At 63.8% G+C, this 57,292-nt stretch carries 50 protein-coding genes and 1 pseudogene (1 of these 51 cut by a window edge); 24 read left to right on the forward strand and 27 right to left on the reverse strand.

Annotation, left to right across the window (positions count from 1 at the left end; genetic code table 11):
- The 6 genes from Q7U29_RS09840 to Q7U29_RS09865 all read right to left on the reverse strand — a co-directional run.
- Positions 1-497, reverse strand: a 497-nt coding sequence (locus Q7U29_RS09840) for an ABC transporter substrate-binding protein (RefSeq protein ID WP_304740850.1), incomplete at its 3' end; no start/stop codon positions are given.
- A 187-nt stretch (positions 498-684) separates the two neighbouring features.
- A complete protein-coding gene (locus Q7U29_RS09845; protein WP_304740852.1) occupies positions 685-1,701 on the reverse strand; it encodes a branched-chain amino acid ABC transporter permease in 1,017 nt (338 codons plus the stop codon).
- Positions 1,702-1,703: 2 nt separating this feature from the next.
- Complete coding sequence (locus Q7U29_RS09850) at positions 1,704-2,582, reverse strand: branched-chain amino acid ABC transporter permease (protein WP_304740854.1); 879 nt, start codon at positions 2,580-2,582, stop codon at positions 1,704-1,706.
- A gap of 11 nt (positions 2,583-2,593) precedes the next feature.
- A complete protein-coding gene (locus tag Q7U29_RS09855; protein ID WP_304740856.1) occupies positions 2,594-3,307 on the reverse strand; it encodes an ABC transporter ATP-binding protein in 714 nt (237 codons plus the stop codon).
- Complete coding sequence (locus Q7U29_RS09860) at positions 3,304-4,101, reverse strand: ABC transporter ATP-binding protein (RefSeq protein WP_304740946.1); 798 nt, start codon at positions 4,099-4,101, stop codon at positions 3,304-3,306. The genes Q7U29_RS09855 and Q7U29_RS09860 overlap by 4 nt, the downstream gene beginning before the upstream one ends.
- A 63-nt stretch (positions 4,102-4,164) precedes the next feature.
- A complete protein-coding gene (locus tag Q7U29_RS09865) occupies positions 4,165-5,025 on the reverse strand; it encodes an IclR family transcriptional regulator (protein WP_304740858.1) in 861 nt (286 codons plus the stop codon).
- A gap of 256 nt (positions 5,026-5,281) precedes the next feature.
- On the opposite strand from Q7U29_RS09865, the gene Q7U29_RS09870 reads away from it, so the two are divergent.
- The 7 genes from Q7U29_RS09870 (at position 5,282) to Q7U29_RS09900 (ending at position 15,289) form a co-directional block, all read left to right on the forward strand.
- Positions 5,282-7,378, forward strand: a complete 2,097-nt coding sequence (locus Q7U29_RS09870) for a 3-hydroxyacyl-CoA dehydrogenase NAD-binding domain-containing protein (RefSeq protein ID WP_304740860.1) — start codon at positions 5,282-5,284, stop codon at positions 7,376-7,378.
- A 150-nt stretch (positions 7,379-7,528) separates the two neighbouring features.
- Positions 7,529-9,214, forward strand: a complete 1,686-nt coding sequence (gene pimA / locus Q7U29_RS09875; protein ID WP_304740862.1) for a dicarboxylate--CoA ligase PimA — start codon at positions 7,529-7,531, stop codon at positions 9,212-9,214.
- Positions 9,215-9,399: 185 nt separating this feature from the next.
- On the forward strand, positions 9,400-10,590 hold the full coding sequence (gene pimC / locus Q7U29_RS09880; protein ID WP_304740864.1) for a pimeloyl-CoA dehydrogenase large subunit: 1,191 nt from the start codon (positions 9,400-9,402) through the stop codon (positions 10,588-10,590).
- A 202-nt stretch (positions 10,591-10,792) separates the two neighbouring features.
- Positions 10,793-11,935, forward strand: a complete 1,143-nt coding sequence (gene pimD, locus Q7U29_RS09885; RefSeq protein ID WP_304740866.1) for a pimeloyl-CoA dehydrogenase small subunit — start codon at positions 10,793-10,795, stop codon at positions 11,933-11,935.
- A gap of 131 nt (positions 11,936-12,066) precedes the next feature.
- Positions 12,067-12,840 (forward strand): SDR family NAD(P)-dependent oxidoreductase, encoded by a 774-nt coding sequence (locus Q7U29_RS09890; protein ID WP_304740868.1) that lies wholly within the window; start codon positions 12,067-12,069, stop codon positions 12,838-12,840.
- 218 nt (positions 12,841-13,058) lie between these two features.
- Positions 13,059-14,564 carry a glycerol kinase GlpK gene (gene glpK, locus Q7U29_RS09895; RefSeq protein WP_304740870.1) on the forward strand — a complete coding sequence of 502 codons (1,506 nt, stop codon included), beginning with the start codon at positions 13,059-13,061 and terminating at the stop codon, positions 14,562-14,564.
- Positions 14,565-14,608: 44 nt separating this feature from the next.
- Positions 14,609-15,289 carry a transglutaminase family protein gene (locus tag Q7U29_RS09900; RefSeq protein ID WP_304740872.1) on the forward strand — a complete coding sequence of 227 codons (681 nt, stop codon included), beginning with the start codon at positions 14,609-14,611 and terminating at the stop codon, positions 15,287-15,289.
- 127 nt (positions 15,290-15,416) lie between these two features.
- Here the strand turns inward: Q7U29_RS09900 and Q7U29_RS09905 are convergent, their stop codons facing one another.
- Positions 15,417-15,845, reverse strand: a complete 429-nt coding sequence (locus tag Q7U29_RS09905) for a DUF6636 domain-containing protein (RefSeq protein WP_304740875.1) — start codon at positions 15,843-15,845, stop codon at positions 15,417-15,419.
- Positions 15,846-15,956: 111 nt separating this feature from the next.
- Between Q7U29_RS09905 and Q7U29_RS09910 the strand changes: the two genes are divergently transcribed.
- A complete protein-coding gene (locus Q7U29_RS09910; protein WP_304740877.1) occupies positions 15,957-16,586 on the forward strand; it encodes a glutathione S-transferase family protein in 630 nt (209 codons plus the stop codon).
- Between the two features lie 169 nt (positions 16,587-16,755).
- On the opposite strand, the gene maiA is transcribed toward Q7U29_RS09910, so the two are convergent.
- From maiA to metF, 3 genes are all read right to left on the reverse strand, one after another.
- Positions 16,756-17,418 (reverse strand): maleylacetoacetate isomerase, encoded by a 663-nt coding sequence (maiA, locus tag Q7U29_RS09915; RefSeq protein WP_304740879.1) that lies wholly within the window; start codon positions 17,416-17,418, stop codon positions 16,756-16,758.
- A gap of 170 nt (positions 17,419-17,588) precedes the next feature.
- Positions 17,589-21,461: a methionine synthase gene (gene metH, locus Q7U29_RS09920; RefSeq protein ID WP_304740881.1), complete on the reverse strand. Its 3,873-nt coding sequence runs from the start codon at positions 21,459-21,461 to the stop codon at positions 17,589-17,591.
- A gap of 3 nt (positions 21,462-21,464) precedes the next feature.
- Entirely contained in the window at positions 21,465-22,379 is a 915-nt protein-coding gene (gene metF / locus Q7U29_RS09925; RefSeq protein WP_304740883.1) for a methylenetetrahydrofolate reductase [NAD(P)H], read from the reverse strand.
- 414 nt (positions 22,380-22,793) lie between these two features.
- Here metF and Q7U29_RS09930 point away from each other — a divergent pair, with 414 nt between their 5' ends.
- Positions 22,794-23,813 (forward strand): LLM class flavin-dependent oxidoreductase, encoded by a 1,020-nt coding sequence (locus Q7U29_RS09930; RefSeq protein WP_304740885.1) that lies wholly within the window; start codon positions 22,794-22,796, stop codon positions 23,811-23,813.
- 147 nt (positions 23,814-23,960) lie between these two features.
- On the opposite strand, the gene Q7U29_RS09935 is transcribed toward Q7U29_RS09930, so the two are convergent.
- Positions 23,961-24,821, reverse strand: coding sequence for a prephenate dehydratase (locus Q7U29_RS09935; RefSeq protein WP_304740887.1), 861 nt, complete (start codon positions 24,819-24,821; stop codon positions 23,961-23,963).
- A 107-nt stretch (positions 24,822-24,928) separates the two neighbouring features.
- Entirely contained in the window at positions 24,929-25,675 is a 747-nt protein-coding gene (locus Q7U29_RS09940) for a 3-deoxy-manno-octulosonate cytidylyltransferase (protein WP_304740889.1), read from the reverse strand.
- A 197-nt stretch (positions 25,676-25,872) separates the two neighbouring features.
- On the opposite strand from Q7U29_RS09940, the gene Q7U29_RS09945 reads away from it, so the two are divergent.
- The 6 genes from Q7U29_RS09945 (at position 25,873) to Q7U29_RS09970 (ending at position 34,344) form a co-directional block, all read left to right on the forward strand.
- Entirely contained in the window at positions 25,873-26,424 is a 552-nt protein-coding gene (locus tag Q7U29_RS09945; protein WP_304740890.1) for a cytochrome c family protein, read from the forward strand.
- 206 nt (positions 26,425-26,630) lie between these two features.
- Positions 26,631-28,532, forward strand: coding sequence for an extracellular solute-binding protein (locus Q7U29_RS09950; protein ID WP_304740892.1), 1,902 nt, complete (start codon positions 26,631-26,633; stop codon positions 28,530-28,532).
- Positions 28,533-28,546: 14 nt separating this feature from the next.
- The gene (locus Q7U29_RS09955; RefSeq protein WP_304740894.1) at positions 28,547-30,409 is read left to right on the forward strand and encodes an extracellular solute-binding protein; all 1,863 of its coding nucleotides are present in this window, start codon (positions 28,547-28,549) and stop codon (positions 30,407-30,409) included.
- 3 nt (positions 30,410-30,412) lie between these two features.
- Positions 30,413-31,522 (forward strand): microcin C ABC transporter permease YejB, encoded by a 1,110-nt coding sequence (locus Q7U29_RS09960; protein WP_304740896.1) that lies wholly within the window; start codon positions 30,413-30,415, stop codon positions 31,520-31,522.
- Entirely contained in the window at positions 31,522-32,700 is a 1,179-nt protein-coding gene (locus Q7U29_RS09965) for an ABC transporter permease (RefSeq protein ID WP_304740898.1), read from the forward strand. Before Q7U29_RS09960 ends, Q7U29_RS09965 begins: the two co-directional genes overlap by 1 nt.
- Before the next feature lie 9 nt (positions 32,701-32,709).
- Complete coding sequence (locus tag Q7U29_RS09970; protein ID WP_304740900.1) at positions 32,710-34,344, forward strand: ABC transporter ATP-binding protein; 1,635 nt, start codon at positions 32,710-32,712, stop codon at positions 34,342-34,344.
- A 106-nt stretch (positions 34,345-34,450) separates the two neighbouring features.
- Here Q7U29_RS09970 and Q7U29_RS09975 read toward each other — a convergent pair whose 3' ends face one another.
- Positions 34,451-35,293: an NlpC/P60 family protein gene (locus tag Q7U29_RS09975; protein ID WP_304740902.1), complete on the reverse strand. Its 843-nt coding sequence runs from the start codon at positions 35,291-35,293 to the stop codon at positions 34,451-34,453.
- Positions 35,286-36,668, reverse strand: coding sequence for a M17 family metallopeptidase (locus Q7U29_RS09980; protein ID WP_304740904.1), 1,383 nt, complete (start codon positions 36,666-36,668; stop codon positions 35,286-35,288). The genes Q7U29_RS09975 and Q7U29_RS09980 overlap by 8 nt, the downstream gene beginning before the upstream one ends.
- Positions 36,669-36,802: 134 nt before the next feature.
- Here Q7U29_RS09980 and Q7U29_RS09985 point away from each other — a divergent pair, with 134 nt between their 5' ends.
- On the forward strand, positions 36,803-37,615 hold the full coding sequence (locus Q7U29_RS09985; protein WP_304740906.1) for a tetratricopeptide repeat protein: 813 nt from the start codon (positions 36,803-36,805) through the stop codon (positions 37,613-37,615).
- A 234-nt stretch (positions 37,616-37,849) separates the two neighbouring features.
- On the opposite strand, the gene Q7U29_RS09990 is transcribed toward Q7U29_RS09985, so the two are convergent.
- The 10 genes and pseudogenes from Q7U29_RS09990 to Q7U29_RS10035 all read right to left on the reverse strand — a co-directional run bounded on the left by Q7U29_RS09990 (position 37,850) and on the right by Q7U29_RS10035 (position 47,034).
- Complete coding sequence (locus Q7U29_RS09990; RefSeq protein ID WP_304740908.1) at positions 37,850-38,824, reverse strand: type II secretion system F family protein; 975 nt, start codon at positions 38,822-38,824, stop codon at positions 37,850-37,852.
- Between the two features lie 9 nt (positions 38,825-38,833).
- Positions 38,834-40,093 carry a type II secretion system F family protein gene (locus tag Q7U29_RS09995; protein WP_304740910.1) on the reverse strand — a complete coding sequence of 420 codons (1,260 nt, stop codon included), beginning with the start codon at positions 40,091-40,093 and terminating at the stop codon, positions 38,834-38,836.
- Between the two features lie 11 nt (positions 40,094-40,104).
- Positions 40,105-41,577, reverse strand: a pseudogene (locus tag Q7U29_RS10000) (CpaF family protein).
- An 18-nt stretch (positions 41,578-41,595) separates the two neighbouring features.
- Positions 41,596-42,861, reverse strand: a complete 1,266-nt coding sequence (locus tag Q7U29_RS10005; RefSeq protein WP_304740911.1) for an AAA family ATPase — start codon at positions 42,859-42,861, stop codon at positions 41,596-41,598.
- Positions 42,858-43,598: a CpaD family pilus assembly protein gene (locus tag Q7U29_RS10010; protein WP_304740913.1), complete on the reverse strand. Its 741-nt coding sequence runs from the start codon at positions 43,596-43,598 to the stop codon at positions 42,858-42,860. The genes Q7U29_RS10005 and Q7U29_RS10010 overlap by 4 nt, the downstream gene beginning before the upstream one ends.
- Positions 43,599-43,619: 21 nt before the next feature.
- A complete protein-coding gene (locus Q7U29_RS10015; RefSeq protein WP_304740947.1) occupies positions 43,620-45,077 on the reverse strand; it encodes a type II and III secretion system protein family protein in 1,458 nt (485 codons plus the stop codon).
- A 17-nt stretch (positions 45,078-45,094) separates the two neighbouring features.
- Positions 45,095-45,889: a Flp pilus assembly protein CpaB gene (gene cpaB, locus Q7U29_RS10020; protein WP_304740915.1), complete on the reverse strand. Its 795-nt coding sequence runs from the start codon at positions 45,887-45,889 to the stop codon at positions 45,095-45,097.
- 127 nt (positions 45,890-46,016) lie between these two features.
- Positions 46,017-46,541 carry a prepilin peptidase gene (locus tag Q7U29_RS10025; RefSeq protein WP_304740917.1) on the reverse strand — a complete coding sequence of 175 codons (525 nt, stop codon included), beginning with the start codon at positions 46,539-46,541 and terminating at the stop codon, positions 46,017-46,019.
- A 101-nt stretch (positions 46,542-46,642) separates the two neighbouring features.
- Positions 46,643-46,789 carry a hypothetical protein gene (locus tag Q7U29_RS10030; RefSeq protein ID WP_304740919.1) on the reverse strand — a complete coding sequence of 49 codons (147 nt, stop codon included), beginning with the start codon at positions 46,787-46,789 and terminating at the stop codon, positions 46,643-46,645.
- An 80-nt stretch (positions 46,790-46,869) separates the two neighbouring features.
- Positions 46,870-47,034, reverse strand: coding sequence for a Flp family type IVb pilin (locus tag Q7U29_RS10035; protein WP_304740921.1), 165 nt, complete (start codon positions 47,032-47,034; stop codon positions 46,870-46,872).
- 323 nt (positions 47,035-47,357) lie between these two features.
- Between Q7U29_RS10035 and Q7U29_RS10040 the strand changes: the two genes are divergently transcribed.
- From Q7U29_RS10040 to Q7U29_RS10060, 5 genes are all read left to right on the forward strand, one after another.
- Entirely contained in the window at positions 47,358-48,191 is an 834-nt protein-coding gene (locus tag Q7U29_RS10040; protein WP_304740923.1) for a sterol desaturase family protein, read from the forward strand.
- A gap of 190 nt (positions 48,192-48,381) precedes the next feature.
- The gene (locus Q7U29_RS10045) at positions 48,382-48,828 is read left to right on the forward strand and encodes a pilus assembly protein N-terminal domain-containing protein (protein ID WP_304740926.1); all 447 of its coding nucleotides are present in this window, start codon (positions 48,382-48,384) and stop codon (positions 48,826-48,828) included.
- Complete coding sequence (locus Q7U29_RS10050; protein WP_304740928.1) at positions 48,828-49,025, forward strand: hypothetical protein; 198 nt, start codon at positions 48,828-48,830, stop codon at positions 49,023-49,025. The genes Q7U29_RS10045 and Q7U29_RS10050 overlap by 1 nt, the downstream gene beginning before the upstream one ends.
- Positions 49,026-49,035: 10 nt before the next feature.
- Entirely contained in the window at positions 49,036-49,608 is a 573-nt protein-coding gene (locus Q7U29_RS10055) for a TadE/TadG family type IV pilus assembly protein (protein ID WP_304740930.1), read from the forward strand.
- Positions 49,609-49,656: 48 nt separating this feature from the next.
- Positions 49,657-50,223 (forward strand): TadE/TadG family type IV pilus assembly protein, encoded by a 567-nt coding sequence (locus Q7U29_RS10060; RefSeq protein WP_304740932.1) that lies wholly within the window; start codon positions 49,657-49,659, stop codon positions 50,221-50,223.
- A 130-nt stretch (positions 50,224-50,353) separates the two neighbouring features.
- Here Q7U29_RS10060 and Q7U29_RS10065 read toward each other — a convergent pair whose 3' ends face one another.
- The 3 genes from Q7U29_RS10065 to Q7U29_RS10075 all read right to left on the reverse strand — a co-directional run bounded on the left by Q7U29_RS10065 (position 50,354) and on the right by Q7U29_RS10075 (position 52,587).
- Complete coding sequence (locus Q7U29_RS10065) at positions 50,354-50,566, reverse strand: cold-shock protein (RefSeq protein WP_011474122.1); 213 nt, start codon at positions 50,564-50,566, stop codon at positions 50,354-50,356.
- 269 nt (positions 50,567-50,835) lie between these two features.
- Positions 50,836-51,117, reverse strand: coding sequence for a translation initiation factor IF-1 (gene infA, locus Q7U29_RS10070; RefSeq protein WP_143575210.1), 282 nt, complete (start codon positions 51,115-51,117; stop codon positions 50,836-50,838).
- A gap of 24 nt (positions 51,118-51,141) precedes the next feature.
- Positions 51,142-52,587 (reverse strand): DEAD/DEAH box helicase, encoded by a 1,446-nt coding sequence (locus tag Q7U29_RS10075; protein WP_304740935.1) that lies wholly within the window; start codon positions 52,585-52,587, stop codon positions 51,142-51,144.
- A 555-nt stretch (positions 52,588-53,142) separates the two neighbouring features.
- Here Q7U29_RS10075 and urtA point away from each other — a divergent pair.
- The 3 genes from urtA to urtC all read left to right on the forward strand — a co-directional run.
- A complete protein-coding gene (urtA, locus tag Q7U29_RS10080; RefSeq protein WP_304740936.1) occupies positions 53,143-54,462 on the forward strand; it encodes an urea ABC transporter substrate-binding protein in 1,320 nt (439 codons plus the stop codon).
- A gap of 96 nt (positions 54,463-54,558) precedes the next feature.
- Positions 54,559-56,160 (forward strand): urea ABC transporter permease subunit UrtB, encoded by a 1,602-nt coding sequence (urtB, locus tag Q7U29_RS10085; RefSeq protein WP_370691726.1) that lies wholly within the window; start codon positions 54,559-54,561, stop codon positions 56,158-56,160.
- Between the two features lie 175 nt (positions 56,161-56,335).
- Positions 56,336-57,292, forward strand: the 5' portion of a protein-coding gene (gene urtC / locus Q7U29_RS10090; RefSeq protein WP_304740940.1) for an urea ABC transporter permease subunit UrtC. Its footprint extends 219 nt past the window's final position; only the first 957 of its 1,176 coding nucleotides appear in the window; its start codon is at positions 56,336-56,338; its stop codon lies beyond the right edge, outside the window.

Here is a 57,292-nt window from a genome sequence, read left to right on the forward strand (position 1 = left end):
TAGATCCGGGACTCGCTCTGGTAGTTGGGCTGCCAGCCCATGGTCCAGGGGAAGTCCTTGGGGTCGTTCCATTTGGTGGCGCCGGTGGCGACGAACAGCTGCGGCACCTTCTTCGAGTTCAGGTACTTCTGGATCGCCGAATTGGGCGGCGTGCCGAGCGGATTGAAAACGAACAGCACCTCGTCGCTCTCGACCAGCTTGCGGGCCTGCTCGACGGTTTTCGGCGGGCTGTAGGCGTCGTCATAGCTGACGAAGTTGATCTTGCGGCCGTTGATGCCGCCCTCGGCATTGATCTTCTTGAAGTAGGCTTCCTCGGTCTTGCCGATCACGCCATAGGCGGAAGCGGGTCCGCTGTAGGGCATGATGTTGCCGATCTTGATCTCGGTATCGGTGGCGCCGGTGTCGTATTTCTTCTGCGCGAGCGCGCCGCTGCTGGTTACGGCAAGCATCGCAACGGCAGCCGAAAAGGCTCCCAATCGCAGCTGGTTGAAAGGCATCTAGATCTCCCTGATCTCGGTGTGAGTTGTATCGTTTTTTGTAGTGGGCGCTCGTTTCGGCGCCTGCCCGTATTCAATACCTTTCACGGCTTGCCATCAAGAAAAAGCCCCCTGCGACGGGTGTCGCAGGGGGCTTTTATTTGAGCGAGAGGGTCCGGTGCGTATTCCGCAATGTGGAATACGTTCGTTAACCTTTCCTGAGTTTGCCGAGCATGTGTTGCGCAACCATGGCGACCTGCCGTGCACCGTGCGGTACCAGGAAGATCACGAGGAACAGCAGCACGCCGAACACCGCGCCGGAGAGACCTTTTGAAATCCCCTCGGCGATATTAGGCACGAAGATGATGAAGGCGGAACCGACGATCGATCCCGGCAGCCAGCCGACGCCGCCGACCACCATGCCGAGAAACAGCGAGATCGCCAGCGTGATGGTGTAGCCGTCGGGCGCCACGAACTGCACCGCGATGGCCCCGAGGCCGCCGGCAACGCCGGTGATGCCGGCGCTGACGCCGAATGCCAGCGTCTTGTACAGCGCCACGTCGACGCCCATGGCGGACGCCGCGATCTCATTGTCGCGGATCGCCATGAAGGCGCGGCCGGAGCGCGACTTCAGCAGGTTGACCGAGGCGATGTAGATCCCGATCGCGACCGTGAGCGTGAAATAATACAGCCACCTGTCCTGCGAAATCGGCAGGCCGAACGGTGCGTCGGGCTTGGTCACCACGAGGCCCTGCACGCCGCCGGTCCAGTGCTCGAACACGCCGAGCTTCAGCAATTGCGGCATCGCCACCGCCAGCGCGAAGGTCGCCAGCGCCAGATAGATGCCGCTCAGGCGCAGCGCCGGCTGACCGAACAGGAACCCGAAGCCGAAGCAGATGATGCCGGCAACGGGCAATGTCAGCGCGTAGTTGACGCCAAAATGCTCCATCAGGATGGCGGACGTGTAGGCGCCGACCGCGTAGAAGGCGCTCTGGCCCAGCGAGAACTGCCCGCTGCCACCGGTCAGAATGTTCAGCGCCAGCACCGCCAGCGCATAGATCAGCAGCATCGTGAGCTGGAACACGATGAAGTTCTTCACGAACATCGGCCCGATGATCAGCAATGCCAGCATCACCAGTGACGCGCCGAGCCCGAGCGTCATGGCCTTCTTGGGAACGGCCTCGACCGCCGGTGCGTCGCTTGCGACTTCGTCAACTGCGCTCATGATCAAACTCGCTTCACGATGGGACGACCAAACAGGCCAGCCGGTTTGAGGACCAATACGGTGATGATAAGCGCCAGCGCGATCGGCAATTTCAATTCATTGCCGACGCCGGGAATGTAGGTCCCGGCCAGATTCTCGAACACGCCGACCAGGAAGCCGCCGACAACGGCGCCGAGCGGACTGGTCAGACCGCCGAGCACGGCGGCGGCGAACCCGTAGATCAGCACGCCGCCCATCATGTTCGGTTCCAGAAACACCACCGGTGCGATCAGGATGCCGGCGATCGCGCCGATCGCCGACGCCATGCCCCAGCCCAGCGCGATCATCCACGAAGTGTTGATGCCGACCAGCCGTGCCGATTCCGGCAGCGATGCGGCCGCGCGCATCGCAAGGCCGATCCGCGTGAACTGGAAGAACAGATAGAGCAGGATCAGCAATCCCACCGTGACGCCGATCATGCCGGCCTGATGGGTCGAGATCAGCTGACTGCCGAGGAACGGCGAGGATCCGAACGGCGTCGGGAACTGCTTGATGGTGAAGTCCCAGGTCAGTCCGGCGACGCTGTTGACGATGGCGAACAGGGCAATGAACCCGGCGACATTGGTCAACACCGGCGCCTTGGCGAGCGGCTTGAACAGGGCGCGCTCGATGGCGATGCCGCCGGCGAACGAAAACACCAGCGTGAGCAGGAAGGCCCACCAGTAGGGCACGCCCCACTGCATTAGTTGCCAGGCGATGAAGGTCGAGAACATCGCCATTTCGCCCTGGGCGAAATTCAGATGATCGATCGCCTGGTAGATCATGACCACGGCGAGCGCCATACAGGCATAGATCGCGCCGGTGGCGACGCCAGCCAGGACTTGGTTGATGAAAAGTTCCACGGCTGCGTTCCTCAATAACCGAGATAAGATTTACGAACGTCTTCATTGTTCGCGATTTCGGCAGCGCTTCCCGACATCACGATGCGTCCGGTTTCGATGACGTAGGCCTTGTCGGCGAGCTCCAGCGCCAGCTGCGCGTTCTGCTCCACCACCAGGATGGTGACCTTGTCCTCGCGGTTGATCTTGCCGAGGATCTTGAACAGGTCGCGCACGATCAGGGGCGCCAGGCCGAACGAGGGCTCGTCGAGCAGCATCAGCCGCGGACGCAGCATCAGCGCGCGGGCGACCGCCAGCATCTGCTGTTCGCCGCCGGAAAGCGTGCCGGCCTGCTGGGTATGGCGTTCCTTCAGGACCGGAAAGTGATCGTACATCCGCTCGATGTCGGAGACGACGCCGGCCTTGTCCTTGCGCGTGATGGCGCCGAGCTGCAGGTTTTCCTCCACCGTCATGGTGGTGAAGGTGCCGCGGCCCTGCGGCACGTGGGCGATGCCGAGCCGGACGATGTTCTCGGTCGAACGGCCGTTCAGGGAGGCGCCGTCGAACTCGATCGAGCCGGTCGAACGCACCATGTTGCAGATCGCGCGCAATGTCGTGGTCTTGCCGGCGCCGTTGGCGCCGAGCAGGGTGGTCAGGCTGCCTTCGTTGAGACCGAATTCGAGGCCGTGAAGCGCCTGGACCTGGCCGTAATAAGCCCGCAGATCCTTGATATTGAGCATCGCGGTCATTGGTCCTTGCTCCCCAGATAGGCTTTGATGACATCCGGGTCGGACTGCACCTGGGCCGGCGTGCCCTCGGCGAGCTTGCGGCCGAAATTCAGCGCGACCACGTGGTCGGCGATCGACATCACGAGGCCCATGTGATGCTCGACCAGCAGAATGGTCATGTGACGGTCGTCGCGGATCCGGCGGATCAGGTCGCCGAGCACGTGCACTTCCTCATGGTTGAGGCCGCCGGCGGGCTCGTCGAGCAGCAGGATCTTCGGCTCGGCCGCCAGCGCGCGCGCCAGCTCGACGCGCTTCTGGGTGCCGAACGGCAGGCCGGACACCACGGTGTGGGCGACGTCGTCGAGGTCGAGATAGCTGATGATCTCGTGGACCTTCTTGTTGAGCTCGGCCTCGCCGCGGCGGACCCAGCCCAGTCTCAGCGAGTCCGAGATGATGTCGCTGTTGGTGCGGGCGTGGGTGCCGACCCTGACATTGTCGAGCACCGTCAGGTTGGGGAACAGCGCGACGTTCTGGAAGGTGCGGCCGATGCCGATCTCGGCGATCTTGTGCGGCGGGCGCGTCAGGATGCTCTGGCCCTCCATCAGGATGTCGCCCGTGCTCGGCTGATAGAGCCTGGAGAGGCAGTTGAAGAGCGTCGTCTTGCCGGCGCCGTTCGGTCCGATCAGGCCGAGGATTGCGCCCTTGTGCATGTCGAACGACACGCCATTCAACGCAACGATGCCGCCGAACACGACGCTGACGTCGCGAACCGCAAGCAGGGGGCTTTGTCCCTGCGCGAGCTGTGCCTGCATCATCGGATGCAGCCCAAAATATTCTTCGGGCTGCAATGACCTCTTCGCCGGTCACCTCGATGAAGGCTACCTGATCCCCTCGACCACACGTGCAACTCTCCCTCCTGCTTTCAACTTCTTGTTTTCATTTTTTGATTGCGGCGCCGCTCCGCCGAGCGCCGCTTCGATGTTCCTTACCATCGCCACGAGGCGAGGTCCAATGTCGTTGCGCAGACGATCTTCCGTGAAACGGAATGCGGGCGCGCCGCAATTGAATGCGTAAGGACCGGTTCCGTCATTGAGCTTCAGCCCCACGCCGACGGCATGGATGTCGTCATGCCACTCGCCGGCCGAGATCGCGAAACCATATTTCTCCACCGTCTCGCCGGCGCGTTCGATACCATCGCGCATCCGCGGCCAGCGGCTGCCGTAGTGCTCGCGCAGCTCCCGCAACAGAGTGGCGCGCTCATCGGCCGGCAACGCCCAGATATAGGCGCGTCCCATTGCGGTGGTTGCAATCGGGACTCGCGAACCGACGTCCAGTTGAACGCCTATTGTTTGACCACGACTCTGGCCGAAGTAGATCATGCTGGTGCGGTCGCGACCGCCGATGGCAACCGCGCCGCCGGTCTCGCGCATCAGTTCCTCGCGGAAGGGTTCGGACAAATGCCGAACGCCGAGATTTGCAAGGGCGGCATACCCCAGCGCCATGGCTGAAGGCGCCAGCTGATACTTCTCGAACCGCGGAACAGGTGTAAGGTAGCCCAGCTTGGTCAAGGTATAGGTCAGCCGCGAAACGGTCGGCTTTGGCAAGTTGGTACGGGCCGCGATCTCCTGATTGCCAAGAAGCCCGTCGTTGGGATGGAATGCGCGCAACACATCAAGGCCGCGGGAAAGCGCGACGACGAAGCTGCGATCGGTCGCCACTTTCTTGCCTGGACGCTTCATTACCTGCCGCTGGATGGACCTCGTTGACAAGGGACGTGCTTCAAAATAACCCTCCATGTCAAGGTGTGGAATTGAATTTCGCAGTGCGAAATAAACGAAAAATAGCTACTCAACGCAAGTCGCCGGGGTGTCGTAGCCACTCAACACAAGTTAAGAACTGGCAAGTTAAGAACTAATCCAAAAAAACTGATCCAAGAACTGATCCAAGAACTGATCCAAGAATTGATCCAAGAACAGAATGCCCAGGGAGAGTCTCGTGAACGAAGTGGTCAAGCTCGAGCGTCGTGACGTCATCGCCATCGTCACCGTCAACAGTCCTCCGGTCAATGCTTTGAGCGCCGCCGTGCGCGGCGGTATTTTCGACTGCATCAAGAGCGCCATCGCCGATCCCGAAGTGCAGGCGATCGTGCTGACCTGCGCCGGCCGCACCTTCATCGCCGGCGCCGACATCACCGAATTCGGCAAGCCGCCGAAGCCGCCCGGCCTGGCTGAAGTGCTGCTCGCGATGGAGAACTCGCCGAAACCGATCATCGCCGCGATTCACGGCACCGCGCTGGGCGGCGGCCTCGAGGTTGCGCTCGCCTGCCATTTCCGCGTCGCCACCAGGGATGCGCGGCTCGGTCTGCCCGAAGTGAAGCTCGGCCTGCTGCCCGGTGCCGGCGGTACCCAGCGGCTGCCGCGCGCGGTCGGTCCGGAGCTCGCGGTCAAGATGATCGTCGGCGGTGACCCGATCAGCGCCAGTGACGCGCTGAAGCACGGCCTGATCGAGGAAATCGTCGAAGGTCCGGCATCGGGCGGCGAGAGTTTTGCCCGCAAGGTGCTGGCGGAGAAGCGCCCGCTGCGCAAGCTGCGCGACGACGATTCCAAGCTCGCCGCCGCCAGGGCCGACCGCTCGATCTTCACCAATGCGGTCGCCGCCTTGACCAAGAAGGCGCGCGGGCTGGAAGCGCCGTTCGCCGCCGCCGACGCCGTCGGCGCCGCCATCGACCTGCCGTTCGACGAAGGCCTGAAGAAGGAGCGCGAAGGTTTTCTCAAGCTGGTCGCCTCCGATCAGTCGAAGGCGCAGCGTTATGCCTTCTTCAGTGAGCGCGAAGCCGCCAAGATCGCCGGCGTGCCCGAGGGCACCAAGCCGCGCAATGTCGAGCGCGTCGCCATCATCGGCGCCGGCACCATGGGCGGCGGCATCGCGATGTCGTTCGCCAATGCCGGTATTCCGGTGACGCTGATCGAAACGGGCGAAGAGCAGCTCAAGCGCGGCATGGGCGTGATGCAGAAGAACTACGAGGCGACCGCGGCGCGCGGCGGTATTCCCGCTGATGCCCCCGCCAAGCGCATGGGCCTGATCACGGGCAAGGTGGGGCTCGAGAACGTTAGGGATGCTGACCTGATCATCGAGGCCGTGTTCGAGACCATGGCGATCAAGAAGGAGGTTTTCACTGCGCTGGACAAATACGCCAAGCCTGGCGCGGTGCTGGCTTCCAATACCTCCTACCTCAACATCGACGAGATCGCGAAGGTTACAAAACGTCCGCAGGACGTGCTCGGCATGCACTTCTTCTCGCCGGCCAATGTGATGAAGCTGTGCGAGATCGTGCGCGCCGACAAGACCGCGCCCGATGCGCTGACGACTGCGGTGGCGGTCGCCCGCAAGATCGCAAAGGTGCCGGCGGTGGTCGGGGTCTGCGACGGTTTTGTCGGCAACCGGATGCTGGCGCAGCGCGGCAAGCAGTCCGAAAAGCTGCTGTTCGAAGGCGCCTTGCCGCAGCAGGTCGATGCCGTGGTGACAAAGTTCGGCATGCCGATGGGACCGTTCGCGATGAGCGATCTGGCCGGTCTCGATATCGGCTGGCGCTCGCGCCAGGACCGCGGCATCAAGTCGGAAATCGCCGACGCCTTGTGCGAGGCCGGCCGCTTCGGCCAGAAGACCGGCAAGGGCTATTACAAGTATGAAGCCGGTTCGCGCTCGGCGCTGCCCGATCCCGAAGTGGAAAAGCTGATCGACGAGACCTTGCAGCGGCTCGGCCGCAAGAAGCGCGTGGTCTCTGACGACGAGATCCTGGAGCGCATGATGTATCCGATGATCAACGAGGGCGCGCGAATCCTCGAAGAGAAGGTCGCGGCGCGTCCGAGCGATATCGACGTGATCTGGCTCTATGGCTATGGCTGGCCGATCTATCGCGGCGGCCCGATGTTCTATGCCGACCAGGTCGGCCTCAAGCACATCGCCGACCGGCTGTCCTATTACGCCAGGGAAACCAACGATCCCTCGCTGGAGCCGTCGCCGCTGCTGAAGCGCCTCGCCGCCGAAGGCAAGACCTTTGCGTCGCTGACGCAGTCCGCGAAGGCGGCTTGAGCCGATGAAGCGAATCTGCCTCAACCCGTCGTCCCTGCGAACGCAGGGACCCATACCGCGTGATTTCACGTTTCGGTATGGAGGGAGAGGCCGTCTTTCAACCTCGATGCCCGGGATTATGGGTCCCTGCGTTCGCAGGGACGACGTCGCATGACCCACCCCGGCGAGCAATTCTATCCGGAAGGCGTTCACTGGGACGATCCGATCGCGCGCGGCACGCTGCCCGATTTGCTGTCGGTGGCGGCGGCCGAATACGGCGCGCGGCCGGCGATCGAGTATCGGGATCGTGCGATCAGCTATGCCGAGCTGGAAGCGATGGTCGAGGTCGCCGCCGCCTCGTTCCTGCGCGCCGGCTGCGGCGCCGATCATTCGGTGGCGCTGTTCCTCGGCAATTCGCCGGATCATCCGATAAACTTCTTCGGCGCGCTGAAGGCCGGTGCCCGCATCGTGCATCTGTCCCCGCTCGACGGCGCCATTGCGCTGTCGCACAAGCTGAGCGATAGCGGCGCGCGCGTGCTGGTCACCAGCGATCTGGCGACGCTGCTGCCGACGGCGCTGAAATTTCTCGAAAAGGGCCTGGTCGACCGGCTGATCGTCTGCCAGGACGACGACTGGGGCGCGGTCGGCAATCCTCACACGCCGATCCCGGACAATCCCGCGATCATCACCTTCAGGACTTTCACCGACGGCGCCAGCAAGCCTTCGGCATGGCCGCAGCTTGACGCCGACGATGTCGCGCTGCTGCAATATACCGGCGGCACCACCGGCCTGCCGAAGGGCGCGATGCTGAGCCACGGCAATCTGACCTCGGCGGTGTCGGTCTACGACGTCTGGGGCAAGCCGTCGCGCGCCGAGCGCAATAACCCGATCGAGCGCGTGATCTGCGTGCTGCCGCTGTTTCACATCTTCGCGCTGACCGTGGTGCTGCTCAGCAGCCTGCGGCGCGGCCATCTGATTTCGCTGCACCAGCGTTTTGACGTCGAAGCCGTGATGCGCGACATCGAGGTCAAGCGCGCCACCTATTTTCCCGGCGTGCCCACCATGTGGATCGCCATCGCGAGCCTGCCCGACCTCGACAAGCGCGACCTGTCGTCGCTGGTCAGCGTCGGATCGGGCGGTGCGCCGCTCCCGGTCGAGGTCGCCAGGATCCTCGAGCGCAGGGTCGGCATGAAGCTGAAGAGCGGCTGGGGCATGACCGAGACCTGCTCGCCCGGCACCGCGCATCCCAAGGAGGGACCGGAAAAGCCGGGCTCGATCGGGCTGATGCTGCCGGGGATCGAGATGGACGTGGTCGCGCTGGACGACCCCAAAAAGATTCTGCCGGTCGGCGTAACAGGCGAAATCCGCATCCGCGGGCCGAACGTGACCAAGGGCTACTGGAACCGGCCGAAGGAGACCGCCGAGGCGTTCGTCGGCGACCGCTTCCTCACCGGCGACATCGGCTACATGGATGCCGACGGCTATTTCTATCTGGTCGACCGCAAGAAGGACATGATCATCTCCGGCGGCTTCAACGTCTATCCGCAGATGATCGAGCAGGCGATGTATGAGCATCCCGCCGTGCACGAGGTGATCGTGATCGGCATTCCCGACGATTATCGCGGCGAGGCAGCCAAGGCTTTTGTCAAATTGCGCGATGGCGCTGTGCCGTTCAGCCTCGACGAGTTGAAGACGTTTCTCGCCGGCAAGCTCGGCAAGCACGAAATTCCAGCCGCACTCGAATTCGTCGAGGAGTTGCCGCGCACCTCGGTCGGCAAACTCTCGCGCCACGAATTGCGCAACCGGCAGCCGGCGCAACCGAAACAACCGCAACTGGCAACGGGGGGCGGTTCATGACAACTCCCTCGTCGTCCCTGCGAACGCAGGGACCCATACCGCGAGGTCTCGCGTTTGGGCGCGGTGTGAGACGCCTTTTACGACCCGCTAATACTGGGGGTTATGGGTCCCCGCGCCCCGTGCGCAATTGCGCACTAGGCGGGGACGACGTTAGAGAGATCGAATAATTCACACAGGAGGATCCGATGGATCTCAGCTTCAGCAAGGAAGAAGTGGCGTTTCGTGACGAGGTGCGGGAGTTCTTCAAGAACAACGTGCCGCCGGAGACGCGCAAGAAACTGGTCGAGGGCCGTCATCTCTCCAAGGACGAGATGGTCGCCTGGTGGCGGATTCTGAACAAGAAGGGCTGGGGCGTCTCGCACTGGCCGAAGGAATATGGCGGCACCGGCTGGACGTCCGTGCAGCACTATATCTTCAACGAAGAGCTGCAGATGCATCCCGCGCCGGCCCCGCTCGCCTTCGGCGTCAGCATGGTCGGCCCGGTGATCTACACCTTCGGCAACGAGAAGCAGAAGCAGCAGTATCTGCCGCGCATCGCCAATGTCGACGACTGGTGGTGCCAGGGCTTTTCGGAGCCGGGCTCCGGATCGGATCTCGCCTCGCTGAAGACAAAGGCCGAGCGCAAGGGCGACAAGTACATCATCAACGGCCAGAAGACCTGGACCACGCTGGCGCAGCACGCCGACATGATCTTCTGCCTGTGCCGCACCGACCCCGGCGCCAAGAAGCAGATGGGCATATCCTTCATCGTGTTCAGCATGAAGTCGAAGGGCGTCACGGTGCGCCCGATCGAGACCATCGACGGCGGCCACGAGGTCAACGAAGTCTTCTTCGACGACGTCGAGGTGCCCGTGGAGAACCTGATCGGCGAGGAGAACAAGGGCTGGGACTACGCCAAGTTCCTGCTCGGCAACGAGCGCACCGGCATCGCCCGGGTCGGCGTTTCCAAGGAACGGCTGCGCCGCATCCGCGACCTCGCCTCCAAGGTCGAGGCCGGCGGCAAGCCTGTTATCGAGGACCAGAAGTTCCGCGAGAAGCTGGCCGAGGTCGAGATCGAGCTGAAGGCGCTGGAGCTGACCCAGCTGCGCGTCGTCGCCGACGAGAACAAGCACGGCAAGGGCAAGCCCAATCCTGCTTCTTCCGTCCTGAAGATCAAGGGCTCGGAAATCCAGCAGACCACCACCGAGCTCCTGATGGAAGTGATCGGCCCGTTCGCCGCGCCCTATGACGAGCATGGCGACGAAGGCAGCAACGAATCGATGGACTGGACCGCACAGATCGCGCCGAGCTATTTCAACAACCGCAAGGTTTCGATCTACGGCGGCTCCAACGAGATCCAGCGCAACATCATCACCAAGGCCGTGCTGGGGTTGTAAGCCCCCGCAGCAAGACACACAAAAACTCGTCGTCCCCCGCGAAGGCGGGGGACCCAGTACGCCGCGGCGGCAGTGGTTACGACAACCGCCTGCGCTTACCGGATCCCCGCCCCCCGTGCGCAATTGCGCACTAGGCGGGGATGACAATAGAGGGATAGGCAACAGCGTTGCCTCGTATCGGTTTCCAGGGAAAGTAAAGAACATGGATTTTGATTTGTCGGAGGAGCAGCGGCTTCTCAAGGATAGCGTCGACGGGCTGTTGAACGATTCCTACGATTTCGACTCGCGCAAGAAGTACCGCGCCGAGAAGGGCGGCTGGAGCAAGGCGGTCTGGGGCAAGCTCGCCGAGCAGGGCCTGCTCGGCCTGCCGTTCTCGGAAGACGACGGCGGCTTCGGCGCCGGCGCGGTCGAGACCATGATCGTGATGGAGGCGCTGGGCAAGGCGCTGCTGCTGGAGCCGTATCTGGCGACCGTGGTGATATCGGGCGGCTTTTTGCGACGCGGCGGCTCGGCCGAACAGAAGGCCGCGCACATTCCCGGCATCATCGACGGCAGCAAGACCTTTGCCTTCGCGCAGCTCGAGAAGAACTCGCGCTATGATCTGCAGGATGTCGCCACCACCGCCAAGAAAAAGGGCGACGGCTGGGTGATCGACGGCGAGAAATTCGTCGTGCTCAACGGCGAGAATGCCGACAGCTTCATCGTCACCGCGCGGACCAGGGGCGGCCAGCGCGACGCCGCCGGGATCGGCGTGTTCCTGGTGCCGGCTAACGCCAAGGGCATCGCCAAAAAGGGCTATCCGACGCAGGACGGCCTGCATGCCGCCGACGTCACGTTCACGGGTGTCGAGGTCGGCGCGAGTGCTGCGATCGGCGACCCCGAGAACGGCCTCGCGCTGATCGAGCGCGTGGTCGACGACGCCCGCATCGCGCTGTGCGCGGAGGCGGTGGGCGCGATGGATGAATCGCTCAAGACCACCGTCGAGTATCTGAAGACCCGCACCCAGTTCGGCGTGCCGATCGGCAGTTTCCAGACCCTGCAGCACCGCGCCGCCGACATGTTCGTCGCCGTCGAGCAGGCCCGCAGCATGTCGCTGTTCGCCACCATGGCGTCCGATTTCGACGACGCCAAGGAGCGCGCCACCGCGGTGGCGGCGGCGAAAGTGCAGATCGGCAAGTCGGCAAAGTTCGTCGGCCAGCAGGCGATCCAGCTCCATGGCGGCATCGGCATGACGCAGGAGGCGAAGATCGGCCACTACTTCAAGCGCCTGACCATGATCGAGAACACCTTTGGCGATACCGACTATCACCTCCGCCGCGTCACCGAGGGCGGCGGGCTGGTGTAGCTCGTCTCGTTGCGGGGACGCGCGCCAGCACGTCCCCGTCATTGCGAGCGAAGCGAAGCAATCCATCTGTCTTTGTGTGGCGTGGATTGCTTCGTCGCAAGCGCTCCTCGCAATGACGAGGCATCAAAAAAATGAAAAACACCCCGTTCGATCTCACCGGCAAGGTCGCCGTCGTCACCGGCTCCAGCCGCGGCATCGGCCGCGCCTCGGCCGAACTGCTGGCCAAGCTCGGCGCCAAAGTCGTGATCTCCAGCCGCAAGGCCGAAGCCTGCGAGGAGGTCGCCAGCGGCATCAGACAAGCCGGCGGCGACGCCCATGTCATCCCCTGCAACATCTCGCGCCGCGAGGAAGTCGAGGCGCTGATTGCGGGCACCACGAAACATTACGGCAAGATCGACATCCTGGTCTGCAACGCGGCCGTGAATCCCTATTACGGCCCGCTGCTCGACATCAAGGACGAGGCCTTCGACAAGATCATGAACTCCAACGTCAAGAGCAACATCTGGCTCTGCGCGCAGGCAATCCCGCAGATGGCCGCGCGCGGCAACGGCTCGGTGGTGATCGTCTCCTCGATCGGCGGCCTGCGCGGCTCCACCGTGATCGGCGCCTACGGAATTTCCAAGGCGGCGGATTTTGCATTGTGCCGCAGCCTCGCCGGCGAATGGGGCCCGCAGGGCGTGCGCGTCAATTGCGTTGCCCCCGGTCTGGTGAAAACCGATTTCGCCAAGGCGCTGTGGGAAGACGAAGAGCGCCTGAAGCGCCGCTGCGCCACCACGCCGCTCCGCCGCATCGGCGAACCCGACGAAATCGCCGGCGCCGTGGCCTATCTCGGCTCGGATGCGTCGAGCTTCATGACCGGCCAGACCATCGTGGTCGATGGCGGCGTGACCACGGCGTCGGTGTAGGTTTCAGCCGACACTCTCTCCCCACGTCGTCCCTGCGAACGCAGGGACCCATACCGCGTTGTCCTCTCGGTTGCGTAAGGCTGGTCGACGTCCTTCGCTCGATCGAGGAGCCGCGGCGTATGGGTCCCTGCGTTCGCAGGGACGACAACGGATATTGACGAACCATCCCCAATCCGCTTGCCTTGCCTCCCCGGGAAGCAACGCCAGGAATCCGCATCATGTCCTTCGTACTGGCCATCGATCAGGGCACCACCTCCTCGCGCGCGATCGTGTTCCGCCCGGACATCTCGATCGCCGCGACCGCGCAAGCCGAGTTTCCGCAGCATTTTCCGGCCTCCGGCTGGGTCGAGCATGAGCCCGAGGACATCTGGACCTCGACCATCGCCGTCTGCCGCGAGGCGCTGAAGAAGGCCGGCGTCGGACCCAAGGACATCGCCGCGATCGGGATTACCAACCAGCGCGAGACCACCGTGGTGTGGGACCGCGCCACCGGCCAGGCCATCCACCGCGCCATCGTCTGGCAGGACCGCCGCACATCGGACATCTGCGCCAAACTGAAAGCCGAAGGCCATGAGCCCGCCATCACGGCGAAAACCGGCCTGATCATCGATCCCTATTTTTCGGGGACCAAGGTCGCCTGGATCCTCGACCACGTTCCCGGCGCGCGCGAACGCGCCGGGCGCGGCGAACTGATGTTCGGCACCGTCGATTGCTATCTGCTGTGGCGCCTCACCGGCGGCAAGTCGCACGCCACCGACGCCACCAACGCCTCGCGCACGCTGCTGTTCAACATCCACACCGGCGAGTGGGACGACGATCTCCTGAAAATCCTGCGGGTGCCGCGCTCGCTGCTCCCCGAGGTGAAGGACTCCTCCGCCGATTTCGGCGACACCGTGCCCGAACTGTTCGGCGGCAGCATCATGATATCAGGCATCGCCGGCGACCAGCAGGCCGCCACCATCGGCCAGGCCTGCTTTGCGCCGGGCATGATGAAGTCGACCTACGGCACCGGCTGTTTTGCCCTGCTCAACACCGGCGCCACACCGGTGAAGTCCAACAACAAGCTGCTCACCACCATCGCCTACCAGCTCGGGGGCAAACGCACCTACGCGCTGGAAGGCTCGATCTTCGTCGCCGGCTCCGCGGTGCAGTGGCTGCGAGACGGTCTCGGAATCATCAGGCAGGCCAGCGAAACCGGCCCGCTCGCCGACAAATCCGATTCGATGCAGAGCGTGTATCTGGTCCCGGCCTTCGTCGGCCTCGGCGCGCCCTACTGGAATCCAAGGGTACGCGGCGCGCTGTTCGGTCTCACCCGCAACACCGGCCCCGCCGAACTCGCCCATGCCGCGCTGGAAAGCGTCTGCTACCAGACCTTCGATCTGTGGGCCGCGATGCGTGCCGACTGGCCCGATGCGAAAGGCGCCAACATCGTGCTCCGCGTCGACGGCGGCATGACCGCCTCCGACTGGACCATGCAGCGCCTCGCCGACCTGCTCGACGCCCCGGTCGACCGCCCGATGATCCAGGAAACCACGGCGCTGGGCGCCGCCTACCTCGCCGGCCTCGCCGCCGGCGTCTATCCCGAGCCGGAAAAATTCGCCGACAACTGGCGGCTGGAACGCAGGTTCAAGCCGGCGATGTCAGCGGCGACGCGGGAGCGGAAGCTGGCGGGCTGGGCAAGGGCGGTGAAGGGGGTGCTGGCGAGTGATGAAGGGGAGGGATGATTGAAGTCAATTGCCAAGTGAACGCGCCTTGCTACACTGTCCGCATGACCGACATTCTTCCCGACACCCTTCGCCGCCTCTACACCGATCCCGGCGAGTATATCGACAGCGACCATCCGGCCGTCCAGGCCTTCGCCGGCGCCGCCGTCGCGGCGGATGCCTCCGACCGCGACAAGGCCAGCCTGCTCTACAGAGCGGTGCGCGACGGCATCCGCTATAACCCCTATGTCAACATGCGCGCGGCGGAGACCTTTCGCGCTTCGAGCGTGCTGGCGGCCGGAGTTGGCTACTGCGTCGGCAAGGCGGCGCTGTACGCCGCCGCCTGCCGCATCCACGGCATTCCCGCCCGCGTCGGCTTCGCCGACGTGCGCAACCATCTCACGACCGAAAAACTGCGCCAGAGCATGGGCACGGATATCTTCACCTGGCACGGCTACACCGAGGTCCATGTCGACGGCGCCTGGCGCAAGGCCACCCCGACCTTCAACGCCACACTGTGCGCCAAGGTCGGCGTGGCGCCGCTCGATTTCGACGGCCACACCGATGCGCTGCTGCATCCCTTCGACGGCGCGGGCCGCACCTACATGCAATATGTCACCGACCACGGCTCGTTCCACGACGTTCCCGCCAAGTTCCTGATGCGCGAGATGGCGCGCGACTACGCCAACATGCAGGGCGAGGACCTCTCCGGCCGAGACATGGAACGCGAAGCGGCGCAAGGCTGAGCGGCCTCCATCCAATCGTCATCACCGGGCTTGACCCGGTGATCCTCGTCTTGCTTTCTTCGCCGGGAGGCAAAGACGTGGATGGCCGGGTCAAGCCCGGCCATGACGAGGTGAGAGAGCTACGCCCTCAAAACAATTCCTGCTTCGCCCGCGAAAGCGAGAAGCCGCGGCGGTCGGTGTTGAAGCAGGTCACGCCTGTCTGTTCCGACGTGCAGGTAAAGCCGCCGCGCTGCCAGACTTCGCCATAGGCCAGCGGCGGCAGCGCCTTGTCCATTACCGTGTCGCCGTAGCAGAGGCGGATGGCGCTGCCTTTCGAGCGCATCTCGAAGGCCTTGCCATATTCGAGATCGCAATCGGCCGGCCGGCGCGCGGTCACGGTAGCTTCCATGATGTCGCAGCGGAGCGTGAGCTGCCGGTCGTAGTCGAAATACTGGCAGGCGATGTTGTTCGACGGCGACCGGAAGCCGGTGATGCTGCCTTGGGCGTTGGCTGCGCCGGGGACGACCAGCAGCAACAGCAACAGCAGGATGGCATTGGGCGATGCGCAGCGGGTCATGCGTGTTGCTTTCGGGTTCAGCAATACTGCCCTGAGCATAGCACTTGCTCCCGGTGAAATCTCTGGCAAGCTGCGGTTATCTCCCTCCAACCCCGCGAGGCGCACCCGACCATGATCCTGATCGGCCAATACGACTCCCCCTTCGTCCGCCGCGTCGCGCTGGCGCTGCGGCTTTATGATCTGCCGTTCGAGCAGCGGCCGTGGTCGACCTTCGGCGATGCCGAGAAGCTGGCGGCGTTCAATCCGCTGCGTCGGGTGCCGACGCTGGTGCTCGACGGCGGCGAGGTGCTGATCGAGAGCGGCGCGATTCTGGATTATCTCGACGAGCTGGTCGGGCCGGAAAAGGCGATGATCGCCGAGCGCGGCCCGGCGCGCCGGCAGGCGTTGAAAATCTGCGCGCTGGGCAGCGGGCTCGGCGACAAGGCGGTCAGCCTGATCTACGAGCGTGTGCTGCGCGCGGAGCAGCTGCATTTGTGGGTCGAGCGCTGCCAGGCCCAGATCGGCGGCGTGCTCGATGTGCTGGAAAGGGAACGCGCGGGGGTGGCGACGCCGTTCTGGTTCGGTGACCGCATCGGCCATGCCGACATCATGGTGGCCTGCGCGCTGCGCTTTACCGGCGAGGCGCATCCGTCGTTGTTCACGGCCGCGCGTCATCCGGCGCTGACGGCGCACGCCGCGCGATGCGAGGCGCTGCCGGCTTTTCAGGAGATCGTGCAAAAGCTCGATCCGCCGAAGGGGTGAGGGCGTCCAACTCCCTCATGGTGAGGAGCGCGCTGGCGGCGCCCTTGCGCTGCCGGCGTGCGTCTCGAACCATCTGGCACTTCGCCTGACGCCATCCTTCGAGACGCCGCGCAAAGCGCGCGCGGCTCCTCAGGATGAGGTCGGGGTTTGTTGGAACGGCGCTCGTCTCCTACTTCTTCACCCGCATCGCCTCCGGCGTATCCGGCTGCCGTAGCGGATGCGCAGTCGCAAATTCCGGCAGCGCCATCGCGGCCTCGAAAATGCGCTTCACGGTCGGCCAGGGCGCCAGATCGATCTGCTGGGTGACCGCTACGGTGACATGGCCGACCATGCAGATATCGGCCAGCGAAGGCGTATCGCCATGGCAGAAGCGGCCGGTATCCTTGTGATCGGCGAGATGCGCTTCCAGCGCCGCCAGCGTCTCCACGGTCCAGTGCCGCCGCCACGCCGCCTGCTGCGTGTCGCGCAAGTTCAGTTCGTGGTCGAGATAACGCCGCACCCGCGGCACCAGCAGCGGATGGCCCTCGCAGGCGATCATCAGCGCCAGCGCGCGCACCCGGGCGCGGCCGCGTGGATCGGAAGGCAACAGTGGCGGCGCGGGGTGGGTCTCGTCGAGATATTCGAGGATGGCGAGCGACTGGAACAGCGTGGTGCCGTCATCGAGCACCAGCGCCGGCAGCGCCATCTGCGGATTGACCTCGCGATAGGCGTCGGCGCGATGCGCGTCGGCGTCGATATCGACGTAGACCACCTCGGCCGGCAGGCGCTTGAGGTTGAGCGCGATGCGAACCCGAAAACTCGCCAGCGATCGCCAGAAGGAGAAGAATTTCATCGGGGGCTCCTCTTCCCCTCTCCCCTTGTGGGAGAGGGTGGATCGAATGCGCATCGCGCATTCGAGACGGGTGAGGGGGCTCTATCAACGCGCAAAGTGCCGCTTGATAGAACCCCTCATCCGGCGCTTCGCGCCACCTTCTCCCACAAGGGGAGAAGGGAAGAAAGGGGTCAGGCCCGCGCCTTTTTCCGATACGCCAGATGCACCGCGCAGTTGCAGCCGGGCGGATGCGACGCGGCGTCGTTGGCGGGCTCGGTCGTGGCCGGCGCCAGGGTCGGCATCGCTTCTTTCAGGCGGCGGTCCTGTTCGGAGCGGTCCTGCGCCGGAATGTAGTTCAGCACCGGCGCCAGCCAGCGCTCGGCCTCCGCCACGCTCCAGCCCTTGCGAACGGCGTAATCCTCGACCTGGTCGCGCTCGATCTTGCCGACGCCGAAATAGAAACTCTCGGGATGGCTGAAATACAGGCCCGATACCGACGAGCCCGGCCACATCGCATAGCTCTCGGTCAGCTGCACGCCGGCGGTCTTCTCCGCATCGAGCAGCGCGAACAGCGTCGCCTTCTCGGTGTGATCGGGCTGCGCGGGATAGCCGGGCGCCGGGCGGATGCCCTGGTACTGTTCGAGAATCAGCTGATCCGGCGAAAGCGTCTCGTCCGGTGCATAGCCCCAGAACTCGCGGCGGACGCGGGCATGCATCCGCTCGGCAAAGGCTTCGGCGAGACGGTCGGCCAGCGCCTTGCACAGGATCGAGGAGTAATCGTCATTGGCGTTCTTGAAACGGTCGGCGATTACGTCCTCGCCGATCCCGGCGGTGACCACGAAGGCGCCGATATAATCCGGCACGCCGGAGGATGCCGGCGCGATGAAATCCGACAGCGCCGAGTTGAAGCGGCCCTCGCGCTTTTCCAGCTGCTGGCGCAGCGTGTGGAAGGTCGCGATCGGCTGCTGGCGGCTGTCGTCGGCATAGACCACGATGTCGTCGCCCTCGGCATTGGCCGGCCAGAAGCCGATGGTGGCCTGCGCCTTGAACCAGTTCTCCCTCACGATGAGGTCGAGCATCTTGCGGGCGTCGTCATAGAGCGAGCGCGCGACTTCGCCGACCTTGGGATCGTCGAGAATGGCCGGAAAACGCCCGGTCAGCTCCCAGGTCTGGAAGAACGGCGTCCAGTCGATGTAGTCGGCGAGTTCGGCGAGGTTGTAGTCGCGAAAACTCCGGATGCCGAGGAAGGCCGGCTTGGTCGGCGGTACCTTGGCGAAGTCGATGACGTGGGCATTGGCGCGCGCGTCCGTCAGCTTCAGCCGCTTCTTGTCGGCCTGCGCCCGGAAATGCGCCGCGGAAATCTTCGCATAGTCGGCGCGCACCTCGGCGGCATAGGCTTCGCGGCGCTCCGGCGACAGCAGCGAGGAGGCGACGCCGACGGCGCGGCTGGCGTCGTTGACATGCACCACGGGGCCGCCGCGGTAGTTCGGATCGATCTTGACCGCGGTATGGACGCGGCTGGTGGTCGCGCCGCCGATCAGCAGCGGCACGGTCATGCCCTGCCGTTCCAACTCGCCGGCCAGAAAGCTCATTTCGTCCAGCGATGGTGTGATCAGGCCGGACAGCCCGATGATGTCGGCGCCCTCGGCCTTCGCGGTCTCGATGATCTTCGAGGCCGGCACCATGACGCCGAGGTCGATCACTTCGAAGTTGTTACATTGCAGCACGATGCCGACGATGTTCTTGCCGATGTCGTGGACGTCGCCCTTGACGGTGGCGAGCACGATCTTGCCGGCCGAGTTGCGTCCGTCGCCGGCAATGCCATTGGCAAGATTGTCCGCCTTCTCCTGCTCCATGAACGGCATCAGATAGGCGACCGCCTGCTTCATGACGCGCGCCGACTTCACCACCTGCGGCAGGAACATCTTGCCGTCGCCGAAGAGGTCGCCGACGATATTCATGCCGGCCATCAGCGGGCCTTCGATCACATGCAGTGGGCGCTCGACCGTCAGCCGCACGGCCTCGGTGTCTTCCTCGATATATTCGGTGATGCCGTGTACCAGTGCGTGGCTCAGTCGCTTCTCGACCGGCCATTCGCGCCAGGCCAGATCCTGCTCCCTGGTCTGTTTCTCCTTGCCGCGGAATTTCTCGGCCAGTTCCAGCAGGCGTTCGGAAGCGCCGGGATCGCGGTTCAGAATGACGTCTTCGCAGGTCTGGCGCAGCTCGGGATCGATGTCGTCATAGACGATCATCTGCCCGGCATTGACGATGCCCATGTCCATGCCGGCCTTGATGGCGTGATACAGGAACACCGAATGCATGGCCTCGCGCACCGGCTCGTTGCCGCGGAACGAGAACGACAAATTGGAGACGCCGCCGGAAATGTGCGCATGCGGCAGGTTCTGCCGGATCCAGCGCGTCGCCTCGATGAAATCGACGCCGTAATTATTGTGCTCTTCCAGCCCGGTCGCGATCGCGAAAATGTTGGGATCGAAGATGATGTCTTCCGGCGGAAAATTCAGCTGCCCGACCAGGATGTCGTAGGCGCGCTTGCAGATCTCGGTCTTGCGCGCAAAGGTGTCGGCTTGGCCGGCCTCGTCGAACGCCATCACCACCACGGCGGCGCCATGGCGCCGCGCGATCCTGGCTTCGTGGATGAACTTTGCCTCGCCTTCCTTCATAGAGATCGAATTCACCACCGGCTTGCCCTGCACGCATTTCAGGCCGGCTTCGATCACGGTGAATTTCGAGGAGTCGACCATCACGGGGACGCGGGCGATATCGGGTTCGGCGGCGACGAGGTTGAGGAACGTCACCATCGCGGCTTCGGAGTCGAGCAGGCCTTCGTCCATGTTGACGTCGATGATCTGGGCGCCGTTCTCGACCTGGTCGCGCGCCACCGCCAGCGCGGCGGTGTAATCGCCCGCGGTGACCAGCTTGCGGAATTTGGCCGAGCCGGTGACATTGGTGCGCTCGCCGACGTTGACGAAGGGAATCGCGGGCGTCAGTTCGAACGGCTCGAGGCCCGAGAGCCGCAAGCGCGGCTCGACCACGGGGATCGCGCGCGGCTTGTGCGGCGCCACGGCGGCGGCAATCGCGGCGATATGGTCCGGCGTGGTGCCGCAGCAGCCGCCGACGATGTTGACGAGGCCGGAAGCTGCGAATTCGCCGATCAGCCCGGCCATGAATTCCGGGCTCTCGTCGTACTGGCCGAATTCGTTGGGCAGGCCGGCGTTGGGATAGGCGCACACCAGGGTGTCGGCGACGCGGCCGATATCGGCGATGTGGGCGCGCAGGTCCTCGGCGCCGAGCGCGCAGTTGAAGCCGATGGTGATGGGGCGTGCGTGCCGCACCGAATTCCAGAATGCCTCCGGCAACTGGCCGGACAGCAGCCGGCCGGATTTGTCGGTAATGGTGCCCGAGATCATCACGGGCACGTCGATCCCGCGGGCCTCGGCGATTTCCGCGATCGCATACAGTGCCGCCTTGGCGTTCAGCGTGTCGAAGATAGTCTCGACCAGCAGCAGATCGGCGCCGCCATCGAGCAGGCCATTGATCTGTTCTCCATAGGCGGTGCGCAGATCGTCGAACGTCACGGCGCGATATCCGGGGCTCGACACATCGGGCGAGATCGAGGCGGTGCGGTTGGTCGGGCCGATGGCGCCGGCGACGAAGCGCGGTTTGCCGTCTTCGGCGGTGACGCGGGTCGCGGCGTTGCGGGCGAGCCGTGCCCCCTCCAGGTTCATCTCATAGGCGATGCCGGAAAGGTCGTAATCGGCCTGCGCGATCGAGGTCGAGGAAAACGTGTTGGTGGCGACGATGTCGGCGCCGGCGCGCAGATATTCGGCGTGGATGTCCTCGATCGCCTGCGGCTGGGTCAGGATCAGGAGATCGTTGTTGCCCCTGACGTCGCGGTGGAAATCCGCAAAGCGCGCGCCGCGAAACGCGGCCTCGTCATATTCGAGGCCCTGGATCATGGTGCCCATGGCGCCGTCGAGCACCAGGATGCGCTCGCGGGCCGCCGCGAGCAACGCGGTTCGCTTTTCGGAAACAGAAGAGGTCATCGATCAAGCGGCTTTCTGGGCGCCCTGCGGGCGAATACCGAGCAAATGGCTGATCGCGAACACGAGGTCCGCGCGGTTCATGGTGTAGAAGTGAAAGGTATCGACGCCCTGTTTTGCGAGCTTCTGCACCTGGCCGGCCGCGACCGTAGCCGCAACGAGCTTGCGGGTTTCGGCGTCGTCGTCGAGGCCCTCGAATTTTTCCGCCAGCCAGTCCGGCACCGAGGTGCCGGCACGGGTGACGAAATTGCGCGCCTGCTTGAAATTATGCATCGGCATGATGCCGGGCACGATCGGAATCGTGATGCCGCGCGCACGGACGCGATCGAGGTAGCGGAGATAGAGGTCGTTATCGAAGAACACCTGGGTGATGGCGCGGGTGGCGCCGGCATCGACCTTGGCCTCGAGCGTGTCGATGTCGGCCTCGATGGTCGGGCTCTCCGGATGCTTTTCCGGATAGGCGGAAACCGAGATCTCGATGTCGGGATAGCGCTTCTTGATGCCTTCGATCAGGTCGGGCGAACTCTGGTAGCCGTCCGGATGGGCATGGTAGGCGGTCCCGATGCCGGTGGTCGGATCGCCACGGAGCGCGACGATGTGGCGGACGCCGATCTCGTGGTAGCGCGCCACCACGTCGTCGATCTCGCTTTTCGGCGCGCCGACGCAGGTCAGGTGCGCGGCCGGGACCAGACTGGTCTCTTTCAGGATGCGGGCGATGGTCGAATGGGTACGCTCACGGGTCGAGCCCCCGGCACCGTAGGTCACCGAGACGAAATTCGGCGTCAGCGGCGCCAGCCGGTTGATCGTCTCCCACAGGCTCCGCTCCATCTCCTCGGTCTTGGGCGGGAAGAACTCGAAGGAAATCCTTGGCGAATGCAGCGCGCGGTGCCCTTCCGGCGCGGGCGGCGTAACCTCGGTCATGGCACCACAAACTCCACTCAAAGCGTCGGGACAGGCTTAGCTGCGAGAGGCTAAAATAAGCCAAGCGGCGTCATTGCAATAGCCCATCGACGATGGGAAATTGCCCAATTTCTGTTTATCTAACGAAATTTAGGCCGGATTTTTCATTTAGTGGGCTGGTAGCGAAGGCGGGTGTCACCTTGCTCGAGACGCCCAGTATGGAGAAATAATTGAGTAAATACAATAATATGGTTCAGGTAATACGGGTTGACCGTCGCGGGGTGTTCGATGTGGGCAGAATTGAGTTAAGTCTTTCAATGATATTTTGTCCCACTTGCCGTCTTCGATCCGACCATCGCAGGTCTCCGCCGACGCGCGCCTGATCTGCGCTCCCGGCCCCTTTGTGCACCCGACAATGCGCACTAGCTTACCGCCATGATTCCTCTCTCGATCCTCGACCTCTCGGTCGTCACCACCGGGACGAAACCCGCCGCGGCGCTGCGCAACAGCATCGATCTGGCGCGTCATGCGGATGGCTTGGGCTATGTCCGCTACTGGCTGGCCGAACATCACAACCTCGCCTCGGTGGCGAGCCCGGCGCCCGATCTGATGATCGGGCAGATCGCCGCGGTGACGAAGAATATCCGGGTCGGCTCCGGCGGCGTGATGCTGCCGAACCATGCGCCGCTTGTGGTGGCCGAGCGCTTCAAGATGCTGGAGGCGTTGTTTCCCGGCCGGATCGATCTCGGCCTCGGCCGCGCGCCAGGCACCGACGGCGCCACCGCGCATGCGCTGCGCAGCCGGCTCGACCGCCGCGACGGCGACGATTTTCTGGAGCGGCTGCAGGAATTGATCCTGTGGGAGACCCGCGGCTTTCCGCCGGGCCATCCCTACAACAATGTGGTGGCGATGCCGGACGACAGCCCGCTGCCGCCGATCTGGCTGCTCGGCTCCAGCGACTACTCGTCGGAACTGGCGGCGCAGATCGGGATGGGGTTTGCCTTCGCGCATCATTTTGCGTCGCATGACGCGGTCGATGCCATGACCACCTACCACGACCGCTTCACGCCATCCGGCTGGCGCGCCACGCCGCACGGCATCCTGGCGGTGGCGGCGGTCACAGCCGAAACCGACGCGGAAGCCGACAGGCTCGCGTCATCGATGGACCTCAACCGGCTGCGCCGCGACCGCGGCCAGTATCTGCCGCTGCCATCGGTCGAGGAGGCGCTGGCCTATCCCTACACCGACAGCGAACGCGCCTCGATCGCCCGCAACCGCGCGCGGCTGTTCGTCGGCAGCCCGGCGACGGTGATGCAGAAACTGCAGCCGATGATTGCGGCCAGCAAGGCGGACGAACTGATGGTCATCACCGCGGTGTACGACCACGACGCGCGGAAGAAGTCGTACAGCCTGCTGGCGGATACGTTCGGGCTGGGCAAGCAAGCGGCGGCGTAGCAACCTCGTCGTCCCGGCCTACGCGCCGGGACCCATAATCACCGGCTCATGTCGTGTGGAAGGTGTCGACCACACTGCTTTATCGATGGATCACGCGGTATGGGTCCCGGCGCGTAGGCCGGGACGACTCGTTTAGAGGGCAACCAATCACTCCGCCTTCTCGCTGAACGTCGCCCGGAACGGATGGCCGGGATACACGCCCACGATCCGAAACTCGCGCGAGAAGAATTTCAGTTCCTCCAGCGCGAAGGCCAGTCCCTTGTCCTCGGGATGGCCGTCGACGTCGGCATAGAATTGCGTGGCGAAGAAATTGCCGTCGACCATGTAGCTTTCCAGCTTGGTCATGTTGACGCCGTTGGTGGCAAAGCCCCCCATCGCCTTGTAGAGCGCGGCCGGCAGGTTGCGTACCCGGAACACGAAACTGGTGACCAGCGGCCCCGATCCCTGTTTGGCCCAGGTCGCTTCGCGCGCCAGCACCACGAAGCGGGTGGTGTTGTGGGTTTCGTCCTCGACGTCCTCGGCCAGGATGTCGAGGCCGTAGATGTCGGCCGCGAGTTTCGAGGCGATCGAGGCGCAGGACTTGTCGCCGCGCTCGGCGACGATGCGGGCCGATCCTGCGGTATCGCCCGACACGATCGGCCTGATCTTGAGCTTGCGGATGATGTTGCGGCATTGCCCGAGCGCGTGGACGTGGCTCTCCACCGTCTTGATGTCGCCGAGCCTGGTGCCGCGCGGCGCCATCAACTGGTGATGGATCGGCAGGAAGTACTCGCCGACGATAAACAGGCCGGATTGCGGCAACAGATGATGGATGTCGGCGACCCGGCCGGCCACCGAATTCTCGATCGGGATCATGCCGAGGTCGGCCTCCCCCGAGGTGATCGCGGCCAGCGCGTCCTCGAAGGTCGGGCAGGGCGCCGGCTCGGCGTCGGGATAGGCTTCGGCGATGGCGATGTGGGAATTGGCTCCCGGCTCGCCCTGGAATGCGATTTTCAGCTTCTTTGTCATGAGGCGCCTTGTATCAGCCGTTCAGGCTTTTTCCAGAACGTTTTCAAGCCAAGTGGAGACCGGTTCGCGTGAAGAAAACGCGTCAAGATAAACTGATGAAGCCTCGTTCATTCAGAACGAGGCTGCAGTATGAGGCGGGCGGTTTCGAGGTCCGCCGGGGTGTCGACGCCGCGCGGCACGGTATCGACGATGCCGATGTCGATCCGCATTCCGGCTTCCAGCGCCCGCAACTGCTCGAGCTTTTCCTGCATTTCCAGCGGCGACGGGGGCAGCGACACAAAGCGCTCCAGCGCCGCACGGCGATAGGCATAAAGCCCGATATGATGGTAGCGCGGCCCGTCGCCCCAGGGCGCGGTGGCGCGGGTGAAATAGAGGGCGCGCAGCCGCCCGGGACTGACCGGCGAGCCGACCGCCTTCACCACATTGGGATTGGTGGCTTCTTCCTCGGTGTGGATCCGGGCGGCCAGGGTCGCGATATCGACCGCGGGGTCACCAAGCGGCGCCAGCACGCTGCGGATGTTGTCGGGGTGGATAGTCGGAAAATCGCCCTGCAGATTGACGATGATCTGGATCTCGCCTTTGGGGTCGAGCTGGCCGAGTGCCTCGAAGATCCGGTCCGAGCCGGAGGGGTGATCGGCGCGTGTCATGACCGCTTCGCCGCCATGGGTTGTCACGGCGGCGGCGATCTCGGGCGTATCGGTAGCGACCGCCACGCGGCCAATTCCGGCCGCCTCCGCCCTGCGCAGCACATGGACGATCATCGGCAGGCCGGCGATGTCCGATAGCGGCTTGCCGGGCAGCCGGGTGGCGGCCATGCGGGCGGGAATCAGCACCAGGGTGCGGGGCTCGGTCACAGGGTTTAGACCCGGCTCACATGATCAGGAATTGGTGGGGATTGGCGGAGAGTTGGGCCGTTTATACGGGTTGCCAGAGCGCGGGCAAACCGATATCTCATCGTCGCTCGGGTGCGGTGCGAAAGCCCGATTCCTGCTGCTCATCCGGCCGTCCCACCGGCCTTACGTCGACATTCCGGCCTGGAGCCTGATCGAAAATGGACTCCTTCGAACTCAATAAAGTCATGGGCGCCCTTCTCGCCAGCTGCCTTCTGTTGCTGGTGACGAATTTCACCGCCAACGCGATCTTCACGCCGCAGATGCCGAAAACGCCGGGTTTCGAGATCGCCGTCAAGGAAGCCGCGCCTGCCGGTGGCAAGGAAGCCGCGGCGGCGCCGTCCGAGCCGATCGAAAAGCTGCTGCAGACCGCCTCCGTCGAAAAGGGTGCCGGCGCGGCCAAGAAATGCGCGGCCTGCCATACCTTCGAAAAGGGCGGCCCCAACCGCGTCGGCCCGAATCTTTATGGCGTCCTCAACGAGCCGAAAGCCTCCCCGGGTCGCAACTTCAATTTCTCGGCGGCCTTGAAGGCCAAGGGCGGCACCTGGACCTACGACGACCTCAGCAAGTTCATCTCCAATCCCAAGGGCTTCGTCCCCGGCACCGCGATGGGATTCGCCGGCATCCAGAAGGACAGCGAGCGCGCCGACGTGATCGCCTATCTGCGCAGCCTGGCAGAGAAGCCGGCTCCGCTGCCGACGGCGTCGAAGTAGCATTCCGAAGGCCCTGCACGGGTTTCGTGAAAACGGCCAGGCTTGCCTGGCCGTTTTGCTGTGATCGCGGCTATTTTATCGGGACCTTTCGCCGCACCGGGCGCGTTATCAGGCTGGTAACATGAGGAAAAAGCAACATAATCGGTCGAAACCTTGCCTTATATTGCGTCCTCAATAGCCCGCGACAGCAATCAGGAAATCATCATTTGACGATTACCCGACGACATCTTCTGCAAGGCAGCGCCTGCGTCGCGCTGGCCCCGGCGCTGGGAATGGCGGCAGGCGTTTCCGCGGCCGCGCCGGCAAAGGCGCAAGCCGCAACCGGCGAGCCGGTCTGGCGCCACGCGCTGTCGCTGTTCGGCGACGTCAAATATCCTGAAGGCTTCAAACGCTTCGACTACGTCAATCCGGATGCGCCCAAGGGCGGCATCGCCCGCCAGATCCTGATCGGGACATTCGACAATTTCAATCTCGCCGTTGCCGGCGTCAAAGGCTCGCTGGCGTCGGCCGTGGGGCTCGTCCACGAACCGTTGATGTCGTCATCGCTGGATGAAGTCTCGACCGAATATGGCGCGTTGGCCGAGGCGGTCAGCCATCCCGAGGATTTTTCCTCCGTCACCTATCGTCTGCGGGCGGAGGCGAAATGGCATGATGGCAAGCCGGTGACGGCCGACGATGTGATCTTCTCGCTCGATTCGTTCAAGAAACATCATCCGCAATATTCGGCTTACTACCGTCACGTGATCAAGGCTGAAAAGAACGGCGATCGCGAGATCAAGTTCACCTTCGATGCGCCGGGCAATCGTGAACTTCCGCTGATCGTGGGCCAACTCACGATATTGCCGAAGCATTGGTGGGAGGGAACCGACGGCGAAGGCCGCAAGCGCGACATCTCCGCGACGACGCTGGAGAAGCCGCTGGGCTCCGGTGCCTACCGCATCAAGGAATTCGTCGGCGGACGGTCGGTCACGCTGGAGCGGGTGAAGGATCATTGGGGACGCAATCTCGGCGCCAATATCGGGCGCAACAATTTCGGCGAACTGCGTTACGAGTATTTCCGCGACTCGTTGGTGGCACTCGAGGCGTTCAAGGGCGATCAGGTGGACTGGCGCACCGAAAACAGTGCCAAGAACTGGGCCACGGCCTACGACTTTCCTGCCGTTGCCGAAAAGCGGGTGCTGCTGGAGGAATTTCCAAACCGCAGTTCGGGCATCATGCAGGGGTTCGCGATGAATCTCCGCCGCGACAAGTTCAGGGATCCGCGGGTGCGCCGCGCGCTGAATTTTGCTTTCGATTTCGAGGAAATGAACAAGCAGATCTTCTTCGGCCAGTACAAGCGTATCAGCAGCTATTTCGATGGCACAAAATTGGCCTCGAGCGGTCTGCCGCAGGGCAGGGAGCTGGAAATCCTCGAGACGGTCCGGGCGCAAGTTCCGGCGGAGGTTTTCACGACGGCCTATATCAATCCGGTCGGCGGCAGTCCTGAAGCGGTGCGCGGCAATCTGCGCGAGGCGCTGCGCTTGCTCAAGGAGGCCGGATATGAGGTGCGCGACCGCAAGCTGACTGACGGCAAGACCGGAGCGCCATTCACCATCGAATTGCTCGGAGCCGATCCCTCATTCGAGCGGGTCATGCTGTTCTTCAAGCCCTCGCTGGAACGCCTCGGCATTGACGTCAGCGTGCGCACCATCGATCCGGCGCAATATGAGAACCGGCTGCGAACTTGGGATTTCGATATCGTCGTGTCGTCCTGGGGACAATCGCTTTCGCCGGGTAACGAGCAGCGTGAGTACTGGGGCTCGCAGGCCGCGGACATGGCCGGGTCGCGCAATATCCTCGGAATCATGAATCCGGCGATCGACAAACTGATCGAGCGGCTGATTTTTGCCAAGGACCGCGACGATCTGGTCGCCGCGACCTGGGCGCTCGATCGCGTCCTGCTGTGGAACCACTATGTCGTGCCGCAGTGGACTTACAACAAGGTGCGGACCGCGCGCTGGGATCGCTTCGGCCGGCCGGCCGAGTTGCCGGAATACGGCCAGTCGGCATTCCCCGGGATCTGGTGGTATGACGCCGACAAGGCTGCGAAGATCGGCAGACGGTCTTGAGGGACATTCCCCGCATGATGCCATTCGATCGGCGCACCATGCTGCGGCTGGGGGCCGGCGCCATCGGCGCGGCATGGCTTCGGCCCGCGCTGGCGGACGATGCGGGCGCCAAAATCCAAGGCCTCAAAATTCATGGCCTGTCGGCGTTCGGCGAACTGAAATACCCCGCGGATTTCCGCCATTTCGACTACGTCAATGCCGACGCGCCGAAGGGCGGAGTGTTTTCGCAGCTGGTCGGCGCCGGCGGATCGACCTTCAATTCGCTCAACGCCTACATCATCAAGGGCGATGTCGCGAGCAATATGGGCCTCACATTTGCGTCGCTGATGACAAGGGCGCTGGATGAGCCGGACGCGGTGTATCCCTCGGCGGCGCAGGAGCTGACGGTTTCCTCCGACGGGCTGCTCTACCGCTTTCGCCTGCGCCCCGGGATAAAATTTCACGATGGTACCGACATCACCGCGGCCGACGTCGCGTTCTCGCTGACCACGCTGAAGACCAAGGGGCACCCGGCCTATTCCTCGGTGTTGCGCGAACTCGCCGAAATCGTCGCCGAAGACAAGCAGACCGTGACCTTGCGGTTTTCTCCGGCACGCGGGCTCGATGCGCCGGCGCTGGCGGCATCGATGCCGATCTTCTCGGAAAAGTACTACGGCGCCAAACCATTCGACGAGACTTCGCTGGAGGCGCCGCTCGGCTCGGGCCCCTATCGCGTGGCGCGGTTCGAGCAGGGACGCTATGTCGAATTCGAGCGAGTGAAAAACTGGTGGGGCGAAAATCTTCCCGTCGCGCGCGGGCAGTATAATTTCGACCTGATCCGCGACGAGTATTACCGCGACCGCGAAGTCGGCCTCGAAGCCTTCATCGGCCGCAATTATCTGTTCCGCGAGGAATTCACCTCGCGAGTCTGGGCGACGCGCTACGACTTCCCGGCGCTGCGCGACGGCCGCGTCAAGCGCGAGGTGATTCCCGACGCGCGCCCCTCGGGCGCGCAGGGCTGGCTGCTCAACACCCGTCGCGACAAGTTTTCCGACCGCCGCCTCCGTGAGGCGATGGTGACCGCCTTCGACTTCGAATGGACCAACAAGAACCTGATGTACGGTGCCTATGATCGCACCCATTCGGTGTTCCAGAACTCCGAGATGATGGCGAAGGGCGAGCCGTCGCCCGAGGAAATCGCGTTGCTCGAGCCGTTCCGCGACCGCGTGCTGCCCGAAGTGTTCGGGCCGGCATGGCTGCCGCCTGTCAGCGACGGTTCCGGGCAGGACCGCAAGCTGCTGCGCAGCGCCGGTGACCTGCTCAATGCCGCGGGTTGGACCGTCAAGGACGGCAAGCGGGTCAACGCCAAAGGCGAGCAGCTCACCATCGAGTTCCTGCTGACCGAGCGCTCGTTCGAGCCGCATCACACCACCTTCATCAAGAACCTACGGGTGCTCGGCATCGACGCCAATATAAGGCTGGTCGATCCGTCGCAGGCCGAGGCGCGGATCAAGGACTTCGATTTCGACATCGCGATCGCGCGTTTCATCTATCCGCAGATCCCCGGCAGCGCGCTCCGCAACTATTTCTCCAGCGAGTTCGCGAAAACCAAGGGGTCCAACAACCTCGCCGGTGTTTCGGATCCCGTCATCGATGCTCTGGTCGAAAAAGCGATTGCGGCGCAGAGCCAGGCGCAGCTCAATACCGCGTGCCGGGCGCTCGACCGCGTGCTGCGCTCGGGCCGCTACTGGATTCCGCACTGGAGCAAGGCGTCGCACTGGATCGCTTATTGGGACCAGTTCGGCTATCCCAAGGTCAAGCCGCGCTACGCGCGCGGCGCGCCGGAGACGTGGTGGTTCGAGGCCAGCAAGGCGGCCAAGATTGAACAGGCGAAATAGAACATGAGCGCATATATCGCCCGCCGCGTTCTGTTGATGATCCCGACCCTGCTCGGAATCCTGTTCGTCTCCTTCATCGTGGTGCAGTTTGCGCCGGGCGGGCCGGTCGAGCGGGTGATCGCGCAGCTCAGCGGCGCCGATACCGGCGCCAGCTCCCGGATCTCGGGTTCTTCCGGCGGCGATTTCGGCGCCCGCAATCAGGTCGGCGCCTCAGCCGACATGACCAACTCCAAGTATCGCGGCGCACAGGGCCTCGATCCCGATTTCATCAAGAGCCTGGAAAAGCAGTTCGGCTTCGACAAGCCGGCGCCGGAGCGTTTTGCGCTGATGGTGTGGAATTTCGCGCGGTTCGATTTCGGCAAGAGCTACTTTCGCGATGTCAGCGTGCTGCAGCTGATCAAGGAGAAGCTGCCGGTATCGATGTCGCTCGGGATCTGGATGACGCTCCTGACCTATCTGATCTCGATTCCGCTCGGCATCCGCAAGGCGGTGCAGGACGGTTCGAAATTCGACACCTGGACCTCGGCGGTGATCATCATCGGATTTGCCATTCCCGGGTTCCTGTTCGCGATCCTGCTCATCATCCTGTTCGCGGGCGGCTCGTTCTTCAACATCTTCCCACTGCGCGGGCTGACCTCGGACGGCTGGGCGCAGTTTCCCTGGTACTGGAAGATCCTGGATTATTTCTGGCATATCGCGCTGCCGCTGTTCTCGATGGCGCTCGGCGCCTTCGCCACCATGACGCTGCTGACCAAGAACTCGTTCCTCGACGAAATCCGCAAGCAATATGTCATGACCGCGCGCGCCAAGGGCTGCAGCGAGCGGCAGGTGCTCTATCATCACATCTTCCGCAACGCCATGCTGATCGTGATCGCCGGCTTTCCGGGCGCGTTCATCCACGCTTTCTTCTCGGGTTCGCTGCTGATCGAAACCATCTTTTCGCTCGACGGGCTCGGCCTGCTCGGCTTCGAGAGCGTGTTGAACCGCGATTATCCCGTGGTGTTCGGCACGCTTTTCATTTTTTCGCTGGTCGGCCTCGTCATCAATCTGGTCTCCGACCTCGCTTATATGTGGATCGACCCCCGAATCGATTTCGAGGCGCGGGAAGTCTGATGACCCTCATCGCGCCGCAGCCGGTCGAAACCACCATGCAGTCGCCGCTCGGCGAACTCGCGCCGATGACGCGCCATCGTTTCTCACCGTCGCCGCTCAACCGCCGCCGCTGGCAGAACTTCAAATCCAATCGCCGGGGCTACTGGTCGTTCTGGATCTTCCTGATCCTGTTCTTCATCTCGCTGTTCGCCGAGCTGATCGCCAACGACCGCCCGTTCCTGATCAAGTTCGACGGCCGGCTGTATTTTCCGGCCTTCATCAGCTATTCCGAGACCACCTTCGGCGGCGATTTCGAAACCGCCGCCGATTATCGCGACCCCTATCTGCAGAAGCTGATCGCCGACAAGGGCGGCACCGTGGTGTGGCCGCTGATCCGCTATTCCTACCATACGCACAATCTCGATCTGCCGACGCCCGCGCCGTCGAAGCCGACATGGATGCTGACGGAAGCGCAGTGCAAGGAAGTGGTGCAGAAGAAGGGCCTCAAGAGCTGCCGCGATCTCGAATACAACTGGCTCGGCACCGACGATCAGGGCCGCGACGTGGTGGCGCGGCTGATCTACGGTTTCCGCATCTCGGTGCTGTTCGGGCTTTCCCTGACCATCATCTCCTCGATCATCGGTGTCGCCGCCGGTGGTGTGCAGGGCTATTTCGGCGGCTGGGTCGATCTCGGCTTTCAGCGCTTCATCGAGGTGTGGAGTGCCATCCCCTCGCTCTATCTGCTGCTGATTCTGTCCTCGGTGCTGGTGCCCGGATTCTTCGTGCTGCTCGGAATCCTCCTGCTGTTTTCATGGGTATCGCTGGTCGGCCTGGTGCGCGCGGAATTTTTGCGCGGGCGAAATTTCGAATACATCATGGCGGCGCGGGCGCTCGGCGTCTCCAATGCCAAGATCATGTTCCGGCATCTGTTGCCGAACGCCATGGTCGCGACCATGACCTTCCTGCCTTTCATCGTGTCGTCGTCGGTGATGACGCTGACCGCGCTCGACTTCCTCGGTTTTGGCCTGCCGCCGGGCTCGCCATCGCTGGGCGAACTGCTGTCGCAGGGCAAGGCCAACGTGCAGGCGCCGTGGCTCGGCTTCACCGGGTTTTTCGCGGTCGCCATCATGCTGTCGCTCCTGATCTTCATCGGCGAGGCCGTGCGCGACGCGTTCGATCCGCGCAAGACGTTTCGGTAAGGGCCCCGCATGGACGCCATCAACCAGCCTCTGCTCGAAGTCCGCGATCTCTCGGTGGCGTTTCACCAGCCGAGCGGCACCACGGTCGCGGTCGACCGCATTTCCTTCGCGATCAGGCGCGGCGAGTGCGTGGCGCTGGTCGGCGAATCCGGCTCCGGCAAATCCGTCAGCGCGCTGTCGATCCTGAAGCTGCTGCCGTATCCGACCGCGTCGCATCCGTCGGGCAGCATTCATTTCAAGGGCCGCGAACTGATCGATCTGCCGGAAGACGAGATCCGCGGCATTCGAGGCAACGATATCTCGATCATCTTCCAGGAGCCGATGACCTCGCTCAACCCGCTGCACACGATCGAGTCGCAGATCGGCGAGATCCTGCAGCTGCACAGCGGCATCAGCGGCGCCAAAGCGCGGGTGCGGACGCTGGAACTGCTGACGCAGGTCGGCATTCCCGAGCCGGAGACCCGGCTCAAGAGCTATCCGCATCAATTGTCCGGCGGCCAGCGCCAGCGCGTCATGATCGCGATGGCGCTGGCCAACGAGCCCGACCTTCTGATCGCCGACGAGCCGACCACGGCGCTCGACGTCACCGTGCAGGCGCAGATCCTGGCGCTGCTGGCGGAAATTCGCGCGCGGCTCGGCATGAGCCTGCTGTTCATCACCCACGATCTCGGCATTGTCAGGCGCATCGCCGACGTGGTCTGCGTCATGAAAAGCGGAGAGATCGTCGAGCAGGGGCCGGTCGAGCAGGTCTTTACCGCGCCGACCCATCCCTACACCAGGGCCCTGCTGGCGGCGGAGCCGAAGGTCGACCCGGCGCCGCCGCGGCCGGAAAATCCGGTGGTGATGTCATCAGAGGATTTGAAAGTCTGGTTTCCGATCAAGCGCGGCCTGCTGCGCAAGACGGTCGGCCACATCAAGGCGGTCGACGGCGTCAGCATCTCCGTGCGCAAGGGTGAGACGCTGGGCGTGGTTGGCGAATCCGGTTCCGGCAAGACCACGCTGGGCCTGGCGCTGCTGCGGCTGATTTCATCCGACGGGCCGATCGTGTTTCTCGGCAGCAATATCCAGGGCCTGCGCTTCAAGGAAATGCGGCCACACCGGCGCGACATGCAGATCGTGTTCCAGGATCCGTTCGGCGCGCTCAGCCCGCGCATGTCGGTCGGCGACATCGTCGCCGAGGGCCTCAGTGTGCACCAGCCCTCGCTGTCGTACGAAGAGCGCGAGGCGCGCGTGATCAGGGCGCTGAGGGATGTCGGCATGGATCCGGCGACGCGCTTCCGCTATCCGCATGAATTCTCCGGCGGCCAGCGCCAGCGCATCTCGATCGCGCGCGCCGCGGTGCTGGAGCCGAATTTCGTGGTGCTGGACGAACCCACCAGCGCGCTCGACATGCTGTTCCAGGCGCAGATGGTCGATCTGCTGCGCGAACTGCAGCGCAAGCGCGACCTCACCTACATGTTCATCTCGCACGATCTGCGCGTGGTTGCCTCGCTCGCCAGCCACCTGATCGTGATGCGCCACGGCAAGGTGGTGGAGGAGGGCCCGGCCTCCGAGCTGTTCAAGACTCCGAAGTCCGACTACACCCGCGCGTTGTTCGCCGCCGCGTTCCGGCTGGAAGCGGAGCCAGGCGGAGCGGCGAGCTAGTTCCGTCATTCCGGGGCGCGCATAGCGCGAACCCGGAATCTCGCGCCACGTCCTCCGGATTCCGGGTTCACGCTGTCGCGCGTGCCCCGGAATGATGGTGCGGGGGTTACATCCGCTTGATCGCCAGGACCTCACTGCCGGCGGCCTTGATCCGCGCGATGGCGTCGCGGGTGTTTTCGATCACGGTGGCCATGTGGTGCGCATTGGCGTGCACGATGGTCTCGGCGTCGCGCGCGATCGCGACATGACCCCGCCAGAATATCAGGTCGCCGCGCTGCAAGGGGCTTGAGTCCGCGAGCCCGATCAGTCGGCCGAGGCTGTCGCGCTGCATGTCGCTGTCGCGCGGGCAGCCGGTGCCGGCGGCGTTCAACGATACCTGGACGAGACCCGAGCAATCGATGCCAAGACTGCTCTTGCCGCCCCACAGATACGGCGTGCCGACGAAGCGTTCGGCGACCGCGACGAAATCCTCCGCCATCGCATCGATGCGGCCGACATGCTGCCGCGGCAGGTACCAGTTCTGCTGCGTCACGGCGAAGGCGCCTTGCTCGCGCACCACCGCCAGCGTCGTTCCCATCACCAGCGTATCGACGGGCGGCAGCTTGATCGACGGGCCGGGGAAGGCAAACGTCCTTGTCGCCGTGACCTTGTGCGTCGCTGCAGCACCGGGTTTTGCCAGCGCGCGGTCGGGCAGCCAGCCGACATAGCCGTCGCCATTCAATTGGCCCCACGCAAAACCTTCGCCGGTGCGGTCATAGATCGTGACGCGCTCGCCGAGCAGCGCCTGGGTCGCGAGTTCGGCATCGGATGACGGGCCGTTGCGCAGCGGCGCGATCGCATCCGCGATCTCGAATTCCTCGCCGGCGACGAAGCGCGCCGCCTTGACCGTGCCTTCGAGATACTTCGCGGCGAGGTCGCCGCGCGCCGGCGTCAGGCGGGGATCATGCATAGCGTTGGCTCAGCAGCTTGTAGATCGCGCGGGCGGCCTGGCATTCGCCGCCCTCGGGGCGCGCCGGCTTGGCCGATGGCGTCCAGCCGTAGATGTCGACGTGCAGCCAGCGCGTGGTGTCCTCGACGAAGCGCTGCAGGAACAGCGCGCAGGTGATCGAGCCGGCAAAGCCGCCCGACGGCGCGTTGTTGATGTTGGCGACCTTGGAATCGAGCCAGGAATCGTAAGCTGGCCACAGCGGCAATCGCCACATTGGATCGTTCTCCGCTTTCGCGTGAGCAGCGACGTCGAGCGCCAGCGTTTCATCATTGGTGTAGAATGGCGGCAGATCCGGCCCCAGCGCCACCCGCGCGGCACCCGTCAGGGTGCCCATGTCGATCAAAAGCTCCGGCTTTTCCTCGCAGGCCAGCGCCAGCGCGTCGGCCAGCACCAGCCGTCCCTCGGCGTCGGTGTTGCCGATCTCCACGGTGAGGCCTTTGCGCGATGGGAAGATATCGAGCGGCCGGAACGCGTTGCCGGCGACCGCGTTCTCGACCGCCGGGATCAGCACCCGCAGCCGCAGCTTCAGCTTCGCATCCATCACCATCTGCGCCAGTGCCAGCACATTGGCGGCCCCGCCCATGTCCTTCTTCATGATCAGCATGCCGCTCGACGGTTTGAGATCGAGCCCGCCGGTGTCGAAGCAGACGCCCTTGCCGACCAGCGTCACCTTGGGATGCCCAGGGTCGCCCCAGGTCAAATCGATCAGCCGCGGCGCCCGCGACGATGCCATTCCCACCGCGTGAATCAGCGGAAAGTTCTGGCGCGTCAGCTCGTCGCCGACGATGGTGCTGAAGTCGGCGCCGAAGCGCCTGGCCAGTTCGGCTGCGGCCAGCGCCAGTTCTTCCGGCCCCATGTCATTCGATGGCGTATTGATGAGGTCACGGGCCAGGGTCGTCGCCTCAGCGATTCGCGTGATATCGCCGATGTCGACGCCGTCAGGCGGCACCAGCCGGACATTGGGCAAATCGTTCTTGCGATAGCGGCTGAAGCGGTAGCTGCCGAGCGCGAAGGCCAGCGCGGCAAGCCTGACATCATGCGGCGCATTGGCAAAGCGGTAGACGCCCGGCGGCAGCAGGCCGGGCAGGGCGCCGGGCCGGAACAGGTCGCGGGATTTGCCGGTTTCATCCTCGAGACCGAACAGCACCTGCCTGATGCTGCCGTCCGCCGACGGCAGCGTCAGGCAGGCCCCGGGCTTGGCGGCAAAACCGTTGGCCAGCGCGAACTGCCTGTTCTCGGCGGGGAGGCCGGCGCGGATCGCGTCCCATGTGGCCTTGGTCGCAAAGGTGATGGGAATGGCCGACGGGGCAGGCGCGGTTTCGAATACGGAAGGCATGCGGTTCACGGTCTCTCATTGCAGCGGGGCAGGATAGGGCAGGTATACCCCCAATTAACCAGACATTAGGGTTAACGGTCTATTGCTGGCGTGTTCGGCTCGGTCGATTAGCCCGATATCGTGAGTTAAGTGCCATGCGTCAGCCCTCCAGTCTTGCCCGGCTTCTTGCGTCAGCGGCCGTGACGGCGATTTTGGCCGCAAGCCTTGGCGGCTGTAAGACCATGTCCGACATCACGGGTTCGATCGGCTCGAAAGCCGAAGCCAGTCCCAATCCTGGTTCCAGCGCCGAGGCCGATCCGCGCCGCGCCGTCGAAGTCTACGGCGAACGCTATCGCGCCAATCCCAGGGATGCCGACGCCGCGCTGCGCTATGGCCAGGCGCTCCGCGCCACCGGGCAGCGCGCCCAGGCGGTGGCCGTGTTCGAGCAGGCCACCATCGCCCATACCGGCAACAAGGCGCTGCTCGCCGGCTACGGCCGCGCGCTGGCCGACAACGGCAATTCCCAGCGGGCGTTCGACGTGCTCTCGCGCGCCCATTCACCCGATAATCCGGACTGGCGCATTCTGTCGGTGCAGGGAACGGCGCTCGATCAGCTCGGCCGGCATGACGACGCCCGCCGCTATTACGCCGGCGCTCTCGCGATCGTGCCCGAGGAGCCCTCGGTACTGTCCAATCTCGGCCTGTCCTACATGCTGTCCAGGGAGCTGCCGAAAGCCGAAGAGACCCTTCGCCGTGCCCACGGCAGCGCGCGCGCCGATGCGCGGGTGCGGCAGAATCTGGGCCTCGTGGTCGGCCTGCAAGGACGCTTCGCCGAGGCCGAAAGCATCGTCAAGGCCGACCTGCCGGCCGAGGAAGCGGCCGCCAATGTCGCCTATCTGAAGCAGATGCTGGCCCGCAAGGACTCGCGCGGCCCGGTGCCGGTGGCGGCGCTCAACCGGCCGAACTGACGTTCGTGCATCCCCCCGAATGGTCGTCCTCCGCGAAAGCGGAGGACCCAGTATTCCAGAGATGTTGAAGATAAACCGAGAAGCCGCGGCGTACTGGGTCGTCCGGTCAAGCCGGACGACGACGGTAGTTAGAGGTGTTTAGACACCATCAGCTTACTGTGCATGGGGTTGTTTTCGATATTTTTGGTTTGGGCTGCCGTAGCGTACCTGATCGGCCCCGTCGCGAAGCTGCAATCACTGCATCGCGGCGACCTTGATGCCGGTCGGCCCGAGGATGACCACGAACAGCACGGGCAGGAAGAACAGGATCATCGGCACCGTCAGTTTCGGCGGCAGCGCGGCGGCCTTCTTCTCGGCCTCCATCATGCGCATGTCGCGGTTTTCCTGGGCCATCACGCGCAGGCTGGTGCCGAGCGGGGTGCCGTAACGTTCAGACTGCATCAGCGCCAGGCAGACCGACTTCACGCCCTCCAGCCCGGTGCGCTTCGCCAGATTTTCATAGGCCACCTTGCGGTCCTGCAAATAGGACAGCTCCGCCGTGGTCAGCGTGAACTCCTCCGACAGTGCCACCGACTGGCTCACGATTTCGGTGGCCACCTTGCGGAAGGCGACTTCGATCGACATGCCCGACTCGATGCAGATCAGCAGCAGATCGAGCGCATCGGGAAACGCGCGCTTGATCGAGAGCTGGCGCTTGGAAATGGCGTTCTTCAGGAACAGCATCGGCGCCTGCAGGCCGAGATAGGCGGCAGCAATGCACATGCCGATCTTCACCGGCGTCGACTGCTGCATCTGCGAGATCACGAAGACGTACAGCACGGCGCCGACGAACATCAGGATCGGCGTCACCAGGCGGAAGAACAGGAAGGTAATGTAGGGCGCCTGGCCGCGATAGCCGGCCATGGTCAGCTTTTCGCGCGCGGCTTCCTGCGCCAGCCATTTCGTCAGGTTGAAGTCCTCCACCACGCGGGAGACCAGCTGCTTCGGCGTTGCGCGCAGCGATACTTTTTCGTTCTTGGTGAGCCGGTCGCGCTCGCGTTGCCGGATCCGCTCGCGTTCGCTGGCAACCGCCTTCATGCGCTTGGCGAGGCCCTCGCCGGCGAACAGCGGCATGATCAGCGTGTAGGCGGTAGCACTCGCGGCGATCGCGGCGAGCAGCATGGTCATGAACCGTGCGTCGTGGAGTTTTGTGACCAGGAAATCAATCATACTGCACCGTCAGAAGTCGAAGTTGATCATTCTCTTCATCACGAAGATGCCCATGGACATCCAGATCACGCAGCCGACCAGCATCAGCTGGCCGGTCGGATGGGTCCACAGCAACGAGATGTATTCGGGGGTCGAGAGGTAGACCAGCAGCATGACGATCGGCGGCAGCGAGCCGATGATGCCGGCGGATGCCTTGGCTTCCATCGACATCGCCTGGATCTTCTCGGCCATCCGCTTGCGGTCGCGCAGCACCTTCGACAGGTTGCCGAGCGCTTCCGACAGATTGCCGCCGGACTTCTGCTGGATCGCAATCACGATCCCGAAGAAATTCGCTTCCGGCACCGGCATCCGTTCGTACAGGCGCACGCAGGCATCGCCGAGCGGCATGCCGATCGCCTGGGTCTCGATGATGGCCAGGAATTCACCCCGGAGCGGTTCGGGCGCGTCGGCGGCGACCACCTTGATCGATTCGAACAACGGCAGGCCGGCCTTGATGCCGCGTACGATGACGTCGACGGCGTCCGGCAGCGCCTTGAGGAATGCCTTCTCGCGGCGTTTCTTGAGATAGCCCAGGGTCCAGCGCGGCAGGCCCAAGCCGGCGGCAAATGCGAGGCCCAGCGCGCCCAGCAGTCCGCGCATGCCGCCTTCGGCGTTGACGAAGACGTCGTAGGTTGCGATCGGCTTTCCGGTGTTGTCCAACGCCACGATGCTGGCGCGGCCTTCGGTGGCGGAGGTGACGAAAATCTGCTGCGCGGAGCGCACGCTCGCATTTGCGACCGTCGGTTCGCTCGAGCGGACGCTGGAAACGTTGCGCCGCAGATCGATCACCAACGACCTTCCGAGACCGAGTTCGACGGTACTGCCGGGCGACTCCGGATCGACCATGACCGGAGCTGTTCCAGTACTGTCCGCAGGCTTGAGCGACGGCATGAACACCAGGGCGAACGTCACCAATCCCAGAGCGGCCGAGATCGTCACGAATTTCCTGGGCGTCCAGTCCAGCCCGGCCTGGGTGAGGCGGACGCTCAGCGAAACCTTCTTGTCCTTCTGGCGGCGGGCGTCGAGATCCTTCAGCGACCCTTCGACCTGCTCGCGGCGCGAGCGCTGCGTCTTGTCGACGTTGCGGGCGACCGGTTCCGGGCTGGCGACGGAAGCGCGGCGATTTTCGGCCTTTCGCTGCCCCGACAGCAGCGGATACAGAAACACCCATGCCACGCCGCCGATGGCGGTGAAGGCGAGAAAGGCCAGTGCGAGCGCTTGAATGTTCATGGCCCGCTCCCTCAGACTTCCACGACGACTTCGGCGGCGTCGAGCGCTGCCGCCAGCCGCTTCTCTTCGCCGTAATATCGTGCGCGATCCCAGAAGCGGGGCCGCCCGATACCGGTCGAGCGGTGCCGGCCGATGATGTGGCCGTTGGCATCCTCGCCGACCATGTCGTAGATGAACAGGTCCTGGGTGATGATGGTGTCGCCTTCCATGCCCATCACCTCGGTGATGTGGGTGATGCGGCGCGAACCGTCGCGCAGGCGCGCGGCCTGGATCACCACGTCGATCGAGGCGCAGATCATCTCGCGGATGGTCCGCGACGGCAGCGAAAATCCGCCCATCGTGATCATGGATTCGCAGCGGGACAGCGCTTCACGCGGATTGTTGGCGTGCAGCGTCCCCATCGATCCGTCGTGGCCGGTGTTCATGGCCTGCAGCAGGTCGAAAGCTTCGGGTCCGCGGACTTCGCCGACGATGATGCGTTCGGGCCGCATACGCAGGCAGTTGCGGACCAGCTCGCGCATCGTGACCTGGCCTTCGCCCTCGATGTTGGGCGGCCGGGTTTCCAGCCGCACCACATGCGGCTGCTGCAGCTGAAGTTCGGCGGCGTCTTCGCAGGTGATGATGCGCTCGTCGTCGTCGATATACTGGGTGAGGCAGTTCAAGAGCGTCGTCTTGCCGGAACCGGTGCCGCCCGAAATCAGCACGTTGGCGCGGCAGCGCCCGATGATCTGCAGGATGTCGGCGCCCTCGGGGGTGATCGCGCCGAACTTGACCAACTGATCCAGCGTCAGCTTGTCCTACTTGAACTTGCGGATGGTCAGTGCCGGGCCGTCGATCGCCAGCGGCGGCACGATGGCGTTGACGCGGCTGCCGTCGGCGAGGCGGGCGTCGCAGATCGGCGAGGATTCGTCGACGCGCCGGCCGACCTGGCTGACGATGCGCTGACAGATATTCAGGAGCTGCTGGTTGTCGCGGAAGCGTATTCCGGTCTTTTGAATGCGGCCGGCGACTTCGATGAACACGGTTCCGGCGCCGTTGACCATGATGTCTGAGATGTCGTCGCGCGACAGCAGCGGCTCCAGCGGGCCATAGCCGAGCACGTCGTTGCAGATATCGTCGAGCAGTTCTTCCTGCTCGGCGATCGACATCACGATGTTCTTGATCGCGATGATCTCGTTGACGATATCGCGGATTTCCTCGCGTGCCGATTCGCCGTCGAGCTTGGCGAGCTGGGCGAGGTCGATGGCTTCGATCAGGGCGCCGAAGATCGTGGCCTTGACCTGGTAATAGCCGTCCGACCGCCGCGAATCGATCGCGGGCGCGGGCGGCGCCGATTTCGCCGGGGAGATCGGCGGTGAGGATACGACGGGTGGAGCCGCCTCGCGCGAAACGGCGGCCGGAGCCGCTACAGGCGGATACGACACACCTGCGGCGGGCTTCGCAGCCCGCGTATCGCCTTCAGTTCCGCTACGCTTACCAAACACGACGGTACTCCATGCGGGCTACTTGGCCCGCAGCTTTTCGAGCAGGGGCGACAGGAACGAACCCCGCGGTTTTTTGGTCTCGCCGCGGCCTGTCAGCCGTTGCGCGATCTGCAGAAAGATCTCGGTAGTGCGATGACTGGCGTTGATTTCCGCGATCATCTGGCCATTGTTGGCGGCCGAGCCGAACATTTGCGGGTCGAAGGGTATCGACGCGATCGGCTGGCTCTCGATCGCCTTGGCGAATTCGCCCGCGTTGATTTCCGGTCGCTTCGGCATGCCGACCATATTGAGGCAATAGAGCGGTGTCCGGTCGTTGGGCCGCGAGGCCTTCAACAGGTCGAAGATATTCTTGGTATTGCGCAGATTGGCGAGATCCGGCGCCCCGACGATCAGGATATCGTCGGCGCCGATCAGGGCCCGCTTGGTCCAGCCCGACCATTGATGGGGGACGTCGAGCACGATGCACGGCATCGTGGTGCGAAGCGTGTCGAAGATCGAATCGAAGGCTTCGGCGCCGAAGTCGTAGACCCGCTCCAGCGTCGCCGGCGCCGCCAGCAGGCTGAGGTGGTCGGTGCACTTCGACAGCAGGCGGTCGATGAAGGCGGTATCGACGCGATCCGGCGAGAATACGGCGTCGGCGATGCCCTGCGGCGGATCCTGGTTATAGTCGAGGCCGGCGGTGCCGAATGCGAGGTCGAGGTCGGCGACCACGGAATCCAGCGCCAGGTCGCGCGCGATCGCCCAGGCGACGTTGTGCGCGATGGTGGAGGAGCCGACGCCGCCCTTGGCACCGACGATGGCGATGATGCGGCCGACAGCCTTGGCCTCCGGCGCCGAGAACAGATTGCAGACCGAGCGCACCACGTCGAGCGTGTTGACCGGCGCGAGCACATAGTCGCTGACGCCGCGGCGTACCAGTTCGCGATACAGCGTGACGTCGTTGATCTTGCCGATCACGACCACCCGGGTTCCGGAGTCGCACACGGTGGCGAGTTGATCGAGACCCGCGAGGATATCGGTGCGGCCTTCGGTTTCCAGGATGATCACGTTCGGCGTGGGCGCGGTACGATAGGCCTCGATGGCAGCGGCCATGCCGCCCATCTGGATCTTGAGATGGGCCTTGCCGAGGCGGCGGTCTTCGCCCGCCGACTGCACGGCGGCCGCGGTTTCCACGGTCTCGCAAAACGCCTGCACCGACACACGCGGCGCGGGCGCAATGTGATCGTCCGCGGGCGGCGATGCGTCCGGCTGCTGTTCGGTGTTCTGACGCGCGTAGCTGATCATTTGCCTGTATCGCTGAGTTTGGCTCTGTCGGATTCGGGATAGGCGGTCGCGGTCGAGGTACCCTTGCGATACTTGTCGAAGGCGATGTTGCGCCGGCTCGTATAGGCCGGTGTTTCACTTCGCGGCTGCACCAGGTCGGCCGGATTGTCGACCATCGCCGCCATGTTGCGCTGATAGGCGCAGCCGAAATTGTAGTACTGCTTGTTTTCGAGATAGCTCCTGTTCTTGATCGAGGGACCGAGATCCTCGGGCCACAACCCGCAGGGACCGGCAACCGCCGAGATCTTCGGATAGTTCAGCCGGATCGTCGCCATCGTGCGCGGATCATCCGGCTTGTAGCGGCGGGCAACGACCCCGCGCGCCGGCACGCCAGCGGCGGCCAGCGTCGCCTGAATTTCCCGGAACGAGTCCGCGGCCGCGCGCGCATTCGGCGTGTCGACCGGCACGTCGGCGGTGATGGCGCCGGTGCCTTCGCGCAGCCAGATCTGGCCCAGCCCGATCACGTCGGCGCGCTGCGCGGCGGAGAGTCCGCCCCGCGCCTGCCCGACGAAAATCACGACCGAGCGGTTGGCTTCCTCGATGGCGATCGGGTGGCGATGGCGATAATCGTCGGGAAAGGGCTCGGCCCTGGCGACGTCGCCGGTATGCCTGCAGGCACCCAGCACGACGGCCAGACCGACAAGCGCTCCTGCCAGGCGGAAAGCGCGACTGCGATCGAGGGGTAGTTTGATTGTCATCGTCTTCGTCCTCGTCCCGCTTCAGTCGGTAATAAAGCCGTAGGTGCCGCGATAATTCCGCACCGGTTCGACGCGGCCCGGAACGCCGTAGATGCGATTGATGCTGCCCAGCAGGTCGGCCTGCGGATCCGACGCATTGGCAAAGCCGTCATCCGGCCTCGACAGGTCCTTCTGCGCCACCGCGCGCACGATGTAGGGCGTGACCAGCACCACCAGCTCGGTCTGGCTGTTGACGAAGTCGCGGCTGCGGAACAGCGTTCCGAGCACCGGCAGCTGCGCGAGCCCCGGAAGGCCGTTGATGGCCTGCTTGGTCTGCTCCTGGATCAGGCCGGCCATCGCCATCGCGCCGCCCGAGGGAATTTCAAGCGTGGTTTCCGCGCGGCGGGTCTTGACCGAGGGGACCGTCAGCGAATTGCCGGACCCCTGGCTGATCGTAATGGCGTTCTCGTTCGAGAGTTCGGAGACCTCGGTCATCACCCGCAGGCTGATGCGGCCCTCGGTCAGCACCACCGGGGTGAAGTTCAGCGAAATGCCGAACTTCTTGAAGCTGATCTGGGTGGTGCAGACACGGGTAACGGGATCGCAGTTGTAGCCAGCCGGGACCGGAAACTCGCCGCCGGCGATGAAGGTCGCGGACTCGCCGGAGATCGCGGTCAGGTTCGGTTCCGCCAGCGTGCGCACCACGCCGGCATTCTCCATCGCACGCAGGGTGGCCGACACCGACGAGCCGAACGCCGCGGTTGCGGCGTTGCCGGCGACCAGCGGGCGGCCGAGTGCGGTGAAGGGGTTGGAGTTGTTGAAATTCACGACCGCGGTGCCGTAATTCAGGGTGCCGGAGAGATCGATGCCGAGCTGTTTGATGATGTTGCGCGCGACTTCGGCGACGGTGACCTTCAGCATCACCTGGTCGCGGCCGCGCACCGCGATCGAATTGACCACCTTCTCGGCGCCTCCGGCCAGGCGCGCGGCGAGTTCGCCGGCCTGCTGGGCCTCGATCGGGTTTGCCGCCGAACCGGTCAGAATGACGCCGTCGCCGATGCCCTCGATCTGGATGTCGGCATTCGGCAGCGTACTCTTCAGCGCCGCGCGCAGACCGTTGAGGTCGCGCTTGACGGCGATATCGTAGGCCGCGATCTGCTGGCCGGCGGCATCGAAGAACACGATGTTGGTCTGGCCGACCGCGGCGCCGATGATATAGGCGCGCTGCGAGGAACGGACGACGGCGTTGGCGATCTTGGGATCCGCGACCAGCACGTCCTTGATGTCGCGCGGCAGGTCGATCACGATGGATTTTCCGATGCCGAGCGCCAGAAAGCGCGCGTTCATCTGGCCGTCGGCGGCAACCGGCGCCGCGACGCGGTAGTCGCCCGCCAGCACCGGCGTCAAGGCCTGATTGAGCATCATCGCCGCGACAGCCGAAAACGACAGGGCACGGACCATCATGGTCCGCATCACCGGCTGACTTTCCCTGCACTTCATTTCGCGCGTCCTCATTGTCACTTCTGCATCGTCGTCGGGCTGGAGACGCCGTAGCGAACTACGTTGACGCTTTCGCCACGCTTGGAAACTTGATCGTCGGTCCGGTTCTCGACCATGTTGAGGTCGGCGATGCTGCGCAGCGCCAGCGCCAGCGTGCCGGACTGGCGCGCGCGCGCCAGCGTCTCGGCCTGCTCCGGCTTCAGCTCCAGCGTGACGGTCTTGCCGACCACGGCGTTCTGGCCGTCTTTTTCCTTTGGCGCCTGATCGATCGCGAGCACGCGAACATTGGTCAGGATGATTTCGGAGTTGACGATGTCGGCGCCGTTCTTGTCGGCGCCCTTCTCGCGCTTGGAAAGGATCACGTCGACGCGGTCGTTCGGCAGGATGAAGCCGCCGGCGCCGGTCTCCGGCGAAATCTCGGTGGAAATGGCGCGCATGCCGGTGGGCAGGATCGCCGCCATGAAACCGGATCCGTCGGCCCTGACCAGCTTCTGCTCCCGGATCGGTTCGCCGGCGATGAAAGGCGCGCGCGCGATCGATCCCGCCACCTGCGTGGTGGCGTCGGGACGTTCGCCGCGGCGAATGAAGGTGTTGCTGTTCGACGAAGCCGGCCACGTCTGCCATTGCAGGTCGTCGGGCTTGAGCGATTGGCCGAGACCGATGTCGGACCTGGCGACGAGAACGTCGACCGTCGGCATCTGGGCGACCGGTTCCGCCGGCGCCGGTCCCTTGTCGGATCCGCTCGCAAGATATGCGGCCACGCCTCCGGCTCCGACAGCGATCGTCAGCACCACAATGCGTGCGGTATTCATACGCTTCACTTTCCACATTACGCCGCGACGCTTCCGTCGCCGTGATGGGAGTTGACCAGCTATTCGTCAAAGCATGGTTAATGAGGCGTATCTAAATCGCGTTAACGAGAGTTTACCGTACGCGCGCTCAGCGCATGGCGAAATGGCTGAGGTCCACGGCCTTGATCCATTCGGTTTCCGGATAGATCATCAGCGCGCCGATCGCCAGCGCGATGCCGTAGGGGATGCCGGTCTCCTTGGCGTGCAGCTTGAGCAGCCAGGGCTGGCCCGCGAGCTGCCAGGGCAGCGGCCATTGCCGGAACTGCAGCAACAGCAATGTCAGGGCGCCGCCGAACAGCGAGGCATAGAGCAGGTAGTTGAGCAGATGGCCGAAGCCGAACCACAGTGCCGCCGCGGACGCCACCTTGGCGTCGCCGCCGCCGACCCAGCCCATGGCAAAGCATGCAAAGGCGATGACAAGCACGGTCAAGCCGGCGCCGATATGCGAGAGGATTTCCTGGAATGGCATGCCGCTCAGCAGCGCGAGCGCCAGAAAACCCGCGGCCAGCGCCAGCGACACCCGGTTCGAAATCGTCATCGTGAAGAGATCGCTCGCCGCAGCGAACGCCATCAGGGCCGGAAACAGCGAGAGGCGAACGATATCGAGGATCATGGGACTGAGCGGCCCGTGTGGCTGACGCGAGGTCGGAGCATCGCCCGAGTCTAGCGGTCAGAGATGAACAATCGGGAAACGGCAGGAAACGACGGGAGCGGTCACCAGATAATGGCGATCCGAACGACGATGGCGAGCAGCGCCAGCGCGAGCGCCAGGCAGACCAGTTCCATGGCCCGCCTGTCCCGGCTGCCAGCCGGAAGGGCCGCATTTCTGGCCGTCGCGGCGGCGGTCATCGGTTTACGCATCTTTACGCCAACACCACTCTATAGAGACAGCAAAGGCCCCGGAACCGCCGGGGCCTTTGTCGCCTTCCCGTAACAGTCGCTTATTTCAGCGAGCTGTTGATCGAGGTGAACTTGGTGTTCAGGTTGGTACCGAGGCCGTTCACCACTGCGATGATCGCGAGCGAGATGCCGGCTGCAATCAGGCCGTACTCGATGGCGGTGGCGCCGGACTCGTCCTTCACGAAACGCGAAATCAGGTTCTTCATAGGTAACTCCATGTGTACACGTGGCTGGTCGACTTACGTTTGGTCTCACCGGCGTTCTCAGCACCGTGACCATGGCGCAACCCTAAGGTCGGGAAATTTCGGCGCAGTTAATTCGACCGCGTAAACATCGAGGCATTCGGCAGTTCTTGAGCAGAGTAAATGTGGAATTAAGAGATTGCCTGCAATTCGACGGATGACCGGATCGGCTCGATTTAAGGGCTGCAAGCCGGCGGACGGCTACGGATTCACGGCTCCTTAAGGCGGATTCATCGCTCCTTAAGCGTGAGCGCGTACCCATAAAGGGTCCCGCGGATGAGGTTGCCATGTCCAATTTGCCCCTTGAAGTCGTTGTGATGTTTGGCGAGACGATCGCCAAGGTGGTGCCCGTCACGATCGGCCTGGCCGTGGTGTTCTCGGTGCTGACCCACTTCTGGGCCTGCAATCCGGGAACGCCGTGGTGGCGCAAGAAGGAGCTCGTCACCGACGTCTGCTACTGGTTCTTCGTTCCCCTGTTCGGACGCGTGCTGCGGATCGGGCTGCTGGTGCTCGGCGCCGGCCTCTTCTTCAAGATCCATGACGCCGACGAGTTGATCGCATTCTACGACAATGGCCACGGTCCGCTGGCCCAGCTGCCGCTCTGGTTCCAGGCGGTGCTGTTCCTGGTGCTGTCGGACTTCATGCTTTACTGGCTGCACCGGATGTTTCACCGGGGCGATTTCTGGAAGTACCACGCCGTCCATCACTCGTCCGAGGAACTGGACTGGATTTCCGCGGCGCGCTTCCACCCCGTCAACCTGTTCCTGGGAACCATCCTGGTCGACGTATTCCTGCTGATCGCCGGCATTTCTCCCAACGTCATGCTCTGGGTCGCGCCCTTCAACATGTTCCATTCGGCGTTCGTGCACGCCAACCTGAACTGGACGCTCGGCCCGTTCAAATACGTGCTCGCCACCCCGGTGTTCCACCGCTGGCATCACACCGCGCTGGAAGAGGGCGGCAACACCAATTTTGCCGGCACTTTTCCGCTCTGGGACATCCTGTTCGGGACCTACCGGATGCCGGAAAACGAGCTGCCCGACCATTACGGCGTCGATGACCAGGCGACGTTTCCGACCGAGATTGCGGGGCAGCTGGCCTATCCGTTCCGGCAGTCGTAGGTGGTTGCGGCGGATCTCGCCGCCGTTTGCACTTCGTTCACACATTAAGGTCAGATTTGCCCCGTAGGGCGCCGGTTCCGCTGCGTATCGCTTTTGCCGGCTCGTCAACGCCCCGGGGTAGAGTATGTCGTTCAGTTGCTTGCGTATGCGCTCACGCGCGCTTTCTTCATTTCGCTCGCTTGCGATCGGAATGCTGCTGTGGCCAGCAGCGGCCCTGGCCGCGCCTGCGGCCGACACCGTCCTCGTCAATGTCGATCAGGCCAAACTGGTCAAGCTCCCCAGCAAGGTCGCCACCATCGTGGTCGGCAATCCCCTGATCGCCGACGTTGCGCTGCAGAGCGGCGGCATCATCGTCGTCACCGGCAAGGGCTACGGCGCCACCAACTTCATCGCCATGGACCGTGCCGGCGATATCCTGGTCGACCGCATCATCCAGGTCGAAGGTCCGACCGACCAGCAGCTTGTCACGGTCTATCGCGGCGTCGAACGCGAATCCTGGAGCTGCCAGCCGATCTGCCAGCGCCGGGTTACGCTGGGCGACGGCGAGAACTACTTCAAGGCCGCGATCGATCAGGCCGGCTCGCTCTCCAACCAGGCCAGCGGCGCCGCCGCGGCAGCGAGCAAAGCGCAGAACTGATGTCCGCGCTGTCAGGCGTCGCGGCGACACGTCATGCCGTGATGGCGCCCGGCACGGCAAATCGCGGCGCAAGGGCCACGCCGAAATTGGTTAAGGCCGGGTTAACAATGCGGGTCACCCTGCTTCGATCCGGCGAAACACTTCAACAATCTGTTTCAGCTAAACCTCGCGGGCAGGAAATTGCCGCCGCGATTTGAGGATTGTTCGATGTCGTTGCCCGCTGCCGCACCAGGCTCGTTCAGAGCCGCATTGCACAGGTTTCGCCGCAACCGCCGCGGTTCGGCCGCGGTCGAATTCGCACTGGTGGCGCCGGTGTTCTTCGCGCTGCTGTTTGCGATCATCGAGACCGCGATCGTGTTTTTCGCAGGCCAGGTGCTGGAGACCGTCACGCAGGACTCCGCGCGCAAGATCATGACCGGCCAGGCGCAGACCGCGAATTACAGCAAGACGCAGTTCAAGGACAACGTCGTTTGCCCGACCGGCGCTCTTGCCAAGGTGCTGTTCAACTGCAACGACCTCTATGTCGAAGTGAAGAGCTACCCCACCTTCCCCAACGTCACGATCACCGAGCCGATCGATGGCAGCAAGGCCTTCATTCCGCCCACCAGCTATTGCCCGGGCGAGGGCGGCGACATCGTCGTGGTGCGGATGTTCTATCAATGGCCGCTGTTCGTCACCGGGCTCGGCTACAACATCTCGAATCTGGCCGGCAGCAAGCGGCTGCTGTCCGCGACCGCCGCATTTCGCAACGAGCCCTTCCTCGCCACTGCCCCTTGCTGACAGGACAAAGCGATGAAAACGATCTCGATATTGCCAATCTGGCTTCGCATGCGTCGCACAGCCGCGAGGATGCTCGCGGATCGCAGCGGTATCGCTGCGACCGAATTCGCCGTCATCGTGCCGGTCATGCTGGTGATGTTCTTCGGCACGGTGGAGTTTTCATCCGGCGTTGCGGTCGATCGCAAGGTGACGCTGATGGCGCGAACGCTGTCCGATCTGACGTCGCAGTCGACGTCGGTCAACGACACCGACCTGACCGGCTTCTTCGCCGCCAGCAAGGGAATCATGACGCCCTATTCGCCGACGCCGACGCTATCGACGATTTCCGAATTGTACGTCGTCCCCGGATCGCTGGTGGTGAAGGTGATGTGGAGCCGGGGTTCGGCGCCACGTGCGCCGGGAAGCACGATCACGATACCGAGCGAGCTCAAGGTTTCCGGCACCTATCTGATCTTCAGCGAGGTCAGCTATCGCTATGTGCCGGCGGTCGGCAAGGTGATGGCGCCGGCCGGGGTCAATCTGACCGACGTCGCCTATACCCGTCCGCGGCAGTCGACCTGCGTGATCTACCCGACGCCGAGTTCCGGTTCGCTCCCTAACTGTCCGACCTCGTGACCGCAGGCTCGTCCGATCTGGACCGGTATCGGTCGAAGCTGGCGCACGAATAAAAAAGGCCGCGCACCGGGCGCGGCCTTTCACATTAGTCAGGTCGGATTTCCCCGGGCAGCGCCCGAACGGATATCCGTTAGCCAGCGGCGCGCAGATTGTCGGCCGAAGACTTGCCAGAGCGGCGATCGGCCACGATCTCGTAGCTGATCTTCTGGCCTTCACGCAGCGTGCCAAGGCCGGCGCGCTCTACGGCGCTGATGTGCACGAACACGTCGTTGCCACCGTCATCCGGTTGAATGAAGCCGAAGCCCTTGGTCGCGTTAAACCACTTCACGGTTCCCATGCTCACGGGGGTAGTCCCTTCTCAAGATAGATATAGTAGAAGCCCACTTGCGGCGGGCTGGTGAGATCGAATTTTTGGAAGGGTCGTCAGCGTCTAAACCGGCTGTACCGGTGGATAGCTAATGTCGTCCGGCCGAAAATCGATAGGGTTATATTATTGCAAAATAGCCCCCAAAACAATCCTGACGTGCACGATTTTTTGATCGCGTCCGGGATCGCTGTTGGAGGCCATTGTCCACTTGACCGCCATGGTTTTGCCACGCGGTCCGGGTGGTTCTAGCGGCGGCGGAATTGACCGCGCGGCGGTGCACCGCGAGGCGCTCCGCCACCCGGACGCTCGTCCTTGTGGCGGAAGATCAGCCGGCCTTTTTCCAGATCGTAAGGCGACATCTCGATCGTCACCCGATCGCCCGCCAGCGTCTTGATCCGGTTCTTTTTCATCTTGCCCGCGGTGTAGGCGACGATCTCGTGTCCTGCGTCGAGCTGCACGCGATAGCGTGCATCGGGGAGGATTTCGGTGACCAGTCCTTCGAACTGGATCAGCTCTTCTTTAGCCATGGTTGTCTCCAGATCGATCGACGATCAGCGCGGTCGTTGGGTGCGGTTGGGTCTTGTATTCGGACGGCTTTCGCGATGCAAAAACGCAACCCCTTGCATCCCTTCGGCCTTGCCGCTCGCCTGCGCCGGCGGACGGGACGGCTCCTGCCGGCTGGTCTCGTGGCGGTTGGTCTGTGGCGCGCCACCATTACCACCGGGACGGCGGTTGCGGCGAGGGCCTTTCGAGGCCGGTGCGGCTTCGTTGCCTCGGCCCGCATGGGAGCGCGGTCCGGATCGTGCCCCGCGATGCTGCGCCGGCGGCGGTGCGGCTTCGCGATGGCCGGGGGTGCGGTGATCTTCGCGCGGAAGAGCGATGCGGATCAGCTTTTCGATGTCGCGCAGATAGCCCATTTCCTCGGCGCCCGCGATCAGCGAGATCGCAATGCCCTCGGCGCCGGCGCGCGCGGTGCGGCCGATGCGGTGGACGTAGGTCTCGGGAATGTTGGGCAGATCGAAGTTCACCACGTGGCTGATGCCGTCGACGTCGATGCCGCGGGCGGCAATGTCGGTGGCGACCAGGGTGCGGATCTCGCCGGTGCGGAATGCCGCCAGCACCCGCTCGCGGTGGTTCTGCGACTTGTTGCCGTGAATGGCGTCGGCGGTGATGCCGGCGCGGGCCAGGCTCTTCACCACCTTGTCGGCGCCATGCTTGGTGCGGGTGAAGACCAGCGCGCGGTTGACCGTCTCGCTCTTCAGGAGGTTGGCCAGGAAGGTAGGCTTGTTGGAGTGGTCGACCTGGATGATGCGCTGGGTGATGCGTTCGACGGTCGAGGCCACCGGCGTCACGGCGACCCGCGCCGGGTCGCGCAGCATCGCTTCGGCGAGCTCGGCGATGTCTTTCGGCATGGTGGCCGAGAAGAACAGCGTCTGCCGCTTGATCGGCAGTTTGGCGACGACCTTCCGGATGTCGTTGATGAAGCCCATGTCCAGCATGCGGTCGGCTTCGTCGAGCACGAGGAACTCGACCTGTCCGAGTTTCAGGCCGTTGCTCTGCACGAGGTCGAGCAGGCGGCCGGGCGTCGCCACCAGGACTTCGACGCCCTGCATGATCGAACGGACCTGGCGGCCCATCGGCACGCCGCCGATCGCCAGCGCCGAGGTGAGGCGGATGTGGCGGCCATAGGCATTGAAGCTGTCGAGGATCTGTCCGGACAGTTCACGGGTGGGCGAGAGCACCAGTACGCGGCAGGTCTTGGGCTGCGGCTTGATGCGGTTCTCCAGAATGCGGTGCAGGATCGGCAGCGCGAAGGCCGCGGTCTTGCCGGTGCCGGTCTGGGCGATACCGACGACGTCGCGGCCGGTAATTGCGATGGGGATGGTTTGAACCTGGATGGGCGTGGGCGTCAGATAGTTCTCTTCCACGAGCGCACGCGAGATGGGATCGGCGAGGCCGAAATCCTGAAAGGAGGTCAAAAGGTGGGTACTTTCCATTATAAAAGGCAGGCGCCCGGCGGTTTCAGCCAGGAGCGCGCGAGGGTGTCAGAGACACCCGCGTGTTTGGGGCGTCGGTTTTGGTTAGCTGAAGGGGCAAGCCAGAAACCGTTGGACGGGCTCAGAACACGCGGCTCGCAGTGACCCGGTGATTCCCTGGGTCGTGACAGTCATATGGAACACGAACGCGGCGCTTTCAAGGTGAATCGCGTGACGATCCCCGCACGCGGTTAAGGGGTGGGCAAAGACCCCGGTTTGCGGACGGATTGGGGGTGTTTCACGCGCTGCAGCGCAGAAATAATCCTGCCGGAAATTTAGCCAAAACAGCAGGTTTGCTCACAAATTAAACAGTATGCCACTCAAGCATACAGTTCTTCAGCCTAAAAATAAGGCAGAAACTTCGGCTATTTCGCGGCGAGTGTCAAAATTCATCAACGATGCCATTATGTTAGCCAGATTGACGCAGGTGGCACAGTTCTTGCGATTCCGTTAATGCAGGCGGCCGTGGGGCCGTTTCGTAGCGTTTTAACGTCTGCGTCAGGGAGATGACACCTCATGCTTACTCAATTGACTCACGATATATCGAAGCCCTTCAGCCGTCGGCGTTGGCTGGCAGCGACCGCCGGCCTGGTTCTCGGTCTGGCAGGTGTTACCGGCGTCAAGGCACAGGAGACCATCAAGGTCGGCGTCCTGCATTCACTTTCCGGCACCATGGCCATCAGCGAAACCACGCTGAAGGATACGGTCCTCTTCCTGATCGACGAGCAGAACAAGAAGGGCGGCGTCCTCGGCAAGAAGCTCGAGGCCGTGGTGGTGGATCCCGCGTCGAACTGGCCGCTGTTCGCCGAAAAGGCCCGCGAGCTCATCACCAAGAACAAGGTTTCGGTGGTGTTCGGCTGCTGGACCTCGGTGTCGCGCAAGTCCGTGCTGCCGGTGTTCAAGGAACTGAATTCGATCCTGTTCTATCCGGTGCAGTACGAGGGCGAGGAGAGCGAGCGCAACGTGTTCTACACGGGTGCTGCGCCGAACCAGCAGGCGATCCCCGCGGTCGACTATTTGATGAAGGACGAGAAGGTGAAGCGCTGGGTGCTGGCCGGCACCGACTACGTCTATCCGCGCACCACCAACAAGATCCTCGAAGCCTACTTGAAGTCGAAGGGCGTCAAGCAGGAAGACATCATGATCAACTACACGCCGTTCGGTCATTCCGACTGGCAGACCATCGTCGCCGACATCAAGAAGTTCGGCTCCACTGGCAAGAAGACCGCGGTGGTCTCGACCATCAACGGCGACGCCAACGTTCCGTTCTACAAGGAACTCGGCAACCAGGGCATCAAGGCCACCGACATCCCGGTCGTCGCCTTCTCGGTCGGCGAGGAGGAACTCGCCGGCATCGACACCAAGCCGCTGCTCGGCCATCTCGCCGCCTGGAACTACTTCCAGTCGATCAAGGACCCGGCCAACGAGAAGTTCATCAAGGCATGGCAGGCCTACACCAAGAACCCGAAGCGCGTGACCAACGATCCGATGGAAGCACACGTCATCGGTTTCGATATGTGGGTCAAGGCGGTCGAGAAGGTGAAGTCGGTCGACGCCGACAAGGTGATCGACGCGCTGCCCGGCATCGAAGCCAAGAACCTGACCGGCGGCACCTCCAAGATGCTTCCGAACCATCACATCACCAAGCCGGTGTTCATTGGCGAAATCAAAGCCAACGGCCAGTTCGACGTGGTGTGGAAGACCCCGGGCCTGGTGGCCGGCGATGCATGGTCGAAGGAGCTCGACGGCTCCAAGGACCTGATCGGCGACTGGGTTGGCAAGAAGTGCGGCAACTACAACACCAAGACCAACAAGTGCGGCGGTCAGGGTTCCTGATCTGCTGCTGATACCAAGAGACCAAGCGACTGGAGAAGGCGGCGCCAATGCCGCCTTCTCCTTAACTCCTGCCGGGGTCGTCCAGTGTTTGCCAACGTGCTTGACCGTTTTCGTGCGCTTGTCCTCTCGCTTCTGTTGATCGCCGCCGTCGCATCGCCTGCGCTCGCCGGTCCGTTCGAGGATGCGATCGGCAAGTTCGCCAACGACGAATTTTCCGATACCGACGAAGCGATCGGCGCGGTTGCCACATCAGGCAATCCGCTGGCCTTTGCCATTATCAGCGCGCTGCAGGACGGCCGGCTGATGGCCGATCCCGACAGCAAGAAGGTCTATGTCACCCAGCCCGACGGCAAGATCATCGATGCCGCGACCGGGGCCGCGGTGGAAAAGCTGCCTGACGGCGCCGCCGCCGTGCGCCTCAACAACCGCCTGCGCCGTAGCGTGGAGGCCGCGCTGGGCGGACTGACGCTGCTGTCGCCCGATCCCGCCAAGCGGATCCAGGCCGCGCAGTCGGTGTTCAAGACGCACGACGAAGCCATGCTGCCGCTGGTCGACGAGGCCCTGAAGAAGGAGACCGTCAACGCGGCCAAACTGGCTTTCACCGAGGCGCGGGCGGCCATCCTGCTGTTCAAGCCCGACGCCACGGATGGCGAGAAGCTCGAGGCCATCGCCACCATCAAGGCGCGCGGGGACCAGGAGGCCATGGCGCTGCTGACCGGACTGACCGGCGATCAGCCGGCCGCGATCGCGAGCGCCGCGGCGAACGCGAAGGCGGCCATCCAGCGCAGCCTCGCGCTTTGGTCGATGGTGCAGAACGCCTGGTACGGGCTGTCGCTCGGCTCGGTGCTGCTGCTCGCGGCCATCGGTCTCGCCATCACCTTCGGGGTGATGGGCGTCATCAACATGGCGCATGGCGAGATGGTCATGATCGGGGCCTATGTCACCTTCGTGGTGCAGGAAACCATCCGCACCAGCTTCCCGCATTTGTTCGACTACTCGCTGTTGATGGCGGTGCCGCTGGCCTTCATCGTCGCGGGCCTGATCGGCATCCTGATCGAGCGCAGCATCATTCGCTTTCTCTACGGCCGTCCGCTGGAAACGCTGCTGGCGACCTGGGGCCTGTCGCTGGTACTGCAGCAGGCAGTGCGCACCATGTTCGGTCCCACCAACCGCGAGGTCGGCAATCCCTCCTGGATGAGCGGCGCGTTCGAACTCGGCCAGGTCACCATTACCTACAACCGGCTCTGGATCCTCTGCTTCACCCTGGCCGTGTTCGCCATCCTGCTCGCCATGCTGCGCTATACCGCGCTCGGGCTGGAGATGCGCGCGGTCACGCAAAACCGCCGGATGGCGGCATCGATGGGGATCGCGACCTCGCGTGTCGACGCGCTGACCTTCGGCCTCGGCTCCGGCATCGCCGGCATCGCCGGCGTGGCGCTGTCGCAGATCGACAATGTCAGCCCCAATCTCGGCCAGAGCTATATCATCGACTCCTTCATGGTGGTGGTGTTCGGCGGCGTCGGTAACCTCTGGGGCACGCTGGTCGGCGCCTTCACGCTCGGCATCGCCAACAAGTTCCTGGAGCCGGTCGCCGGCGCCGTGCTCGGCAAGATCGCCATCCTGGTGCTGATCATCCTGTTCATCCAGAAACGGCCGCGCGGCCTGTTCGCGCTCAAGGGCCGGGCGGTGGAAGCATGATGCCGGTTGTTGCATTCGATGTCTGCTGCGGATCGCAGCTGCGCCCCCTCTCCCGCTTGCGGGGGAGGGCCGGGGTGGGGGTCTATCCGCGAGCGCCGGCGCCAGTGGAGAGAATTCCCCCACCCGCCGCACTTCGTGCGGCGACCTCCCCCGCAAGCGGGAGAGGTGACTGCACATGATGCCGCACGTGCTCACGCGTTCGCTGGATCGCAGCGCGACCATCTTCCTCGCAGTGGTCGCGGCGGTCGGCATCCTGATCCCGCTGTCCAACCTGCTGTTGCCGGCGGGTTCGATGTTCCAGGTGCCGACCTATCTGGTGGCGCTGTTCGGCAAATATGTCTGCTACGCCATCCTGGCGCTGTCGATCGACCTGATCTGGGGCTATTGCGGCATCCTCTCGCTCGGTCACGGCGCGTTCTTCGCGCTCGGCGGCTATGCGATGGGCATGTATCTGATGCGCCAGATCGGCAGCCGCGGCGTCTACGGCAATCCGATCCTGCCGGATTTCATGGTGTTCCTGAACTATCCGGAACTGCCCTGGTACTGGTACGGATTCGATACGTTCTGGTTCGCGGCCGTGATGGTGCTGCTGGTGCCGGGGCTATTGGCCTTCTGCTTCGGCTGGCTGGCATTTCGCTCCCGCGTCACCGGCGTCTATCTCTCGATCATCACGCAGGCGATGACTTACGCGCTGCTGCTGGCGTTCTTCCGCAACGATTTCGGCTTTGGCGGCAACAACGGCCTGACCGATTTCAAGGACATTCTGGGCTTCAACGTCCAGGCGGACGGCACCCGCGCGGCCTTGTTCCTGCTGAGCTGTCTGGCACTGATCATTGCCTTCCTGATCTGCCGCGCGGTGGTGACGTCGAAACTCGGCAAGGTGCTGATCGCGGTGCGCGACGCCGAATCCCGCACGCGATTCTTGGGCTACCGCGTCGAATCCTACAAGCTGTTCGTGTTCACGCTGTCGGCCTGCATGGCCGGCGTCGCCGGCGCGCTCTATGTGCCGCAGGTCGGCATCATCAATCCCGGCGAGTTCGCGCCGGGCAATTCGATCGAGGCGGTGATCTGGGTCGCGGTCGGCGGACGCGGCACGCTGATCGGGGCGGCGCTGGGCGCCGTCGTGGTCAAC

The organism is Bradyrhizobium sp. (assembly GCF_030654605.1).
In the GTDB taxonomy this organism is placed as follows: domain Bacteria; phylum Pseudomonadota; class Alphaproteobacteria; order Rhizobiales; family Xanthobacteraceae; genus Bradyrhizobium.

What these genes read in the sequence shown, in the direction of transcription:
- Q7U29_RS09985 (WP_304740906.1), top strand. Translation starts at nt 36,803, where the DNA reads ATGCGTCAGCCCTCCAGTCTTGCCCGGCTTCTTGCGTCAGCGGCCGTG.
- infA (WP_143575210.1), bottom strand. Translation starts at nt 51,117, where the DNA reads ATGGCTAAAGAAGAGCTGATCCAGTTCGAAGGACTGGTCACCGAAATC.
- Q7U29_RS10045 (WP_304740926.1), top strand. Translation starts at nt 48,382, where the DNA reads ATGCTGCTGTGGCCAGCAGCGGCCCTGGCCGCGCCTGCGGCCGACACC.
- metF (WP_304740883.1), bottom strand. Translation starts at nt 22,379, where the DNA reads ATGACCGAGGTTACGCCGCCCGCGCCGGAAGGGCACCGCGCGCTGCAT.
- Q7U29_RS09980 (WP_304740904.1), bottom strand. Translation starts at nt 36,668, where the DNA reads ATGCCTTCCGTATTCGAAACCGCGCCTGCCCCGTCGGCCATTCCCATC.
- pimC (WP_304740864.1), top strand. Translation starts at nt 9,400, where the DNA reads ATGGATCTCAGCTTCAGCAAGGAAGAAGTGGCGTTTCGTGACGAGGTG.
- Q7U29_RS10050 (WP_304740928.1), top strand. Translation starts at nt 48,828, where the DNA reads ATGTCCGCGCTGTCAGGCGTCGCGGCGACACGTCATGCCGTGATGGCG.
- maiA (WP_304740879.1), bottom strand. Translation starts at nt 17,418, where the DNA reads ATGAAATTCTTCTCCTTCTGGCGATCGCTGGCGAGTTTTCGGGTTCGC.
- Q7U29_RS10035 (WP_304740921.1), bottom strand. Translation starts at nt 47,034, where the DNA reads ATGAAGAACCTGATTTCGCGTTTCGTGAAGGACGAGTCCGGCGCCACC.
- Q7U29_RS09995 (WP_304740910.1), bottom strand. Translation starts at nt 40,093, where the DNA reads ATGAACATTCAAGCGCTCGCACTGGCCTTTCTCGCCTTCACCGCCATC.
- Q7U29_RS09855 (WP_304740856.1), bottom strand. Translation starts at nt 3,307, where the DNA reads ATGACCGCGATGCTCAATATCAAGGATCTGCGGGCTTATTACGGCCAG.
- Q7U29_RS10040 (WP_304740923.1), top strand. Translation starts at nt 47,358, where the DNA reads ATGTCCAATTTGCCCCTTGAAGTCGTTGTGATGTTTGGCGAGACGATC.
- cpaB (WP_304740915.1), bottom strand. Translation starts at nt 45,889, where the DNA reads ATGAATACCGCACGCATTGTGGTGCTGACGATCGCTGTCGGAGCCGGA.
- urtA (WP_304740936.1), top strand. Translation starts at nt 53,143, where the DNA reads ATGCTTACTCAATTGACTCACGATATATCGAAGCCCTTCAGCCGTCGG.
- metH (WP_304740881.1), bottom strand. Translation starts at nt 21,461, where the DNA reads ATGACCTCTTCTGTTTCCGAAAAGCGAACCGCGTTGCTCGCGGCGGCC.
- Q7U29_RS10075 (WP_304740935.1), bottom strand. Translation starts at nt 52,587, where the DNA reads ATGGAAAGTACCCACCTTTTGACCTCCTTTCAGGATTTCGGCCTCGCC.
- Q7U29_RS09965 (WP_304740898.1), top strand. Translation starts at nt 31,522, where the DNA reads ATGACCCTCATCGCGCCGCAGCCGGTCGAAACCACCATGCAGTCGCCG.
- pimD (WP_304740866.1), top strand. Translation starts at nt 10,793, where the DNA reads ATGGATTTTGATTTGTCGGAGGAGCAGCGGCTTCTCAAGGATAGCGTC.
- glpK (WP_304740870.1), top strand. Translation starts at nt 13,059, where the DNA reads ATGTCCTTCGTACTGGCCATCGATCAGGGCACCACCTCCTCGCGCGCG.
- Q7U29_RS10015 (WP_304740947.1), bottom strand. Translation starts at nt 45,077, where the DNA reads ATGAAGTGCAGGGAAAGTCAGCCGGTGATGCGGACCATGATGGTCCGT.
- Q7U29_RS10060 (WP_304740932.1), top strand. Translation starts at nt 49,657, where the DNA reads ATGCGTCGCACAGCCGCGAGGATGCTCGCGGATCGCAGCGGTATCGCT.
- Q7U29_RS09935 (WP_304740887.1), bottom strand. Translation starts at nt 24,821, where the DNA reads ATGACAAAGAAGCTGAAAATCGCATTCCAGGGCGAGCCGGGAGCCAAT.
- Q7U29_RS09890 (WP_304740868.1), top strand. Translation starts at nt 12,067, where the DNA reads ATGAAAAACACCCCGTTCGATCTCACCGGCAAGGTCGCCGTCGTCACC.
- Q7U29_RS10025 (WP_304740917.1), bottom strand. Translation starts at nt 46,541, where the DNA reads ATGATCCTCGATATCGTTCGCCTCTCGCTGTTTCCGGCCCTGATGGCG.
- Q7U29_RS10010 (WP_304740913.1), bottom strand. Translation starts at nt 43,598, where the DNA reads ATGACAATCAAACTACCCCTCGATCGCAGTCGCGCTTTCCGCCTGGCA.
- Q7U29_RS10005 (WP_304740911.1), bottom strand. Translation starts at nt 42,861, where the DNA reads ATGATCAGCTACGCGCGTCAGAACACCGAACAGCAGCCGGACGCATCG.
- Q7U29_RS09865 (WP_304740858.1), bottom strand. Translation starts at nt 5,025, where the DNA reads ATGAAGCGTCCAGGCAAGAAAGTGGCGACCGATCGCAGCTTCGTCGTC.
- Q7U29_RS09930 (WP_304740885.1), top strand. Translation starts at nt 22,794, where the DNA reads ATGATTCCTCTCTCGATCCTCGACCTCTCGGTCGTCACCACCGGGACG.
- Q7U29_RS09905 (WP_304740875.1), bottom strand. Translation starts at nt 15,845, where the DNA reads ATGACCCGCTGCGCATCGCCCAATGCCATCCTGCTGTTGCTGTTGCTG.
- Q7U29_RS09845 (WP_304740852.1), bottom strand. Translation starts at nt 1,701, where the DNA reads ATGAGCGCAGTTGACGAAGTCGCAAGCGACGCACCGGCGGTCGAGGCC.
- pimA (WP_304740862.1), top strand. Translation starts at nt 7,529, where the DNA reads ATGACCCACCCCGGCGAGCAATTCTATCCGGAAGGCGTTCACTGGGAC.
- Q7U29_RS09945 (WP_304740890.1), top strand. Translation starts at nt 25,873, where the DNA reads ATGGACTCCTTCGAACTCAATAAAGTCATGGGCGCCCTTCTCGCCAGC.
- Q7U29_RS09910 (WP_304740877.1), top strand. Translation starts at nt 15,957, where the DNA reads ATGATCCTGATCGGCCAATACGACTCCCCCTTCGTCCGCCGCGTCGCG.
- Q7U29_RS09970 (WP_304740900.1), top strand. Translation starts at nt 32,710, where the DNA reads ATGGACGCCATCAACCAGCCTCTGCTCGAAGTCCGCGATCTCTCGGTG.
- Q7U29_RS09975 (WP_304740902.1), bottom strand. Translation starts at nt 35,293, where the DNA reads ATGCATGATCCCCGCCTGACGCCGGCGCGCGGCGACCTCGCCGCGAAG.
- Q7U29_RS09990 (WP_304740908.1), bottom strand. Translation starts at nt 38,824, where the DNA reads ATGATTGATTTCCTGGTCACAAAACTCCACGACGCACGGTTCATGACC.
- Q7U29_RS10030 (WP_304740919.1), bottom strand. Translation starts at nt 46,789, where the DNA reads ATGCGTAAACCGATGACCGCCGCCGCGACGGCCAGAAATGCGGCCCTT.
- Q7U29_RS09960 (WP_304740896.1), top strand. Translation starts at nt 30,413, where the DNA reads ATGAGCGCATATATCGCCCGCCGCGTTCTGTTGATGATCCCGACCCTG.
- Q7U29_RS10055 (WP_304740930.1), top strand. Translation starts at nt 49,036, where the DNA reads ATGTCGTTGCCCGCTGCCGCACCAGGCTCGTTCAGAGCCGCATTGCAC.
- Q7U29_RS09860 (WP_304740946.1), bottom strand. Translation starts at nt 4,101, where the DNA reads ATGATGCAGGCACAGCTCGCGCAGGGACAAAGCCCCCTGCTTGCGGTT.
- Q7U29_RS09900 (WP_304740872.1), top strand. Translation starts at nt 14,609, where the DNA reads ATGACCGACATTCTTCCCGACACCCTTCGCCGCCTCTACACCGATCCC.
- Q7U29_RS09955 (WP_304740894.1), top strand. Translation starts at nt 28,547, where the DNA reads ATGATGCCATTCGATCGGCGCACCATGCTGCGGCTGGGGGCCGGCGCC.